Annotated in this window: 50 protein-coding genes (1 of these 50 running past the window's edge); 31 read left to right on the top strand and 19 right to left on the bottom strand. The window is 62.9% G+C overall.

Annotated features, from left to right (window positions below; all coding sequences use genetic code 11):
• Positions 1–4,094 (bottom strand): DUF5801 repeats-in-toxin domain-containing protein (locus LZ538_RS11775; protein ID WP_249832227.1); only part of this gene is annotated, 4,094 nt, incomplete at its 3' end.
• A 661-nt stretch (positions 4,095–4,755) separates the two neighbouring features.
• Positions 4,756–5,781 (bottom strand): UDP-glucuronic acid decarboxylase family protein, encoded by a 1,026-nt coding sequence (locus LZ538_RS11780; RefSeq protein ID WP_249832228.1) that lies wholly within the window; start codon positions 5,779–5,781, stop codon positions 4,756–4,758.
• A gap of 230 nt (positions 5,782–6,011) precedes the next feature.
• On the opposite strand from LZ538_RS11780, the gene LZ538_RS11785 reads away from it, so the two are divergent.
• Positions 6,012–6,989, top strand: a complete 978-nt coding sequence (locus tag LZ538_RS11785; protein ID WP_249832229.1) for a histone deacetylase family protein — start codon at positions 6,012–6,014, stop codon at positions 6,987–6,989.
• On the opposite strand, the gene LZ538_RS11790 is transcribed toward LZ538_RS11785, so the two are convergent.
• Genes LZ538_RS11790 through sucC form a run of 3 tightly spaced genes read right to left on the bottom strand, consistent with a single transcriptional unit; the run spans position 6,986 to position 9,885 of the window.
• Positions 6,986–7,915 carry an electron transfer flavoprotein subunit alpha/FixB family protein gene (locus tag LZ538_RS11790; protein WP_249832230.1) on the bottom strand — a complete coding sequence of 310 codons (930 nt, stop codon included), beginning with the start codon at positions 7,913–7,915 and terminating at the stop codon, positions 6,986–6,988. The genes LZ538_RS11785 and LZ538_RS11790 overlap by 4 nt on opposite strands.
• Positions 7,912–8,661 carry an electron transfer flavoprotein subunit beta/FixA family protein gene (locus tag LZ538_RS11795; RefSeq protein ID WP_249832231.1) on the bottom strand — a complete coding sequence of 250 codons (750 nt, stop codon included), beginning with the start codon at positions 8,659–8,661 and terminating at the stop codon, positions 7,912–7,914. Before LZ538_RS11795 ends, LZ538_RS11790 begins: the two co-directional genes overlap by 4 nt.
• Positions 8,662–8,679: 18 nt before the next feature.
• Entirely contained in the window at positions 8,680–9,885 is a 1,206-nt protein-coding gene (gene sucC, locus LZ538_RS11800) for an ADP-forming succinate--CoA ligase subunit beta (protein ID WP_249832232.1), read from the bottom strand.
• 31 nt (positions 9,886–9,916) lie between these two features.
• On the opposite strand from sucC, the gene dinB reads away from it, so the two are divergent.
• The 4 genes from dinB to LZ538_RS11820 all read left to right on the top strand — a co-directional run bounded on the left by dinB (position 9,917) and on the right by LZ538_RS11820 (position 13,297).
• Positions 9,917–10,999 (top strand): DNA polymerase IV, encoded by a 1,083-nt coding sequence (gene dinB / locus LZ538_RS11805; protein WP_249832233.1) that lies wholly within the window; start codon positions 9,917–9,919, stop codon positions 10,997–10,999.
• Between the two features lie 166 nt (positions 11,000–11,165).
• Positions 11,166–11,699, top strand: coding sequence for a CarD family transcriptional regulator (locus tag LZ538_RS11810; protein ID WP_249832234.1), 534 nt, complete (start codon positions 11,166–11,168; stop codon positions 11,697–11,699).
• A 118-nt stretch (positions 11,700–11,817) separates the two neighbouring features.
• Positions 11,818–12,552, top strand: a complete 735-nt coding sequence (locus tag LZ538_RS11815) for a head GIN domain-containing protein (protein ID WP_249832235.1) — start codon at positions 11,818–11,820, stop codon at positions 12,550–12,552.
• A gap of 46 nt (positions 12,553–12,598) precedes the next feature.
• A complete protein-coding gene (locus LZ538_RS11820) occupies positions 12,599–13,297 on the top strand; it encodes a GIN domain-containing protein (RefSeq protein ID WP_249832236.1) in 699 nt (232 codons plus the stop codon).
• A gap of 6 nt (positions 13,298–13,303) precedes the next feature.
• On the opposite strand, the gene LZ538_RS11825 is transcribed toward LZ538_RS11820, so the two are convergent.
• From LZ538_RS11825 to mgtE, 3 genes are read right to left on the bottom strand one after another with little or no spacing between them, the layout of a single operon-like run.
• A complete protein-coding gene (locus LZ538_RS11825) occupies positions 13,304–13,978 on the bottom strand; it encodes a CADD family putative folate metabolism protein (protein ID WP_249832237.1) in 675 nt (224 codons plus the stop codon).
• 49 nt (positions 13,979–14,027) lie between these two features.
• Positions 14,028–14,429 carry a DUF1489 family protein gene (locus LZ538_RS11830; protein WP_249832238.1) on the bottom strand — a complete coding sequence of 134 codons (402 nt, stop codon included), beginning with the start codon at positions 14,427–14,429 and terminating at the stop codon, positions 14,028–14,030.
• Positions 14,430–14,468: 39 nt separating this feature from the next.
• Entirely contained in the window at positions 14,469–15,884 is a 1,416-nt protein-coding gene (gene mgtE, locus LZ538_RS11835) for a magnesium transporter (RefSeq protein WP_249832239.1), read from the bottom strand.
• A 118-nt stretch (positions 15,885–16,002) separates the two neighbouring features.
• On the opposite strand from mgtE, the gene LZ538_RS11840 reads away from it, so the two are divergent.
• The 3 genes from LZ538_RS11840 to LZ538_RS11850 all read left to right on the top strand — a co-directional run bounded on the left by LZ538_RS11840 (position 16,003) and on the right by LZ538_RS11850 (position 19,610).
• On the top strand, positions 16,003–16,470 hold the full coding sequence (locus LZ538_RS11840; RefSeq protein ID WP_249832240.1) for a peptidylprolyl isomerase: 468 nt from the start codon (positions 16,003–16,005) through the stop codon (positions 16,468–16,470).
• Positions 16,467–17,222, top strand: a complete 756-nt coding sequence (locus LZ538_RS11845; RefSeq protein ID WP_249832241.1) for an SDR family NAD(P)-dependent oxidoreductase — start codon at positions 16,467–16,469, stop codon at positions 17,220–17,222. Before LZ538_RS11840 ends, LZ538_RS11845 begins: the two co-directional genes overlap by 4 nt.
• Before the next feature lie 72 nt (positions 17,223–17,294).
• Positions 17,295–19,610, top strand: coding sequence for a CDC48 family AAA ATPase (locus LZ538_RS11850; RefSeq protein WP_249832242.1), 2,316 nt, complete (start codon positions 17,295–17,297; stop codon positions 19,608–19,610).
• On the opposite strand, the gene LZ538_RS11855 is transcribed toward LZ538_RS11850, so the two are convergent.
• Entirely contained in the window at positions 19,607–20,905 is a 1,299-nt protein-coding gene (locus tag LZ538_RS11855) for an MFS transporter (protein WP_249832243.1), read from the bottom strand. The genes LZ538_RS11850 and LZ538_RS11855 overlap by 4 nt on opposite strands.
• Before the next feature lie 168 nt (positions 20,906–21,073).
• Between LZ538_RS11855 and LZ538_RS11860 the strand changes: the two genes are divergently transcribed.
• Entirely contained in the window at positions 21,074–21,703 is a 630-nt protein-coding gene (locus LZ538_RS11860) for a class I SAM-dependent methyltransferase (protein ID WP_430741980.1), read from the top strand.
• A 6-nt stretch (positions 21,704–21,709) separates the two neighbouring features.
• On the opposite strand, the gene LZ538_RS11865 is transcribed toward LZ538_RS11860, so the two are convergent.
• Positions 21,710–22,882 carry a phospholipase D-like domain-containing protein gene (locus LZ538_RS11865; RefSeq protein WP_249832244.1) on the bottom strand — a complete coding sequence of 391 codons (1,173 nt, stop codon included), beginning with the start codon at positions 22,880–22,882 and terminating at the stop codon, positions 21,710–21,712.
• A gap of 99 nt (positions 22,883–22,981) precedes the next feature.
• Here LZ538_RS11865 and rpoZ point away from each other — a divergent pair, with 99 nt between their 5' ends.
• Positions 22,982–23,323: a DNA-directed RNA polymerase subunit omega gene (rpoZ, locus tag LZ538_RS11870; protein WP_249832245.1), complete on the top strand. Its 342-nt coding sequence runs from the start codon at positions 22,982–22,984 to the stop codon at positions 23,321–23,323.
• Between the two features lie 6 nt (positions 23,324–23,329).
• Here rpoZ and LZ538_RS11875 read toward each other — a convergent pair whose 3' ends face one another.
• Entirely contained in the window at positions 23,330–23,824 is a 495-nt protein-coding gene (locus LZ538_RS11875) for a winged helix-turn-helix transcriptional regulator (protein ID WP_430741981.1), read from the bottom strand.
• A gap of 134 nt (positions 23,825–23,958) precedes the next feature.
• Between LZ538_RS11875 and LZ538_RS11880 the strand changes: the two genes are divergently transcribed.
• The gene (locus tag LZ538_RS11880; RefSeq protein WP_249832246.1) at positions 23,959–26,049 is read left to right on the top strand and encodes a RelA/SpoT family protein; all 2,091 of its coding nucleotides are present in this window, start codon (positions 23,959–23,961) and stop codon (positions 26,047–26,049) included.
• On the opposite strand, the gene LZ538_RS11885 is transcribed toward LZ538_RS11880, so the two are convergent.
• Positions 26,046–28,337 carry an NADP-dependent malic enzyme gene (locus tag LZ538_RS11885; protein ID WP_249832247.1) on the bottom strand — a complete coding sequence of 764 codons (2,292 nt, stop codon included), beginning with the start codon at positions 28,335–28,337 and terminating at the stop codon, positions 26,046–26,048. The two genes, LZ538_RS11880 and LZ538_RS11885, sit on opposite strands and share 4 nt — an antisense overlap.
• An 88-nt stretch (positions 28,338–28,425) precedes the next feature.
• On the opposite strand from LZ538_RS11885, the gene mutS reads away from it, so the two are divergent.
• Positions 28,426–31,026: a DNA mismatch repair protein MutS gene (mutS, locus tag LZ538_RS11890; RefSeq protein ID WP_249832248.1), complete on the top strand. Its 2,601-nt coding sequence runs from the start codon at positions 28,426–28,428 to the stop codon at positions 31,024–31,026.
• Entirely contained in the window at positions 31,023–33,719 is a 2,697-nt protein-coding gene (locus LZ538_RS11895; RefSeq protein ID WP_249832249.1) for a [protein-PII] uridylyltransferase, read from the top strand. Before mutS ends, LZ538_RS11895 begins: the two co-directional genes overlap by 4 nt.
• Positions 33,720–33,769: 50 nt before the next feature.
• Here LZ538_RS11895 and LZ538_RS11900 read toward each other — a convergent pair whose 3' ends face one another.
• The 3 genes from LZ538_RS11900 to thrS form a co-directional block, all read right to left on the bottom strand.
• On the bottom strand, positions 33,770–36,856 hold the full coding sequence (locus tag LZ538_RS11900; RefSeq protein ID WP_249832250.1) for a TonB-dependent receptor: 3,087 nt from the start codon (positions 36,854–36,856) through the stop codon (positions 33,770–33,772).
• A gap of 160 nt (positions 36,857–37,016) precedes the next feature.
• Positions 37,017–37,520 (bottom strand): translation initiation factor IF-3, encoded by a 504-nt coding sequence (gene infC, locus LZ538_RS11905; protein WP_249832251.1) that lies wholly within the window; start codon positions 37,518–37,520, stop codon positions 37,017–37,019.
• Between the two features lie 159 nt (positions 37,521–37,679).
• Positions 37,680–39,698, bottom strand: a complete 2,019-nt coding sequence (gene thrS / locus LZ538_RS11910) for a threonine--tRNA ligase (RefSeq protein ID WP_249832252.1) — start codon at positions 39,696–39,698, stop codon at positions 37,680–37,682.
• 133 nt (positions 39,699–39,831) lie between these two features.
• Between thrS and LZ538_RS11915 the strand changes: the two genes are divergently transcribed.
• Positions 39,832–40,242 carry a hypothetical protein gene (locus LZ538_RS11915; RefSeq protein ID WP_249832253.1) on the top strand — a complete coding sequence of 137 codons (411 nt, stop codon included), beginning with the start codon at positions 39,832–39,834 and terminating at the stop codon, positions 40,240–40,242.
• Complete coding sequence (locus LZ538_RS11920) at positions 40,242–40,457, top strand: helix-turn-helix transcriptional regulator (RefSeq protein ID WP_249832254.1); 216 nt, start codon at positions 40,242–40,244, stop codon at positions 40,455–40,457. Before LZ538_RS11915 ends, LZ538_RS11920 begins: the two co-directional genes overlap by 1 nt.
• 12 nt (positions 40,458–40,469) lie before the next feature.
• Here the strand turns inward: LZ538_RS11920 and LZ538_RS11925 are convergent, their stop codons facing one another.
• A complete protein-coding gene (locus LZ538_RS11925) occupies positions 40,470–41,438 on the bottom strand; it encodes an aldo/keto reductase family protein (RefSeq protein WP_249832255.1) in 969 nt (322 codons plus the stop codon).
• 125 nt (positions 41,439–41,563) lie between these two features.
• On the opposite strand from LZ538_RS11925, the gene LZ538_RS11930 reads away from it, so the two are divergent.
• The 7 genes from LZ538_RS11930 to LZ538_RS11960 are packed head-to-tail and all read left to right on the top strand — an operon-like array spanning position 41,564 to position 46,603.
• Entirely contained in the window at positions 41,564–42,523 is a 960-nt protein-coding gene (locus tag LZ538_RS11930; protein ID WP_249832256.1) for a hypothetical protein, read from the top strand.
• A gap of 33 nt (positions 42,524–42,556) precedes the next feature.
• Positions 42,557–43,255: an alpha/beta fold hydrolase gene (locus LZ538_RS11935; RefSeq protein WP_249832257.1), complete on the top strand. Its 699-nt coding sequence runs from the start codon at positions 42,557–42,559 to the stop codon at positions 43,253–43,255.
• On the top strand, positions 43,252–43,941 hold the full coding sequence (locus LZ538_RS11940; RefSeq protein ID WP_249832258.1) for a tetratricopeptide repeat protein: 690 nt from the start codon (positions 43,252–43,254) through the stop codon (positions 43,939–43,941). Before LZ538_RS11935 ends, LZ538_RS11940 begins: the two co-directional genes overlap by 4 nt.
• 5 nt (positions 43,942–43,946) lie before the next feature.
• A complete protein-coding gene (locus LZ538_RS11945; RefSeq protein WP_249832259.1) occupies positions 43,947–44,363 on the top strand; it encodes a VOC family protein in 417 nt (138 codons plus the stop codon).
• Complete coding sequence (locus tag LZ538_RS11950; protein WP_249832260.1) at positions 44,357–45,415, top strand: NAD(P)H-dependent flavin oxidoreductase; 1,059 nt, start codon at positions 44,357–44,359, stop codon at positions 45,413–45,415. Before LZ538_RS11945 ends, LZ538_RS11950 begins: the two co-directional genes overlap by 7 nt.
• 10 nt (positions 45,416–45,425) lie before the next feature.
• Positions 45,426–46,142, top strand: coding sequence for a hydroxyacylglutathione hydrolase (gloB, locus tag LZ538_RS11955; protein ID WP_249832261.1), 717 nt, complete (start codon positions 45,426–45,428; stop codon positions 46,140–46,142).
• A 47-nt stretch (positions 46,143–46,189) separates the two neighbouring features.
• Entirely contained in the window at positions 46,190–46,603 is a 414-nt protein-coding gene (locus tag LZ538_RS11960) for a hypothetical protein (RefSeq protein ID WP_249832262.1), read from the top strand.
• A 6-nt stretch (positions 46,604–46,609) separates the two neighbouring features.
• Here the strand turns inward: LZ538_RS11960 and LZ538_RS11965 are convergent, their stop codons facing one another.
• Positions 46,610–48,355, bottom strand: coding sequence for an AMP-dependent synthetase/ligase (locus tag LZ538_RS11965; RefSeq protein ID WP_249832263.1), 1,746 nt, complete (start codon positions 48,353–48,355; stop codon positions 46,610–46,612).
• 99 nt (positions 48,356–48,454) lie between these two features.
• Here LZ538_RS11965 and LZ538_RS11970 point away from each other — a divergent pair, with 99 nt between their 5' ends.
• Complete coding sequence (locus tag LZ538_RS11970; RefSeq protein ID WP_249832264.1) at positions 48,455–50,164, top strand: gamma-glutamyltransferase family protein; 1,710 nt, start codon at positions 48,455–48,457, stop codon at positions 50,162–50,164.
• On the opposite strand, the gene LZ538_RS11975 is transcribed toward LZ538_RS11970, so the two are convergent.
• On the bottom strand, positions 50,161–51,198 hold the full coding sequence (locus LZ538_RS11975) for a quinone-dependent dihydroorotate dehydrogenase (protein ID WP_249832265.1): 1,038 nt from the start codon (positions 51,196–51,198) through the stop codon (positions 50,161–50,163). The two genes, LZ538_RS11970 and LZ538_RS11975, sit on opposite strands and share 4 nt — an antisense overlap.
• 100 nt (positions 51,199–51,298) lie before the next feature.
• On the opposite strand from LZ538_RS11975, the gene LZ538_RS11980 reads away from it, so the two are divergent.
• From LZ538_RS11980 to LZ538_RS12015, 8 genes are read left to right on the top strand one after another with little or no spacing between them, the layout of a single operon-like run.
• Positions 51,299–51,772: an RrF2 family transcriptional regulator gene (locus LZ538_RS11980; RefSeq protein ID WP_249832266.1), complete on the top strand. Its 474-nt coding sequence runs from the start codon at positions 51,299–51,301 to the stop codon at positions 51,770–51,772.
• Positions 51,769–53,238 (top strand): Fe-S cluster assembly protein SufB, encoded by a 1,470-nt coding sequence (sufB, locus tag LZ538_RS11985; RefSeq protein ID WP_249832267.1) that lies wholly within the window; start codon positions 51,769–51,771, stop codon positions 53,236–53,238. The genes LZ538_RS11980 and sufB overlap by 4 nt, the downstream gene beginning before the upstream one ends.
• Entirely contained in the window at positions 53,238–53,981 is a 744-nt protein-coding gene (gene sufC, locus LZ538_RS11990) for a Fe-S cluster assembly ATPase SufC (RefSeq protein ID WP_249832268.1), read from the top strand. Before sufB ends, sufC begins: the two co-directional genes overlap by 1 nt.
• Complete coding sequence (locus LZ538_RS11995) at positions 53,981–54,277, top strand: hypothetical protein (protein WP_249832269.1); 297 nt, start codon at positions 53,981–53,983, stop codon at positions 54,275–54,277. The genes sufC and LZ538_RS11995 overlap by 1 nt, the downstream gene beginning before the upstream one ends.
• A complete protein-coding gene (locus LZ538_RS12000) occupies positions 54,274–55,011 on the top strand; it encodes a SufD family Fe-S cluster assembly protein (RefSeq protein WP_249832270.1) in 738 nt (245 codons plus the stop codon). Before LZ538_RS11995 ends, LZ538_RS12000 begins: the two co-directional genes overlap by 4 nt.
• Positions 55,008–56,201, top strand: coding sequence for a cysteine desulfurase (locus LZ538_RS12005; RefSeq protein WP_249832271.1), 1,194 nt, complete (start codon positions 55,008–55,010; stop codon positions 56,199–56,201). The genes LZ538_RS12000 and LZ538_RS12005 overlap by 4 nt, the downstream gene beginning before the upstream one ends.
• Complete coding sequence (locus LZ538_RS12010; protein WP_249832272.1) at positions 56,198–56,653, top strand: SUF system Fe-S cluster assembly protein; 456 nt, start codon at positions 56,198–56,200, stop codon at positions 56,651–56,653. The genes LZ538_RS12005 and LZ538_RS12010 overlap by 4 nt, the downstream gene beginning before the upstream one ends.
• On the top strand, positions 56,650–57,009 hold the full coding sequence (locus tag LZ538_RS12015) for a HesB/IscA family protein (RefSeq protein ID WP_249832273.1): 360 nt from the start codon (positions 56,650–56,652) through the stop codon (positions 57,007–57,009). Before LZ538_RS12010 ends, LZ538_RS12015 begins: the two co-directional genes overlap by 4 nt.
• Positions 57,010–57,030: 21 nt before the next feature.
• Here LZ538_RS12015 and LZ538_RS12020 read toward each other — a convergent pair whose 3' ends face one another.
• On the bottom strand, positions 57,031–57,671 hold the 3' end of the coding sequence (locus LZ538_RS12020) for a S8 family peptidase (protein ID WP_249832274.1). 1,717 nt of this gene lie beyond the right edge of the window; 641 of the gene's 2,358 nt are visible here — the last part of the coding sequence; its start codon lies off the right edge, out of view — the gene reads right to left on this strand; the stop codon is at positions 57,031–57,033.

The raw sequence follows: 57,671 nt of genomic DNA on the forward strand, positions 1-57,671 counted from the left end.
TCATTGTTTATAGGCGTGTCGTCATCGACGGTGATCGTCAGGTTCTTCGGCGTTGAGTCATCGCCATTCTCATCCCTGGCGACAAAGCTGACGTTGATGTCGTCGATCAGGTTACCAAGCGGGATCTCGCCTTCGGTGTTACCGTCGGCCGCGTGGTCGATCGGCGCGAGCTGGGTGACGGTATAAGCGCCCGTCTCATTGACCAGCGTGACCTTGATCACCGCCGTGCCGCCCTGCGAGATGATCAGCCACTGCTCACCGGCAGGCGCTGAACCGTCGAACGCATAAGTAAAGCCGGTCGGCGGCGTCTGTGACCCAATGGGTTGGAAGTAGAAATCGAGATCGCCATCGCCACCCGAACCCGTAAGAGTGCCGGTATCGTTCTGCGTGTCGGGGCTGCGATCCCCAGGACCGCCGGCATTGCCATTCGCCAGGGTGTCATCGTCCAGCCAGACCTCGGCGGGCGTGTTCGCCGTCGGGATCTTGTTGACGTCGGCAAGATTGATGGTGAGCGTCACCGTTTCCGTGTCGCCGTCCGCGTCGCGGATGGTGTAGACGAACGTGTCGGTGGCCCCGGCCGGCGGAACCGCGCCGTCGGTGCTTACGTACGTATAGCTGCCGTTCGCGTTGAGCGTAAGCTTGCCGAAATCGCCGTCGATCTGGACGCCGACGTTGCCGTTGACGACCGGGCTTGACGTATCATCGCCTGCGACGACGCCCGTGATGCTTCCCGGCCCGTCGGTGCCGAAGCTGTCGTTGGACAATACGCCGTTCGCGGCATTGACGATAAGCGTCGAGCCTTCGTCGACCGAGCCGACGTCGGCGACCGCATGCGGTCCGTCGTCCTCGACATTGAAAACGCCGCTGCTGAGGTCGACTGCAACTGTATCGCTGTCGCCATCGGCATCATACACCGTCGCAACCAGCTCGAGCGTGCCGGCGAGCGCAGTCAGCGTTGAAGTGTCGTCATCGCTACTGGTGTTCGCATGCCAGATGTTGAGCGACTGCTCGAACGTGATCGTTGCGTTCGGGTCCCCGACCGAGATCGTGAAATAGACCTGGCCACCCGGCGACGTGCGCCCGGTGATCGATCCGTCAGCCTCGGTGTAGAGCAGGATCTGCGCGCCCTGACCGATGCCGTCGAGGTCCCCGGTCGTCGTGTCGTTGGCGTCGAGGGCATAGAGTCCTGAGCCCGCGCCCTCGCTCGATAGCACGAGACCGTAATCGACATGACCGGGCCCGTCGGTGCCGAAGTGAATTGCACCAGCGAACGCGCCGGAAAAGTCCGCGGAATCGGTCCGAACGCCGTTCGGATCATGGTCGCCGCCTTCATCCTGGCCGATCGGGCTTTCGTCGACCACCAGTTTGATGTTCGTCGAAATGGGCTCTTCGCTGCCGCTGGGACCATCGTCCTCGATCTGGAAGGTGTTATTCGAAAGATCGATCCCTGAAGAATCCGTGTCGCCGTCGCCGTCCGTGACCGTCTGGTGAAGCACGATCGTATTGTCGGCGGCATCCAGGAACGACGTGTCATCGTCGCTGCTCGTGTCGGCGTGCCACACGTTCAAGCCGTTGGTCTGCGTGAACGTAACGGTACCGGCATCGGTCCCAGACGGGTCCACCGAGATCGTGAAATAGACGACGTTGCCAACCTTGCCGACGATGTCGTCGCCACTGGTGAACAGCAGGATCTCGGCGCCCTTTCCGTCAGGCGCATTGGGGTCGAGCGCGAACAGGCCCGACGAAGCGCCTTGGCTCGACAAGCTCAGGCTGTAGGTCACGGACCCGGGGCCATCTGCGCCAAATACGGGGGCGCTAAAGCTTCCCGAGAAGTCTGCAGAAGCAGACCGTACGCCCGCCGGGTCATTGTCCCCGCCTTCATCCTGCCCGACCGGGCTTTCGTCGACCACCAGGGTCGGAAGGCCCTCGGTGTCAGGTGTCCCGGCAGTCGGAACGTCGTCGACGATCGCGACGTCGAACGAGCTGCTGGCATGATCGCCATCGCTGTCGGTGATTTCGAACTGGATCCCCGTTAGCGAAATCGTATCCTCGGAGCTGGTCAGCTCCGTGCCGCCGAGATGCTGGACCGGCCCAAGCAGGTCCACCTCATAGGTGTAGGTGACCTGTCCGCCCGAACCCGGCGTTGCGCCGGTGATCGAAATGACGATCACGTCATTCGTACCGTCCGATCCGACCAGGTGGCCCGAGCCGTCGATCGTGAAGGTGATCGGCGTGCCGTCAGGCGTTTCCAGCTGCCCGTTGAGGCTGCTCGGATTGATGAAGTGGATGGCCGACAGGAGGTTGCCCGGAACGTCGCTCTTGTAGTCGACGAGGATCGACCCCGTGTCCGTCGCGCTTTCCGTCGAATCCGTTTCGTCCGGATCGGTCTGGAGCGGATTGCTGTCGACGTTGGCATTCTGCAGCCCGTCTTCATCGACCAGCGCGTCTGACGCGCGAAGGATCTCCGGCACGGTGTCCGGGATACCCGGCACGCTGATCGTCAGCGTGGCGGTGTCGTTGTCGCCGTCGCCGTCGGTGATCTGATAGGTGAAGACGTCGTTCCCGCCGGTTTCCGTCGAGAAGTCCGTGCGCGTGTAAGTGTAATTGCCGTCGTTATCGATCGCGAGATCGCCGAACTGGCCATGGACGATCGTAACCGTGCCGTTCTGCGCAACAGCAGCGAAGTTGCCGGTCGTGCCCGCGTGGATGCCGGTAACGCCGTCGATATTGTCGTTGGTTTGCCCAAAGAGGCCGTCGGCGCCTTGCGTGTCGGCGCCGTTGTTGGTCGTGCCGACCCCGGTGATGACGTTTCCGACAGCACTGGTGTCGTTGGCGCCTAGCGAATCGGTATCATCGCGCGCGATCGGCGTATCGTCGATGATGTCGATCGTCAGCGTTGCCGTGGCGGTGTCGCCGTCGTTATCGGTGATCGTCACCGTGAACAAATCGGAGATATTGTCGCCGCCCGGATTCGTATTGTCGGTCAGCACATAGGTGTAGCTGATCTGACCCGTAGCGAAATTGACGTTGGTGATCGTCAGGATGCCCTGATCGCCCGCGATCTGCTGGCCGGCCACGCCCGTGACCTCAACGCCGTTGATAGTGACACCGTCGATGCCGTCCTTGGAATCGATGCTGATGACGCCCGAGGTGTGTTCGCTGGTATCGCCGTCCGCGCCTGCAGCCAGCTCCTCGCCTGAACCCTCGGGCTCGCCGGTACGCGCAGGAAGGCCTGCCTCGTCGACCGAATCCACCGCATTCACTGCGGCCGGCTGACCGTCGGGGATGATCACGATTTCCGGTTCGCTGTCTTCGAACTGGTTCACCTCGTGGAACTCAGGCGGAACGTACGTCAGCTCCGTCGGTGGAATGAGGTCGCCCAGCGGAACGCCAGGATCGAGTGGTGGAACCGGGTTGGCGAAATTGCCGCCGCTGCTTTGCAGCCCGCCTGCGGCAGGCTTGGGCTCGGAATCGACCAGCAGCGCCGCAAGGTTGTTCGCGGGGACTTCGACGTCGCCGATGACGAGTTGCGGCACGAACACTGCGCCACCCGGAATCACCATCTGCGTGCCGTCTGGCATGTTGATGACCAGGTCGCGGCCGTTGACGTGGATGTCGGACATCTCGACGCCCGGCGGCAGATTGACGACGCCCGCGGCGGCAGCCGCTGCTGCGGCGTCCTGACCGGGGCCGGACGGACCAATGCCCATCGTCAGCGTGGTTGAGGACGTCGCTCCATTACGATCTGCGATCGTGTAGCCGAACACGTCCTGCACACCCTCGGGGGTGTTCGCGTTGCGCGCGTAGTTGAAGTTCCCCTGCGCATCCATCGTGAGGACGCCATATTGACCGAGCGCCTGGAAGCTGCTGCCCGACTCGGTCGTCGATCCGCCCGAGCCGTGTACTTCCACGATCCGCGCGGGCCCGTTCGCTACGCTGTCAGCGCCTGCCGAGCCGGAGATCGTACCCGCTCCGGTGATTGCGTTGCCGCTTGCGCCAAAGCCGCCGGGCGGAAGTGCCTCGACATCGGCACGCGCCGTGGGCGCGGAGTCGGTGGCCATGGAACCGGCCTGTGAAGCGTCGTCGTAGCGCATAGGTTACCCCCGTCATAACCCTGCCGCGGACTCCGCCCCGACCGGGTGATCTATCGCGATGAGAGCGCGGCGCCGGGCGGGTTACGCAGTGAACAGAAAGAGTTAACGGTGCGCCCGAGCCGCTTCTCAAGTGACACAAGCAGATCACTAGTCGCCGGAGTTGGCAAGACGATGACAGATTCGGTGAACCTCGAACTCGTCAAAGATGAATCTAGTTGTAAATATAAAGTAGTTAACGCTATTCGTATTTCAGTATTGGATACTTGAAAATATATCGGTGATATCCCTATTGACGAAGAACAACTGTGAAGTTGGTAAGGATATTGAGCAAAGACTTACAGATTATCGTACGCCGCTACGTGAGGCGCGCCGATGTTTAATTTGCGTTAAGGATTTTCGGTGGCATCGGGCATTGTCGCTGACGGCAACGGAACATCGCGTTGCAACGCAATCCACGCCCACAACCTGAGTCAAAAAAAGTGCGGCGAGTCCGTCCCACAATGGGATCGGAACAGTCGAATCTGTCGTGTCACCCACGCGACTCGGAAGCAGCAATTGCGAGTCGACCTGTTTGCGGCAAAAGCTAGCTGCCGCGAGTTAGCCGTCGATCGGAGATGAACCCAAGGCTTCGCCCTGACCGCCGAAGCGATGGCCCAAGCGCCTATTCGGCCGCCGCGATCAGTGGCGCGTCCGCGAACATCGGCTGGGCAATTCGATGCCGCTCATCCTGAAACCAAGCGATCGTTGCGTTGAGGCCCTCTTCGAGGTTCACGGCTGGCTGCCAGCCGTCGAGCAGTTCCAAGGCGCGGCTGATGTCGGGCTTGCGTCTGCGGGGGTCGTCTACCGGAAGCGGCTCAAACGTCACCCGGGATTTCGATCCCGTCATCTTAACGACAAGGTCGACGAGATTTGTAACGGCCAACTCGTCCGGATTTCCGAGATTGACCGGGATCCCGATCGCGCGATCGCTATCCATGAGCCGGAACAGACCTTCCAGCATGTCATCGATGAAACAGAAGCTGCGAGTTTGCGATCCGTCGCCATAGATTGTGATGTCATCGCCTGCGAGCGCCTGGCACACCACGTTCGAGACGACCCTGCCATCGTCGCATCGCATGCGAGGCCCGTAGGTGTTGAAGATGCGCGCAACGCGGACGTCCGCGCGCTTTGCGCGCAGGAAGTCGAATGCGAGCGTCTCAGCCGCGCGCTTACCTTCGTCGTAACAGGCGCGCGGTCCAGTGCAGCTCACCGCACCTAGGTAATCCTCTCGCTGAGGATGGACCTCCGGGTCGCCATACACCTCGCTGGTCGAGCTAAGCAGCAAACGCGCGCTCATATGTTCGGCCAGGCGGAGCAGATTGCGCGTGCCGACCACATTGGTGAGCATCGTGTGTTCGGGGTCCACCTGATAATGCGGCGGTGAAGCAGCGCATCCGAAGTGGTAAATATGCGTGATCTTCGTTCGGCCCGATCGCAACTCACTGGGCAAGGGCTCGATGATGTCATGATCGATGACATCGAAGCGGGTCTCGGAAGCAAGGTGCTGGAGGTTGTCGGATCGTCCCGTCTGAAAATTATCGAGGCAGATAACCTCTGCGCCTTCAGCGAGCAGCCGATCGCACAGGTTCGAGCCGATGAATCCGGCGCCCCCTGCAACAAGCGCAACTTTCCCTTTGGCTCGACTCAATGCTCGCTCCCATTTTCGGCGCCGCAACAATCTGCGCGATCGCCACCCGGCCTCTCGCACCACTAATCGCGCGAACTAACGGCCTAGATAGAGGCCCATGGACCACATGTTGGCGATTGTCCGCAAGTGCCATCTGGGCACCAGCTGTGCAAAATATGCCCATTCCGGGTCATTGATCGAAATTAGCGTGCGTCTTTATCAGAAGCTCCAGAAATCCTAGTTCCCGGACAATGCGATGTTTCTGGGACGATCGGCAGCGGCTCCACGCGCCTTCTGGCGAGTTCTTCAACGGAGCCATGCATCCGGCAGCGGAGCATCCCGGACGCGTAGATGCCATCCTTGCCGCGATCGGCCGGACGGAAGAGCCTGTGGACTTCGGCCTCCATCCGCTGCTGCAGGTGCATCGTGCGGAATATCTCGACTTCCTGCGCGAGGCCTACGCGCATTGGCACGCTGCGGGGCGTCTAGGCGACGCATTCCCTTACACCTTCCCCATCGCCGGCCGGCGCCCGCTGAAGTTCAGCCGAATCGACGCGGACCTCGGCCAATATAGTTTCGATACCTCGACCCCGATCGGACCTGCAACGTGGGAGGCCGCTTACTGGAGCGCGCAAACCGCGCTAGCCGCCCTGCAAGCGGTGAAAAGCGACGAACGGACCGGTTTCGCCCTGTGCCGTCCGCCAGGACATCACGCCGGAGCGGATTATTTCGGCGGCTATTCCTATCTCAGCAACGCCGCCATCTGCGCGGTTTCGGCCGGAAAGCGCGTCGCAATACTCGATGTCGACTATCATCACGGTAACGGAACCCAGGACATTGTCATGGACCACGATGCGATGGTTTTCGCATCGATCCACGCCGATCCGACGACCGATTATCCCTTCTACTGGGGCCATGCCGACGAAAGCCGCGGCAGCATCCTAAACCTCCCGTTTCCGCGCGGGACCGAATGGAGCGGCTACGAACCGGCCTTGGTCCGCGCGCTCGACTGGATAGAGAAAGCGGAACCCGAGATGCTGATCGTCTCCTACGGCGCCGACACTCACGAAGACGACCCGATCAGCCACTTCAAGCTTAAGACGAGCGACTATGCTCCGATGGCACGACGCATCGCTGCGCTCGGACTGCCGACCGTCGTCCTGATGGAAGGCGGCTATGCGGTAGACGCGCTGGGAACGAACGTCGCCGAGTTCCTGAGCGGATTTTAAAGCTTCTCGGTCAGCTCCGGAACGATCTTGAACAGATCGCCGACAAGACCGATGTCCGCGACCTGGAAGATCGGCGCTTCTTCATCCTTGTTGATTGCGACGATCGTCTTCGAATCCTTCATTCCGGCGAGGTGCTGGATCGCGCCGGAAATGCCGATCGCGATATACACGCCGGGGGCCACGATCTTGCCGGTCTGACCGACCTGATAGTCGTTGGGAGCATAGCCCGCGTCAACGGCAGCGCGGCTCGCGCCGACCGCGGCGCCTAGCTTGTCGGCAAGCGGATCGAGCAGCGAATGGAATTGCTCGCTGCTCCCAAATGCGCGGCCGCCCGAGACAATAATGTTGGCGCTGGTGAGTTCCGGCCGGTCCGAATGTGCGGCGTCCATGCCGACAAAACTCGACAGCCCGCTGTCTCCTGGTGCAGCCACTTGTTCGACAATGCCGGAGCCACCCTCGCGAGACGCCTTTTCAAAGGCCGTCGTGCGAACCGTGATGACTTTCTTTGCATCGCTCGAGCGCACAGTCGCGATCGCGTTGCCCGCGTAGATGGGACGCGTGAATGTGCTGTCATCCTCCACAGAGAGAATGTCGCTGACTTGCATGACGTCGAGCAACGCCGCGACACGCGGCGCGATGTTTTTGCCCGTTGTCGTAGCAGGGGCGAGCAATGCGTCGTGATGCTCCATCAGCTTCGCGGCCAGAGGCGCAACATTCTCGGCCAGCCCATGCTCATGCGCGGCGTCGTCCGCGACGTGGACCTTTCCGACACCGGCAATCTTGGCAGCGGCATCCGCTACCGGTGCGACATTCGAGCCGACAACGAGCAGGTGGACTTCGCCGAGCTTCGACGCGGCGGTGACCGTCGACAGGGTCGCGTCCTTGATCTGCCCCCCTTCATGTTCAACCAGGACGAGCGTCTTCATCCCACCACTCCCGTTTCACGCAATTTGTCGATCAGCTCGTCGACCGAGCCGACCTTGATCCCGGCTTGGCGCTTCGAGGGCTCCGACACTTTGAGCGTCTCCAGTCGCCGCGCAGTATCCACGCCGAAATCCGACGGCGACTTGGTCGCGAGCGGCTTTGACTTCGCTTTCATGATGTTCGGAAGGGAAGCGTAACGCGGCTCGTTGAGCCGGAGGTCGGTCGTGACGACGGCAGGCAGCTTCAGATCGACGGTTTCGAGACCTCCATCGACCTCGCGGGTGACTTTCACGCGGTCGCCGCCAGGGTCGACCTTGGAGGCGAACGTGCCCTGGGGCCAGCCGAGCAGCGCGGCGAGCATCTGCCCCGTCGCATTATTGTCGTCGTCGATCGCCTGCTTGCCCAGAACGATCATCTGCGGCTGCTCTTCGTCCGCGACCTTGGCGAGGATCTTGGCGACGGCCAGCGGCTCTACCTCTTCGTCCGTCTGCACGAGGATCGCGCGGTCCGCGCCCATTGCGAGCGCGGTGCGGAGCGTCTCCTGAGCCTTCGCCGGGCCGATCGAGACAGCGACGATCTCGGTCGCGACGCCCTTTTCCTTGAGCCTGATGGCCTCCTCCACCGCGATTTCGTCGAACGGGTTCATGCTCATCTTCACATTGGCGAGATCAACGCCCGAGCCGTCCATCTTCACCCGCGGCTTCACGTTGTAATCGATCACCCGTTTTACGGCGACCAGCAGCTTCATTGGCTTGCTCCTGAAAATCTACGCGGGGACCGCCTGCTTCACCGCCGCAACGATCTTTTTCGCGGCATCACCAAGATCGTCGGCGGGAATGATCTGCAGCCCGCTTTGCGCGAGGATGTCCTTGCCCTGCTGCACGTTGGTGCCTTCGAGCCGGACGACGAGTGGATCGTTGAGATCGACCTCGCGTGCGGCGGCGACGATCCCCTCGGCGATGATGTCGCAGCGCATGATCCCGCCGAAGATATTGACGAGGATACCCTGCACCGCTGGGTCGCTGAGGATGATCTTGAACGCCGCTGTGACCTTCTCCTTCGACGCTCCGCCGCCGACGTCGAGGAAGTTCGCAGGCTCGGCGCCATTGAGCTTGATGATGTCCATCGTGGCCATCGCGAGGCCGGCGCCGTTCACCATGCAGCCGATGTTGCCGTCGAGCTTGACGTAGCTGAGGTCGTATTTCGACGCCTCGATCTCCATTGGGTCTTCTTCAGTGAGATCGCGCAGCTCGCCCAGATCCGGATGGCGGAACTCAGCATTGCTGTCGAAGCCGACCTTGGCGTCAAGGACCAGCAATTCCCCCCGATCGGTGATCGCAAGCGGGTTGATCTCGATCTGCGAAGCGTCCGTGCCGAGAAAGGCGTCGTATAGCTTGGCAAGAACCTTGGAGGCCTGTTTGGCGAGGTCGCCGCTAAGGCCAAGAGCCGCGGCAACGGCGCGGCCGTGATGCGGCATCAGGCCCGTCGCGGGGTCGATCGTGATGGTGCGTATCTTTTCCGGAGTCTCATGTGCGACATCCTCAATGTTCATGCCGCCTTCGGTTGAGGCCACGACGGCAATCCGGCCGGTCTCGCGGTCGACCAGCAGCGCGAGGTAGAATTCCTTGGCGATGTCCACGCCGTCGGTGATGTAAAGTCGCTGAACTTGCTTGCCCTGCGGGCCAGTCTGCACGGTCACGAGCGTCTTGCCGAGCATCTCGGCCGCATGCTCGTGCACCTCGTCGATCGAATGGGCGAGACGGACGCCGCCCTTTGCGCTTTCGCTGAGCTCCTTGAAGCGACCCTTCCCGCGTCCGCCGGCGTGAATCTGCGCCTTGACGACCCACAGGGGGCCGGGCAGTTTTTTCGCGGCTTCGACGGCCTCGTCGACGCTCATCGCGGCGTGGCCTGCAGGAACCGGGACGCCGAACTTCGCGAGCAGCTCTTTCGCCTGATATTCGTGGATGTTCATGGCGAGCGCCCTTAATCAGAAGCTCAGTCCGATGCAAAGTGACGAGCGCCCGGTTCGCAAGATTATCCATGTCGACATGGACGCCTTCTACGCGTCCGTGGAGCAGCGCGACGACCCAAGTCTCAAAGGCAAGCCTGTCGCCGTCGGAGGCCAGCACCGGGGGGTCGTCGCGGCAGCCAGCTACGAGGCTCGCCAGTTCGGGATACGTTCGGCAATGCCCTCCGTCACAGCCAAGCGCCGCTGCCCCGAACTGATCTTCGTGAAGCCACGTTTCGACGTCTACCGTGGGGTGTCACAGCAGATCAGGGCGATTTTCGCCGATTACACGCATCTAATCGAGCCGCTCAGCCTCGACGAGGCATATCTCGACGTTACGGACGACCGCCTCGAACTCGGAAGCGCGCGCGCAATAGCCGAGGATATTCGCCGCCGCATTCGCGAGGAGACCCGGCTTACTGCTTCGGCCGGCGTCAGCTATTGCAAATTCATCGCAAAGCTCGCCTCGGACCATCGCAAACCGGACGGGCTGACGGTGATCACGCCCGAAAGGGGCGCCGAATTCGTTGCATCGCTCCCAGTTTCCCGATTCCACGGCGTAGGGCCGGTTACGGCGCGAAAGATGGAGCGCCTTGGAATCAACACGGGTGCGGACCTCAGCGCCTGGTCGCTCCCGCAGCTTCAGGCGCACTTTGGAAGCTCGGCGGATTGGTACTGGCGCATTTGCCGCGGACTGGACGAGCGCGAGGTCAAACCCGACCGGCCATACAAATCGGTCAGTGCGGAGCGCACCTTCGACGAGGATCTCCGCGACCCCGCGCGACTCGCGGCGGAGGTTGATCGTATCGCCGGCTATGCCTGGGCACGCGTGGAACGCGCCGAGGTCCGGGGTCGCACGGTCACGCTGAAGGTGAAGTTCGCCGACTTCGAGCTGATCACCCGATCGAAGAGCTTCGCTCAGCCCGTGCCCGACCAAGCCGCATTCGCAATCGCCGGGCAGGCCCTTCTCGCCGCTCTCCACCCGCTTCCCAAGGGAATCCGGCTGCTCGGCATGGGCCTCCACAATTTAACCGAGGTTAACAGTGACATGCCCGCTCAGCTGGGACTCGCAATTTGAGCCCAGTTCTGATATAAAACTGTCACACGGGGCCGCGAGCGATTCAGCTGCGGCCTTAAATTCATAGGGAAGCCACGAAATAGGCGACGAGCCACGGCCATTGGTCGTTTTGGGGGACGATGCAAGTGCGTATCGGCTCGCTCTGCCGCAAACGGAAAGGTTAGCAATGGCTACAAAGGCGCTTAGCTTCGACGTTGGCGATTATGTTGTTTACCCCAAGCATGGCGTAGGCCGGGTCGTCGAGCTGCAGAGCACCGAAATCGCCGGAACGCGCCTGGACCTGTATGTCCTGCGCTTCGAGAAGGAAAAGATGACCCTTCGCGTTCCGGTCAACAAGGCGGATTCGGTCGGCATGCGCAAGCTCTCGTCGGACAAGACGATGAAGGACGCGCTTGAGACCCTGAAGGGCAAGCCGAAGGTCAAGCGCACGATGTGGTCGCGCCGCGCGCAGGAGTATGAAGCGAAGATCAATTCCGGCGATCTGACTTCGATTGCCGAAGTGACGCGCGACCTTTTCCGCCCGGACGATGCTCCCGAGCAGAGCTATTCCGAGCGGCAGATTTTCGAAGCGGCTTCCTCGCGTCTCGCACGCGAGCTCGGCGCGATGGAGCAGACCGACGAGAAAGCGGCGCTGGCCAAGATCCTCGACATCCTGAACAAGGCTGCCGTCATTCATCACAAGACCAAGGAACCGGCATAAGCCTTCGGTAGCGAATGCCGTTTTCGGGAAGGGCGCCTTCGGGCGCCCTTTCTTTTTGCGCTTGCGCTGGAATTGTAGCGCCGTTATAGGTGAATAACACACCAGCGGAGGCTTGATCATGCGCAACGTCATTGCAGCAGGGGCGATCATCGCGGCGGCCAGCTCGACGGCGGCATGCAGCGCGACACACGCGGAGAGCCGCGATCCCGGGCCACGGGTCGAGCGCTCCTTCCCGGTTGGTGCCTTCGACCGGATAGAGCTAGCCGGGGCTTACGACGCAACCGTCCGCACGGGATCGGGGCCAAGCGTTCATGCCAGCGGCGGACAGAACCAGCTCGAGCAGCTGATCGTCGAGGTGAAGGACGGCGAGCTTCAGATTCACCCGAAGGAGAAGCACGGCTTCCACTGGGGTTGGGGCAAGTCCGAAAAGGTCTCCCTGACCATCACAGTCCCGCAGCTCAAAGGTGCGACCCTTGCCGGCGCGGGCGGCATAAACGTGGACAAGGTGCAGGGCGATCGCTTCGACGGTCAGGTCGCCGGGTCGGGCGACTTGCACATAGGATCCGTCAGCGTGGGCGCACTGAAGCTGGGAATCGCCGGGTCCGGCGGCGTCAGCGCAGGCTCCGGCCAGGCGCGTGAAGCAGAGTATGAAATTGCTGGCTCCGGTGGCGTGGACGCTCAGTCGATCGCGACCGAAAGCCTCAAGGTGTCGATTGCCGGTTCAGGTGATGTGAAAGCGCACGCGACCCGAGCAGCCGACGTCGACATCATGGGCTCCGGCAATGTTCAGGTTACCGGTGGCGCCAAATGCTCGGTCAGCAAGGCGGGTTCGGGCAACGTCCGCTGCTCCTGAGCTGCGCTTAAAGCCTCTTTAACCATGATCGAGGAAGGTTCGCGCCATGCGGACCTTCTTCATCACCTTCATCGTGCTGCTGGCGACCTGGCCGGCCCCCTCTCAGTCGGCGACCCGAAACTTCGGAGTGAACGGCTTCGACAGGATTCGGGTGGAGGGGCCTTTCAAGGTGTCGGTTGCCACCGGCGTCGCGCCGTCTGCGACAGTGTCGGGCAGTTCCGCAGCCATCGACCGCGTCGATATCGACGTCCAGGGGACGACGCTGATCGTCAGCGCCAACCTCTCGTCATGGGGCGGCTATCCCGGAAAGGACCAAGGGCCGGTCGAGATCAAGATCGGCACGCATGAGCTGTCCCAGGCTCGGCTCAACGGATCGGGCAGCCTCGTCATCGACAAAGCCAAAGGGCTTAGCTTCCTGCTGTCCACCCAGGGCTCCGGCTCCGCCTCGATCCAGAAGGCCGACGTCGACCAACTCACCGTCGCGGTAGCGGGCACGGGAAGCGCGACCGTGGCAGGGCGCGCGGGCAAACTGACCGCCTGGGTTCGCGGCGTGTCCAGCTTCGACGGGTCTGCGCTGAATGCGAAGAACGCCGTGTTGCGCGCCGAGGGACCATCGACGGTCAAGGCGGACGTCAGCAACGAAGCGACCATTCAGGGCAATGGTACGGCAACAATCGCACTGACTGGAAAGCCCACCTGCACGAATAAGCTCGTGGGCTCCGCCAACGTGACCGGCTGCCGATAACGCTCCCTAGTTGAGGCTTGCCCGAGCCTCGACTCCCGACAGGAAGTTCCAGAGCGCGCCGGCAAGTTCCTCGCCGGCAGCAATCGCCTCGGCTCTCTCGGCCTCCGGAAGGCGATCCAGCAGCTCTCGGCAGACCTGGCTATGCTCGATGTCCGCGCTTTCGTGAACGCGGAAGAATCGAAGGGTCGGCTCGTCGCTTATGCCGTAACGGTCGATCAAACCTTCGATCTTGGCTGAAGCGACGCCCGGGAACTGGCTTTCATAAGCATAGAGTGCGCCCAGCCCGGCGGCATAGGATTGGCGCGAAAGCTTCCGGAAGGTTTCGATCAGCGCCTGCGTCTCGGCGTTGAGCTCTTGCGCGCGGACGGCTGCGTCGCCTTCGCCAAGGCCCGCGGCGAACATAAGCCAGAGGGTCGCATGATCCTGCTTGCCGGCTTCGATACCCTCTTCCTCCGCGAGATTCTCGGCAAGCATCCGGCGCCCGTCGCGATCGGGACAGGCGCTATGCACTGCACTGACAGCGCGCGGAAAGGCTTCGACATGATGGAAATATTGGCGTGCATAGTCGCGTAGCGTGTCCAGCGGCAGACGGCCTTCCGTCCAAGCCTGGTAGAAGGGATGCTTGAGCATCGCGCGCTCGGAAACCTTCGCGTCGATCGCCGCCGAAACCATCACCGTCATGCCTGCCTCCTGCTGATTGGTCGGGCAGCGAATAGCGTCGGGAAAGCGACTATACCAGAGCGAGCGCGGCGAGCCGGCCATAGAGCTGTGGTGGAAGCTGGCCGAGGCCACTCCCATCGTCATCGGCCGAGGGAGCATCGTCATCCTCAAGATAGCGCCAGCCCTGGTGCGCACGGCAGTGACGCGGCGTGACGGCAAGGAGCTCGGCCGAGCAAACGATGTCTATGCGGCCATCCTGACGGTCTTCGAAGCGCAGTATCTCCTGCCGTGCGATGAGCCGATGCTTGACGATCCAATACAAATACCCGCCGATGAGCTCCGCAGCGCGTTTGGGCCTCATCCGCGTCGCGACGCGCAATTCTCCGTCCGACGCTCGCCTCGAAATGCGCTGGCGCAGAGCGTCGACGTCGCGGCATGCGAACGCGACTTTCGTCAGGTGGAGATTCGGCACGCATCTGCAGTGCCGAGAAGCCCGATGAGTCGCAATGGCTTAGCGGCCGAGACCGACCGCCGTCGCAAGACCGAGGAAGGCGAGGAATCCGACAGAATCGGTCATCATCGTCACGAATACGCTGCTCGCCACCGCCGGATCGGCGCCGAAGCGCTCAAGGGTCAGCGGTATCAGGACACCGGCAAGCCCCGCGACGATGATGTTGAACAGCATCGCAGCGGCGATCACCCCGCCAAGGCTGGGGCTTCCGAGGACAAGGGTCACGCCTAGTCCGATCAAGACTGCGATCGTCAGGCCGTTCAACAGGGCCACCCGTATCTCGCGCCCCACGGCCCTCCAGCGGTTGGAACCTGTCAGCTGGTTTGTCGCGATTGCACGGACCGTGACCGCCAGCGTTTGGGTGCCGGCATTGCCTCCCACGCCGGCGACGATCGGCATCAGGACCGCGAGTACGGCCAGCCGGGAGATCTCGTCCTCGAACTGGCGAATGACGAACGCGGCTACGAGCGCGGTTAGGAGGTTGGCCACGAGCCAGCGGACTCGAGAACGGTAGCTTTCAGTAACCGGCTCGTTGATGTCGCCTTCGTCGCCGACGCCGGACAGCAGGAGCACGTCCTCTCCCGCTTCTTCCTGGATGATGTGGACGATGTCGTCGACGGTGATCATGCCCACGAGGCGACCTTCGTCGTCGACGACTGCCGCCGAAACGAGCGCATATTTCTGGAAGCGGTAAGCGACATCCTCCTGGTCCATGTCGACCGGGATCAAGGTCTGATCCTCGATCATCACATCGGACACCAGGGTCTTGCGGGGCGTCCGCAGGATTGTCGACAGCTTTGTCGTGCCGACGGGATGGTGCGAGGGATTGACGACGAACACTTCCCAGAAGTCGGCGGGCAGCTCTTCCGTCGCGCGAAGATAATCGATCACCTGCCCGACGTTCCAATGCTCTGGAACGGCGCAGACGTCGCGCTGCATCAATCGGCCCGCAGATTCCTCCGGATAACCCAGCGCCTCCTCGACCGCCGCGCGGTCGTCCGGCTCCATCCGCTCCAGGACAGCCTGCTGCTCTTCTGCGTCGAGATCCTCGATCAGCGCGACCGCGTCGTCGGTCTCCAGCTGCCCGGCGATATCCGCGACCTGCTGAGGCTCCAGCTCATCGAGCAGGCCTTCGCGGACGTGCTCGTTCATCTCCGCGAGCACGTCCGCGTCGACGATGCCGGCAAGTGCGCGCACGAGGCCCTCGCGCTCGTCGCGGGCGGCAAGCTCGATCAGGTCGGCAACGTCGGCAGGGTGGAGGGGCTCGACGAGACTACGGGCAGTTTCGACATCGCCCGCTTCAACCGCATCCAGGACGCGTTCGACGAATTCCGGCCGGAGCCGTGATTCCTCGTCCGTAACGTTGTTGTCGTCCTCAGCCACTTCCGGCGGGGCGATCTGTTCGGTCTCGCTCATCGCTCGATCCCCCGGCAGGTGGCGCTTCCCGCGGGCTGTATTGCCGGCCCTGCTCTGGCGCAACCCAATGCCGAGTCCTACATGGCCCGCTCGTTTAACCCCGCGCGGAGCTCTTTCCATGACCGATGCTGATCGCCTGACACTCCAACTTTCCACCGGCGGAGACGTCGTGATCAAGCTTCGGCCGGACCTCGCGCCGGGACATGTCGAGCGCATCACCGAACTGGCCAACAGCGGCTTCTACGACGGCGTGGTCTTCCACCGCGTGATCCCCGGCTTCATGGCGCAGGGCGGCGATCCCACTGGGACAGGCTTCCACGGTTCAGACAAGCCCAACCTCAAAGCCGAATTCTCCGACGAATCGCATCGGCGCGGCGTGGCTTCGATGGCGCGCGCTCAAAATCCTGACAGCGCCAACAGCCAGTTCTTCATCGTGACTGACGATTCCCCCTTCCTAGACCGCCAGTACACCGTGTGGGGAGAGGTTGAGAGCGGCATGGAATATGTCGACGCTCTGCCGGTTGGCGAACCGCCGCGTGAGCCCGGCAAGATCGTCAAAGCTTCGGTGGGCAAGGCGGCTGCATGAACAAAGTCGCGCTGATTACCGGCGCTTCGGCCGGTCTCGGCGTGGAATTCGCTCGTCAGCTGAGCGAGCGCGGCCATCGGCTCGTGCTCGCCGCGAGGCGGAAGGAACGGCTGGACGAGCTTGCGAAAGAACTGGGAAACGCCAGAGCGGTCGCCATTGACCTGTCCAAGCGAAGCGCACCGTCCGAACTTCTGAACGAAATCCAGACCGCAGGCGAACAGGTCGAACTGCTCGTCAACAATGCCGGTTTCGGGATGATCGGCCAGTTCGCAAATCTCGACGCCAGCCGGCTGCGCGAAATGATCGATCTCAACGTCGGCACGTTGACCGACCTCTGCCGAGCGATCGCGCCGGGGATGATCGCACGCAAATCGGGAGCGATCCTCAACGTCGCGTCGACCGCAGCTTTCCAGCCCGGGCCCAAGATGGCGGTCTATTTCGCCACGAAGGCGTTCGTCCTGTCCCTGACAGAAGCACTGCACGAAGAGATGAAGCCGCATGGCATCAGGGTCACCTGCCTTTGTCCCGGCCCGACGCGCACCGAATTCGGAGAGGTCGCCGGATTTGGCGGCAATGGAATGTTCGACCGGGTCGCGATGAATGCCGGGGAAGTCGTAGCTGCAGGCCTCGCCGCTCTCGACAAGAACCACGCAGTGGTCGTCCCCGGGCTCATCAACAAGATTGGCGCAGCAGGCACGCGGTTCGCGCCGCGCCCGCTGGTCCGCAAGGTCGCCGGGGCGATCAAATATTGATTAGGAAAATGAACCCGCGCGGCATTGCCGCCGTTGCTTGCGGCGACTGAGCGCGCGGGGAAGGAGCCTGAAATGCCTGAGACGGATACCATCGACCGAGTGAAATCGCGCAGGGTGCAGGTCGCCAGCCTACCGCCCGGCGATAGCGGCCGAGGATTTGCCAGGCTGCCGGAATCGCTGATGCGCGACCTCGGCGTCGGCGAGGGCGACGTAATCGAGATTGGCGGCAAGCGCTCCACCGCGGCGATAGCCGTCAAGCCTTACGGCGAGGACGAGGGTATCGACATTATCCGGCTGGATGGGCTGCAGCGCGCCAACGCCGGCGTCGGTTCGGGCGACTTCGTGGAGGTGAACAAAGCTGAATCCAAGGCGGCAACCCGCGTTGTTTTTGCACCCGCACAGCCGAATGTTCGTCTTCAGGGCTCGGCGGACGCCCTCAAGCGCACTTTTGCCCGGCGTCCGCTCGTCGAAGGCGACACCGTCGCTACGACGGGGCACCAGCGAGTTAACGCCGACATGCCGGAAGCGATCAGGCAGATGCTGAATGCACCGGCCTTCGCGCTCCAGGAGCTTCGGCTGATCGTCGCACAGACTCAGCCTAAGGGCATCGTCCACATCGACAGCAAGACGGTCGTCGAACTGCTGCCGGAATATACTGCTAAGGATGGCGAGCGCCGCGCCGACGTCACCTACGACGATCTCGGCGGCATGCGCGACACGATCGACGCGCTGCGCGAGATGGTGGAGCTTCCGCTTCGGCATCCGGAGCTGTTCCAGCGGCTGGGGGTCGACCCACCCAAGGGCGTGCTGCTTCACGGTCCGCCCGGCACCGGCAAGACCTTGCTTGCGCGCGCCGTAGCGAACGAAAGCGCCGCGCAATTCTTCCACATCGCCGGCCCTGAAATCATGGGCTCCGCCTATGGCGAGAGCGAACGGCGCCTTCGCGAGATTTTCGAACAAGCCGCCGCGGCGGCTCCGTCCATCATCTTCATCGATGAGATCGATTCGATCGCTCCGAAGCGCGGGCAGGTCACGGGCGAGGCGGAAAAGCGGCTGGTCGCGCAGCTCCTGACCCTGCTCGACGGGATGGAGCCTCGTCAGAATACCGTGGTGATTGCCGCGACCAATCGGCCGGAGGCCATCGACGAGGCCCTGCGCAGGCCCGGCCGTTTCGACCGAGAAATCGTCGTGGGCGTTCCGGACGAACCCGGCCGCCGCGAGATCCTTGGCATCCATACGCGCGGCATGCCGCTATCCACCGACGTCGACGTGGACGGCCTCGCGCGCCGTACATACGGCTTCGTAGGCGCCGACCTGGCCGCCCTGACGAGAGAGGCGGCGCTCGAGGCTGTCAGGCGCATCATGCCTCGCCTCAATCTCGCCGAAGAGACGATCCCGGCCGAAGTGCTGGAATCCTTGTCAGTCGAATCGCGCGATTTCGACAATGCGCTCAAGCGGGTGCAGCCTTCCGCGATGCGCGAAGTGATGGTCGAAGCCCCGACCATTACGTGGGAAGACGTCGGCGGGCTCGACGACGCGCAGACGCGGCTGCGTGAAGGTGTCGAGCTGCCTCTCAAGCATCCTGAGGCTTTCCGGAGGCTGGGCATTCGACCGGCGAAGGGGTTCCTGCTTTACGGCCCTCCCGGCACTGGCAAGACGCTTCTCGCAAAGGCCGCGGCGCGCGAGAGCGAAGCCAATTTCATCGCGACCAAGTCGTCGGACCTGCTTTCCAAATGGTACGGCGAAAGCGAGCAGCAGATCGCCAGGCTGTTTCATCGTGCTCGGCAGGTCGCTCCGACGATCATCTTCATTGACGAGCTCGACAGCCTGGTCCCGGCCCGCGGCGGGGGCTTGGGCGAACCTCAGGTAACCGAGCGCGTGGTCAACACCATCCTCGCGGAGATGGACGGCCTGGAAGAGCTTCAGAACGTCGTCGTAATCGGGGCCACGAACCGGCCCACGCTCGTCGATCCGGCGTTGTTGCGTCCGGGACGCTTCGACGAACTGATCTATGTCGGAACGCCCGACACGGCGGGACGGCGGCGTATCCTTGCGATCCACACGCGCAACATGCCGCTCGGCGATGACGTGAACCTCGAATCCCTGGCGCAGCGGACCGAGCGCTTTACCGGCGCGGACCTCGAAGACCTGGTACGCCGGGCCGGCTTAACCGCGCTTCGACGCGGGCTCGACACCGGCAAGGTGGGAATGGCCGACTTCGAGACGGCGCTCGGCGAGACCCGAGCGTCGGTAACTGCCGACATGCTCGAAGAATATGAGCGTATCCAGGAGACGCTGAAGAGCGAGGCGACACGCCCGCTCGGCGGCATCGGCTTCGTGCTTCCCGGCATGCTGCGGCCCAAGGGCGGCGGCAAGGACAACGGCTAAGGCGCGAGCCTTCGCCTGGCGAACGCGGCAAGCGCCACCAGAAGCAGCGCGCAGGCCGCGAAGGGCAAGTTGCGCTCAACCATGTAGAGCGAAATTCCAAGCGCAGGCGCCAATACGAAGCTGATACCGTTCGCTGAGGTGATGACGCCAGCGACCGCGCCCTGCTCCGCCAGCGGGACGGCTAGCGAAGCGCCGGCCGTGAACCCCGGTCGGGTGAAACCGAATCCGAGCGAGGACAGAGCAAAGCCAATCGTGATTCCATAGAGATCGCTTGCGATCATCGTGCCGAACAGACCTGCTGCCGCGATCAACGCACCCCACAGCAGCAAGGACCTCGGCGCGAGGCCAAGGCGCGGGATAATGGCCCACTGCGCCCCCAGGGTTGCCGCCGCGCCTGCCATCATCACAATCGCGATCGGCCCCTCCGACCCTGAGGGCGTCAGGCGCAATCGGTCGATCATGAAGAAGCCGAGGCAGGTGAGGATCGCAGCCTGGGCATGTCCGGCGACGACTCCCGCAATGATCCAGGGACGGATGCGCGCGTCCCTCCAGCTTAGCCGATGCTTCCGCCGCGGCGAGGTCGCCGCAAGGACGCTTGCGCCGGTGGGCGGCGTTGCAAGCGACGGATAGCTCATCGCGGCGCCATGCCCGACCTTGCGCTGCGAGCGATCGTTGGGAAGCCACAGCTGGACCGACACGAGCACGGCGAGCCCGATCGCGGCAAAAGCGAACAGAGGACCGGAGAGACCGACGAGTGGCAGCACGAACAAGGGCGCGACGGCCGGCCCGATGATGGTCCCCAGGCCGAAGGATGAAGAGAGGGCCGAAAGCGCGGCCACCCGGCCGCTTCGCCGGGTTTTCGACGCGAGGTAGGCTTGGGTCGCGGAAGGGGTCGCGCAGCCGAAGCCGCCGTAAATTCCGCGAAACAGGCCGAATAGCGCGAAGGTCAGTGCCCCGCCGATCCAGCCCCTGAGGCCGCCGAGAAGAACGATCCCGCACAAGATGGTCGAGACGATGAACCCTGTAACGCCGACGATCGTTAGCGCCTTTCGCCCGTGATGATCGCTCTTCTCGGCCCAGAATGGCGCGAGCAGGACCCACAAGACCGCCGACCAGGTGTAGGCGATCGCCACCCAGAAGTCGGCGACACCGATTTCACGGCCGATCGCCGGCATGACCGACTGCAGCGCGGTGTTGCCGGCTGCGGCGACGAGCATGGCCGCGTAAAGCAGCAGGAAGTGCGTCGCCGAAAGCGCGCTTGCGCCGACGCCACGGTTACGTGCGATGGAAGCCACAGGACCCGATTACGCACTCGCCAGGAGAAGCGGAACCTCTTCGTCGCGCAATTTGTGCAGTTCGGCACGACGGCAAGGTTGCGCCGGATGATTCAGGCGTTTGGGGAACTTGCCAATCAGCAGCGCATTTGCCAACGCTCGCGCCCCTGATCCCCTAACGGAGAGAACATGCCTTCATTTCCTGCGCGAGCGCTGAAGGGCGGCCGCCGTATTGCGCGGCGTCACGATCGCCGGAGCGCAAGCCCGAAGTGGCAGTTCCTCCGTGGATTCCTGAAGAATCCGGTGATGGTGGGCTCCATCATCCCGTCCAGCCGAGTGCTGATCGACAAGATGCTCGCGCCCGTAGACTGGGAGAATACGCGCCTTTTCGTTGAATACGGCCCCGGTGTCGGCACATTCACTCGTCCGGTCCTCGAGAAGCTCGGCCCGGAGGCGACGCTCGTCACGATCGACACGAACCCGGATTTCACGGGATATCTTAGGGAAGCGATCGATGATCCGCGGCTCGTCCCTGTGACCGGCTCTGCTGCGGACGTGGAGAAGATCCTGGCGGACCGCGGGCTTGGTCAGGCGGACTACGTGCTTTCCGGCCTGCCGTTTTCAACCCTCCCGCCAGGCGTCGGCGACGACATCGCCGAAGCCACCGCAAACGTGATCCGTCCCGACGGCGCGTTCCTGGTCTACCAGTTCAGTCCCAAGGTGAAGGACTTCATTGACCCGCATTTCGATCGCATCGAGCGCGGGTTCGAGTGGATCAACGTACCGCCGGCGACCTTGTTCTGGGCCTACAAGGGCTGAGCGCCACTAACGTTCGATACGGAAGTTCAGGCGCCTCGTGACGGTATAGTCCGTGACGTTCACGAGGAAGTGGGACACGGCCCATTTGATCCGGCGCCACATGGTTGCACGACGAGCGTGCAACTCCGGAGTGATCCATTTGCAGTCCTTCAGCTCGCGCTCGAAATAGGCCCGCATCTGGTGCGCGAAATGCGCATCCTTCACCCGCAGCATGATCTCCATGTTGATGTAGAAGCTGCGGTAATCGAAGTTGGACGATCCGATGTGCACGATATCGTCGACGATCGCGAGCTTCGTGTGCAGCTTCGCCGGCTGATACTCGTACAGGCGCACATGCCTTCGCAGGAGGCGGCTGTAGCTGTGCCGAGCCGCCGCGACTGTCGCGTTATTGTCTGATTTCGCCGCGTTGACGACCCGCGCTTCGCCGCGATGCCCTACCCTGCCAATGCGCCGGAGCATGGCGCCGGGCGGAGCGAAATAGGCGAAGATCATGTCCAGCCGCCGGGCCTGGCCGATGTCTCGCCCGATGCTCCGCCACCAGCTGTTGCGCCGGCTCATCGGGCCGCTGAACTTCCACTGCAGCGGACCTCGCCACTCGCTAAACTCGCCGATCAGCCGCCGCAGCGAGCGCATCTTCGAGCGGGGCCGCTTCGACCAGCGGAACAAGCTGTCAAAGTATCGCGCAGGGAGCGCAGCCTCAGGCCCGTCGAGGCGGAGCCACAGGTCTCTCCAGTGCGTTGACCCTCGATCGTTGAGATAGGTCGCGTCGATGTTGGCACCCCCGATGAGCACGGTCTGGCCGTCGATCACAATCAGCTTCTGATGGTTGCGAAGCAGGTAGCGCCGGCCGAAGCTGGGGTTGAACACGCAATATTCACCGCCTTTCTCCGCAAGTTCGCTGAAGAATTGCGGAGTGGCCGCCGATCCGAAGCTGTCGATCAACAGCTTGACCTCGACGCCGCGGGCAGCAGCCGCCGCCAGGGCATGGCGAACGACGTCTCCGCCGCGGTCGGGATTGAACATGTACATGAGCATCCGGACGCTCTCCTGGGCCCCCGCTATCAGCTCCAGCAGCATTTCCAGGCGCGCTTCGCCGCTCTCGATCAGCTCTAGGCGATTGCCCGCTATTTCCGCGCGGATCGGCGGCGAACTGACCGGTTCTGATGAAGCATCTGCCATTTGTCCGCTTTTCTTGACTTTCGTGAAGGCTGCAAGCTATTGGCGCGGCCTTCCTGAAATCCCATATTCCCTTACGGAATAGCTTTACCGGAGCGGCGAATGGCGCGCGTCACAGTCGAAGATTGCGTAGATAAGGTCTCCAACAGGTTCGACCTCGTCCTGTTTGCGGCCCAGCGCGCGCGGCAGATCTCGGGAGGCGCCGACCTCACGATCGACCGTGACCGCGACAAGAATCCCGTCGTCGCACTGCGCGAAATCGCCGAGGAGACCGTGCGCCCGAAGGAACTGCAGGAAGGGATCGTCACCAACCTCCAGAAGGTTCGCGTGGACGAGGAGGACGAAACGGAAGAGCTGGCGTCGCTCAGCGATGCAGCCGAGGCACTCCGTCTGACTGCCGCCGCACCGCCGCGGCCGACACCCTCAGGCGGGGACTACGAGTAAGTCAGCTTACTCCGCTGCGGCTTGCAGCGGATTCTGATTCTCGGCGCTTACCCAGATAAGGTCGTTCAGCTTAAGCTCCCGCCCGTCGTGCGAGAGGACGCACATCTTCCGAACCGGCTTGCCGTCGCGGCTGTCCGCGAGGACCATGTCCGGTACGCCATGACCCCATTGCTCGCCCCACTGCCTGAGCGCGAGGAGAGCAGGCATGAGCCCTTCGCCCTTTGGGGTGAGCGAGTAGACGACCTTGCGGCGATCCGAAGGATCCGGCGCGCGCGCCAGGATGTCCCCAGCGACCATCTTGGACAGCCGATCTGACAGGATGTTGCGCGCAATTCCAAGGCCCGCCTGGAATTCCTCGAAATGCTTGAGGCCGTTGAGGGCGCCACGGAGAATGAGAAAGGCCCATTTCTCGCCGATCAACTCGACAGCAGCCGGGATCGGGCATGAGAGCGCCGCCTCGCGAAACGCGTGCATGTTCGGCGCTGCCTTTTCTTTGAACATTCCCGACTTCCCTGTTTCCCCATTCCCTTCAAAGCACAAGTTCCATCCGTAAAACAACGGAACAAGCGCTGTCGTTGCATCGAAAATGCTCTTCGCGCTTGCACAATATGACCTGCTCCGCCCATCTTAGGAGCGTGCTGCGGCAGTATGAGCTCGTTGAGAAGGTCCGCTCCTACGATCCCGACGCGGACGAGGGGCTGATCAATCGCGCCTACGTCTTCTCCATGAAGGCGCATGGGAGCCAGCTCCGCGCGTCCGGCGATCCCTACTTCAGCCATCCGATCGAGGTCGCAGGGATCCTGACCGACCTCAAGCTCGACGACCAGACGATCGCGACCGCCATTCTCCACGACACGATCGAAGACACGATCGCTACACCGGACGAGATCGAGAAATTGTTCGGGAGCGACGTCGCCAGGCTGGTCGACGGCGTCACCAAGCTGAGCAAGATCGAAGCCCAGTCCGAAAATGAGCGGGCGGCGGAAAACCTTCGCAAGTTCCTGCTCGCTCTCAGCGACGACATACGCGTCCTGCTCGTGAAGCTGGCCGACCGGCTCCACAATATGCGCACCCTTCATCACATCCCGTCGGAGGAGAAACGGCGGCGGATCGCGCGCGAGACGATGGATATTTACGCGCCTCTCGCGGAGCGGATCGGCATGTACGAGATGATGACGGAGATGCAGACGCTCGCATTCCGCGAGATCGAGCCGGACGCATTCGCTTCCATCACCAGGCGACTCAAGCAGCTCACCGAATCGGGCGGGGACCTGGTCAACCGGATCGGCCTCGGGCTGCAGCTTTATCTCGCCGACAATGGGCTGGAGGCGGAAGTCACGGGGCGGCAAAAGCATCCTTATTCGATCTGGAAGAAGATGGCCGAGCGGCACATCAGCTTCGAGCAATTGTCGGACGTCATGGCCTTCCGGATCATCGTGAAGGATGTCGGTGACTGCTACCGCGCGCTGGGACTGATCCACAGCCGCTGGCCGATGGTTCCCGGTCGGTTCAAGGATTACATCTCGACGCCGAAGCGCAACGGCTATCGAAGCCTGCACACTTCCGTCATTCACGATTCGAAGATGCGGATCGAAATCCAAATCCGTGACCGGGAGATGCACGAACAGGCCGAACGGGGGTTGGCAGCCCATTGGGCCTACAAGGAAGGCAAGCCGAAGGGAGAACTGACAATCCCCTGGGTCGACGATCTCGTCGAGATCCTGGACCATGCCGAAAGCCCCGAGGAACTCCTCGAGCATACGCGAATGGCGATGTACCAGGACAGGATCTTTGCCTTCACCCCGAAAGGCGAGCTGATCCAGCTGCCCAAAGGGGCCACCCCGGTCGACTTCGCCTATGCGGTGCACACGGACCTTGGCGACCGAACCGTCGGCGCAAAGGTCAACGGGCGCGTCGTGCCCCTGAGGACGATGCTCGAGAATGGCGACCAGGTCGAAATCCTGGCGTCAGAAGCTCAACATCCCCAGCCGTCCTGGTTGCGCTTCGTGGCGACGGGCAAGGCACGCGCCGGCGTTCGCCGCTTCGTTCGCCACAAGGAGCGCGAGGAGACGATCGAGCTCGGGCGCAAGATTTATGACGAAATTGTCGCGCGCCTTCCGGCGGAACTGGACAAGGACGCGAACAAGCGGGCGCTCAAGAAGCTCAAGATCGAGAATCAGGATGAGCTGATGATCGCGATCGCGCGCAAGCGGGTCAGCGACGAAGCGCTTATGGAGACCTTGATGCCTGGATCGGCCGGCGGGGACGTCGCCCCTCGCCCGCTGGGACAGCGCAAGGCGATTTCGATCAAGGGCCTGACGCCCGGCGTCGCGTATCAGCTCGCGACCTGCTGCCATCCGATTCCCGGCGATCGCATCGTCGGGCTGCGCCGCGAGGACGAAGGAATCGAGGTGCATGTGATCGGCTGCGACACGCTCGCCAGCGGAGTGGATGCCGACTGGCTCGACCTGGCCTGGGGCGAGGGCTCGGACGGCGGCGCTGCGCGCCTCGCCGTCATCCTGCGCGACATACCTGGGGCGCTCGGGACAATGTCCGGCATCCTCGGCCAGAAACATGCAAACATCATCAACCTGCAGCTGGTCCATCGCGACGGAAGCTTTCAGACCTTCCACCTCGACATAGAAGTGCACGACCTCGCGCACCTCCACTCGATCATCGCCGCCTTGCGTGAGGCGGATCCGGTCAGCTCGGTCGAACGGATCTAGCGAGTTCGCGCCTTTTCGCGCTGCTGACGCGCATGGGCGTCCCCGGCGGCAAGCACGGCGAGCATCACCAAGTCGGATGCAGTTGCGGTCATCGGAGCGATCTGCACCGGCCTTTCCAAACCCAGCACATAGGGCCCAAGCACGCTTTCGCCGCCAAGCTCTCGAAGCAGCTTCGCCGACAGGCTTGCTGACTGGAGGCCGGGCATGACGAGGATGTTCGCCGGTCCCGATAGGCGGCTGAACGGATAATAGCGCTTCTGCATCTCGTAATTGAGAGCGACGTCCGGAGCCATTTCGCCTTCATATTCGAAGTCGGTCTTGAAGCCGTCGAGCAGCTTAACGGCCCCGCGCAGCTCCTCAATGTGCATGCCCGGCGGATTGCCGAACGTCGTGTAGCTGATGAATGCAACGCGCGGCTCGATGCCCATGCGGCGGGCGAAGGCGGACGACCGTAAGGCAATCGCGGCAAACTGCTCCGCCGTCGGGCGTTCGGTGACGGCTGTATCGGTGATCAGCACGGTATGACTGCCGCTTACGACGACGTTAATACCGAAGGGCGTGGCCTCCGGTTCATCGTCAATGACCATGCGGACCTGTTTCAATGACTGGCTGAACGGCCGAGTCGTTCCCGTGATCATCGCGTCGGCTTCGCCGAGCGCGAGCATCGCCGCCGCGAAATAATTGCGGTCCTGGTTGACCATGCGCTCAATCTCTCGGCGCAGCAGGCCGTGGCGCTGATGCTTCTCGTAAATGTGATCCACCGCACGCCCCACGAGCGGGGAATTGCGGCTGTTGAGCACCTCATATTCGGCCGGGTTGTCGACTCCGAGTTCCTTCAATAGCTCGTGGACCTCTTCGCGACCCACCAGCACCGGCGTCCCGTAGCCGGCTTCCTTGAAAGCGATCGCCGCCCTTAGAACGTTCGGCTCCTCGCCTTCCGCAAAGAGCACGCGCTTTGGGTGCGCCCGCGCCGACTCGTACGCGAGGCTCATGACCGACACCGTCGGATTGAGGCGCCCGCGAAGATGCTGGCGATAGGCTTCAAGATTTTCGATTGGCTTTTGGGCGACACCGCTTTCAACCGCGGCCTCGGCCACGGCCGATGCGACAACTTCCATTAGCCGGGGGTCGAAGGGAGCCGGGATGATATAGTCACGCCCGAAGCTCTGCGAACGCCCCCCATAGGCGGCCGCGACCTCCTCGGGCACGGGCTCGCGAGCGAGCTCGGCCAAGGCTTCTGCCGCGGCTATCTTCATGGCGTCATTGATGGCAGTCGCGCGCACATCGAGCGCGCCGCGGAAGATGAAGGGGAAGCCGAGCACATTGTTGACCTGGTTCGGGAAGTCCGAACGGCCCGTAGCGATGATCGCGTCCGGCCGAACTGCCTTTGCATCCGGCGGCCAGATTTCCGGGTCCGGGTTAGCCATGGCGAAAATGATGGGTTCCTTGCCCATCGACTTCACCATCTCGGGCTTGAGGGCTCCCGCGGCAGACAGGCCGAGGAACACATCCGCCCCGACACAAGCATCGGCAAGCGTCCGCGCGTCCGTTTCGACGCTATGCGCCGACTTCCATTGGTCGAGATCGGTGCGCCCCTTATGGATCACGCCCTTGCGGTCGCACATGATCACATTGTCGCTGCGAACGCCCATCGCCTTGATCAACTCGGTACAAGCGATCGCCGCCGCCCCAGCGCCGTTGACCACAACCTTGATCGACTTGAGCTCGCGCCCTGTGAGAGCGCAGGCGTTGATGAGGCCCGCCGCAGTGATGATTGCCGTTCCATGCTGATCGTCATGGAAGACGGGAATGTTCATCCGCTCCTTCAAAGTCTGTTCGATGACGAAGCAGTCCGGCGCGGCAATGTCCTCGAGATTGATCCCCCCGAAGCTCGGCTCGAGCAGTTCGACAGCGTCGATGAAACGCTGGCAGTCCTCGGTTGCGACCTCAATGTCGATCGCATCGACATCCGCGAAACGTTTGAACAGTACGGCCTTGCCTTCCATCACCGGCTTGGAAGCGAGCGCACCGAGATTTCCCAGGCCGAGAATAGCGGTGCCGTTTGAAATGACGGCCACCAGATTGCCCTTGGCAGTATAGTCATATGCACAACCGGGATTGTCCGCGATCGCGCGCACCGGCACCGCGACTCCCGGCGAGTATGCGAGACTGAGGTCGCGCTGCGTCGCCATGGGCTTGGACGCGATGACCTCGAGCTTGCCCGGCCGACCGCGCGAGTGGAAGTCCAGCGCTTCCGCCTCAGTATACTTTACATTGCTCTCCGACATGGGTGCGCGCCTTAGCGGCATTCCGTGACAGCGGCAAAAGACCCTCGATTCAGCTTCAAGCTGCGTAGGAAGGGCGCTAGTCAGAGTCATGGCCCGAGCGGACTCTCCGACACCGATGATGGCGCAATATCGCCGCCTGAAGGAAGAAGCCGGCGAGGCCTTGCTTTTCTATCGCATGGGCGACTTCTTCGAGCTGTTCTTCGACGACGCGAAGATTGCCGCCGGATGCCTCGACATCGCCCTCACTAAGCGCGGGGAAGACAGCGGCGAGCCGATTCCCATGTGCGGAGTGCCGGTGCACTCGGCCGATTCCTATCTCGCGCGGCTGATAAAGGCCGGTCACAGGGTCGCCATCGCCGAGCAGACGGAGAGTCCGGCGGAGGCACGCAAGGCGCGGGGCTCCAAGGCCCTGGTCGAGCGAGCAATCATCCGGCTGGTCACGCCCGGGACGCTTACCGAGGAGACGCTGCTGGAAAGCGCCGCGGCCAACTGGCTTGCGGCGGTTGGGCGCGCCGGCGACGAGTGGGCGATCGCTGCTGCCGACATATCAACCGGCCGGTTCGAGCTCGTGACCTGTGGGACAGGCGAGCTAGCATCCGAGCTGGCGCGGATCTCGCCTGCCGAGACGATTTCGGACGCACCGATTCCCGGGACCCATACGGTCATCGGCAAAGGCGGATTCGACAGCCTTGCTGGGGAGCGGGCCCTCAAGGCGCGCTTGGGGCTGACGACCCTCGACGGGCTCGGAGGCCCCTCGCGCGCCGAGCTGGCCGCTGCGGGCGGCCTTCTCACCTATCTGGATGCGACCCAAAAAGGCGCGGAAATCCTTCTTGACGCTCCGCGCCGCGTTCAGCGGTCCAGCCATATGGCGATCGACGTCGCCACGCGCGAGAGCCTCGAGCTCACGCGATCGGTCGCCGGCGCAGTGGCAGGAAGCCTGCTCGGCGAGGTGGACCGCTGCCAAACCGCCGGCGGCCGCCGCCTATTATGCGAGGACATCGCAGCGCCTCTCACCGACAAATCCTCAATCGAGCAGCGTCTCGCACTCGTCGCATGGCTTCACGGCGACGCACTGCGCCGCGAACGCGTCCGTCAGCGGCTGCGTAGCTTGCCCGATTTCGCGCGCGCGCTGGCACGGCTTGCTGCCGCTCGCGGGAGCCCCCGAGACCTCGCTCTAGTCCGCGATGGGCTCGGCGAAGCGCGCGGCCTGCAGGATGAGCTCGAACAGGAAGCCGAGCGGCCGCAGCTGCTTGAGAGCCTTCTGCCGAAACTCGGCGGCCATGGAGCGCTCGTTGATCGGCTGTCGCGTGCGCTCGTCGCCTCACCCCCGATCGATGCGTCGAAGGGCGGTTATATAGCCGAGGGATATGATGCGGCGCTCGACGCTTTGCGCGACGCCGCGTCGCTCGGACGCCGGGCGATCGCCGCGCTCGAGAACAAATATCGTGAGTCCACCGGCATCGGCTCGCTGAAGATTCGGCACAATTCGGTGCTCGGCTATCATGTCGAAGTTTCGGCCAAGCATGCCGACAGGCTGATGGGACCGGACAGTGGCTTCACGCACCGCCAGACTCTTGCCGGCGTTGTCCGCTTCAATTCGCCCGAACTCCATGAAGAGGCATCGCGGGTCGTTGAGGCGGGAGGCCACGCTCTCGCCAGCGAAGCAGCCCATGCCGCGGAGTTGACCCAACTGGCGGTCGCCGCGGCGCTCCAGATCACGTCGACCGCCGAGGCCATTGCCCGTATCGACGTTTCGGCTGGCCTCGCCCAGCGCGCGGCAGAGGGCGGGTGGACCGCGCCGCACCTCACGGACGATCCCTGTCTGGAAATCGAGGCTGGACGGCACCCCGTAGTCGAGACTGCACTCGCAAATACTGGAGATCGGTTCGTCGCCAACGACCTTTCGGTAGGTACAGAAGATCGGCTGTGGCTGATCACCGGACCCAACATGGGCGGCAAGTCGACGTTCCTGCGTCAAGCAGCGCTAATCGCCGTCCTAGCGCAGGCTGGAAGCTTCGTCCCGGCGGCGCGCGCCAAGATCGGCATGGTCGACCGCTTGTTCAGCAGGGTCGGCGCGTCCGACAATCTTGCGCGCGGCCGATCGACCTTCATGGTCGAAATGGTCGAGACCGCCGCTATCCTGGCTCAGGCGACGCCGAAGAGCCTCGTGATCCTCGACGAGATCGGCCGCGGAACCTCGACCTACGATGGCCTTGCCATCGCCTGGGCGGTGGTCGAGGCTATGCACGACCAGCTCAAGTGCCGAACCTTGTTCGCCACGCATTACCACGAACTGACGCGGTTGGCCGGACGGCTCGATGCATTGTCTCTCCACCATGTCCGCGCCCGCGAATGGAAAGGCGATTTGGTCCTGCTTCACGAGGTCGCCGACGGCGCTGCCGACCGCAGCTACGGAATCGCCGTGGCGAAGCTCGCAGGACTGCCGCCAGCCGTGGTCGCGCGGGCCAAGGCAGTGCTCGCGAAGCTTGAGGCAGGCCGTGACGCCACCGGCGGCATTGCCGCGGGACTCGATGATTTGCCCCTGTTTGCCGCGATCGCCGAACCCGACCAGGCGCCTGATCCGCTCGGGAGCGAGCTGGACTCGATCGATCCGGACAGCCTGACGCCACGTGAGGCGCTCGAAGCGCTCTACCGCCTAAAACGGATAGGCGCCGAGCGAAGCCGATGAGCCTTATCGACGTCGACAATCGCCGCGCGATCATCGACCGACGCGCCATCGCCGAACGCTTTAGGAGCGGAGGCGATGTTGCCGAAATCCTGCGCAAAGCACTTGAGGCCGGCCGCGAGGAGATCGCCAGTCGCATTGCCTCCGAACCGGGAAGCGGACGCGCCGCTGCGCAAGCGACGGCGTTCCTGCATGATCAAATCGTGCGACTTGCCTATGAAGCCGTCATTGGCACGACCGACCCGGCGCTGGCACTCGTGGGCCTAGGTGGGACGGGCCGAGGCGAGATGGCCCCGTATAGCGACCTCGACCTCATGTTTCTCACCGCTAAGCGGCCAAGCCCCGAGACAGAGCAGATCGCGCAAGCAATGCTCCACCTGCTGTGGGACTTGAAGATCAAGGTAGGCCACTCGGTTCGCTCGACGACCGATCTCATCTCTCTCGCAAAAAGCGACATGACGGTGCGAACCGCCTTCCTGGAAGCGCGGCCGATTTGCGGGACCACTCAGGTCTTCGACGGTGTCATGCAGCGATTCCGGACGGACGTTGTGGCCGGAACATCCGCCGAGTTCGTCGCAGCCAAGCTCGCGGAGCGCGACGAAAGGCACGTCCGGATGGGCGACACGCGGTACGTGGTCGAGCCCAATGTGAAGGAGGGCAAAGGCGGCCTTCGCGACCTGCACGCGCTATATTGGATCGGCAAATATGTTCACGGCGTCGAACGCTCGGCTGATCTCGTAAGCGCCGGGCTGCTCACTGCCGCGGAATATCGTGGGTTCGATCGCGCCGAGCGCTTTTTCTGGTCGGTGCGCTGCCACCTGCACTTGCTCGCAGGCCGCGCCGAGGAGCGGCTCGGCTTCGAGCACCAGCGGCAGATCGCGGAGATCATGCGTTACGCGGACCGGCCCGGGAAGTCCGCCGTCGAGCGGTTCATGCAATTCTACTTTCTCAATGCAAAGTCGGTCGGGGATCTCACGGGCGTATTCCTCGCGCAGCTGGACGAACAGCTGGGCAAAAAAGGCTTTCGCTTCGCTTTGCCGACCATCCTGCGGAAGCCGAAGCGGCTCGCCGGTTTCGTGCTCGACCGCGGTCGACTGTCCATCCCAACGGATGGTTTCCTCCGCGACGAGCCTTTGCGGCTGCTTGAGATTTTCGCACTTGCCGCACGCGAACAACTGGAGATTCACCCCACTGCGATGCGGGCCGCAACTCGCGATGCGACGCTCATTGGCCGCAAGCTACGCGACGATCCCCGGGCGAATGCATTCTTCATGGAGGTTCTCACTTCGATCCACCATCCCGAGACGGTGCTGCGGTGGATGAATGAGGCGGGCGTATTCGGCCGCTTCGTTCCAGATTTCGGTCGCGTCGTCGCTCAGATGCAATTCGACATGTACCACCATTATACAGTCGACGAGCATTCAATACGGGCGATTGGACTGCTCGCGGCAATCGAGCGGGGGGAACTGAAGGATGATCATCCGCTATCGACGGCGCTCATCAAGCAGATCGCGTCTCGACGCGTCCTCTATGTCGCGGTTCTCCTGCACGACATCGCAAAAGGACGCGGCGGAGATCACAGCGAGCTTGGAGCGGAAATCGCACTGCGCCTCTGCCCACGGTTAGGGCTCGATCCGGCCGAAACCGAGACGGTTTCGTGGCTAGTGCGCTATCACCTCCTGCTGTCGTCGACAGCCTTCAAGCGCGACATTGCTGACCCAAAGACGATCGAGGACTTCGTCCGTCTCGTGCAAAGCCCCGAGCGCCTGCGGCTCCTGCTCATACTGACGGTGGTCGACATTCGGGCGGTAGGTCCGAGCGTTTGGAATGATTGGAAGCGCAGCTTGCTGAGAACGATGTTCGAAGCGGCAGAGGAACGTTTGCGCCTCGGCCACAAGCAGCATGGAAGAGCCGAACTGGTCGAAGCGCGCCAGAAGGAGCTTGCAGACGCCGTAAACTGGTCTGCGAGAGCAGTTAAGGCGCACGCGAAGCGGCTGCCGGACAGCTACTGGCTCGCAGAGCCTCCATCCTGGCAGATCGCCAATGCAAGGCAGGTCGCAACGGCCGAGGCGCACATTGGCGATGCGCAGCCGAGCGTTGCGGTGGAAAACGATCTGGAAAGCGGGGCTACCCGCGTCAGCGTCTTCACGCCGGATCGGGAGGGGTTGTTTTACCGCATATGCGCTGGGCTCGCTGGAGCCGGCGCCAACATTATCGACGCCCGGATCCACACAACTCGCGACGGCATGGCTCTCGACAACCTCTTGGTTTTGGACGGTCGCGGCAAGTCCTATACCGACAAGCGTCTACGGGGGCGGCTGGCAAGAGCGGTTGAAGTGGCGCTTTCAGCGACAAACCCGCCGCCACTGCCTCAGACTCAAACTAGCAGTCCTCGCAGTAAGGCCTTCACCGTAGCTCCCTCCGTCGCCATCGCTGACCGCGCGTCGACTCGCACCACCGTCGTCGAAGTCAACGCTGGCGACCGGCCGGCCCTACTCGCTGCGCTCACCGCGGCGATCCACGCAGAAGGACATCGCATCCACTCGGCGCACATCGCGACTTACGGTGAGCGAGCCGTGGACGTTTTTTATCTCACCCGCGCCGACGGCAAGAAACTGAGCGAGCGCGATATCGGCGCGCTGCGCGATGCGCTTGTCTCGGCGGCAGGGCGGGATTCACGAGCCGAGGCGGCCTGAAGAAAAAGGCCCCGCCATCGCTGGCGAGGCCTTTCCCCCTTTTCAGAAGTTCAACCCCGTTCGCCGCGTTCCACCGGCGGAGGCGGAGGTGGCGGCGGCGGCGGTGCCGGCTGCTCCACGATCGGAGGCGGCGGCGGAGCCGGCGGAGCAACATAAGGCGGCGGCGCCTTGGGAGCGAAGCCGAGCTTTGAGCGCAGGGTCACGCCAAACGTACGCGGCTCGCCCAGGAACACGCCATAAAGCTGGTTGGACCGGTTCGGCGGAAGCGGCGGGAGGCAGAAGCCATTCGCAGCTCCCCGCGCGGTGCAGCTTCCCTGCAGGAACGCGTCGAAGGCAATCTGATAAATATTCTTGTCGAACAGGTTTTGACCCCACAGCTCGACAGCCCAACGATCCTCGGGTCCACGCACACCGACGCGGCCGTTGAAGACCCAATAGCCGTGCTGGATTTTTTCGAAATCGAGGTCAGAGCCAGTATTGTACTGAGACTGGTGACGGGTATCGATGTAGAACAGACCGCGCAGTCCCGAGCTTCCGATCGGCGGCGTCCAGGCCAGCGACGACGTGACTGTCCAAAGCGACGAGTTCGAAATGCGCCGCCCGGGTAGCTGGAACAACGCGTTGGTAAGCGCGCGGCCGTCCGCACCGACCAGGTTATTGCGATACTTCGTATCGGCATAAGTTACGCCAAGGTTGAAGTTCACGTTCTGGATCGGACGAGAGAAAAGTTCGAACTCGACACCCTTCGATTTTACGCCCGCTTTGGTGCCGCTGTCGCAGGCTCCGGTCGTAGCGCTGTTGTCCGCGTCGGCGCCATTGAGATCGTCCTTACAGGCGTTGATATTCTCGACGATGAAGTTGACGCCGTTGAACGTGTTTAGCTGGAAATCACTGAACAGCTGGCGGAACACAGCGACGTTAATATCGAGGCCGCGGCCATTGTACTTGGCGCCCAGCTCAATCGCGTCGTTCGTCTCGGGCTTGAACTCCAGATCGTCCGCGCTGGCATGTTGCGCGCAGCCGGTCGGCAGCGTTCCGCTGGTGGGGCAGACCTGCCCGGCGATCGGAATGCCAAAGCTGTTCAACGAGATCTGACGGGTAAGCGCCGAGCGATCCATGTTGAACCCGCCGGCCTTATAGCCGTGCGCATAGCTCACATAGGTCAGCAGGCGGTCGGTCGGCTTGTAGCTGAGGACGACCGTACCCGAGAGCTTGTTATCGGTGTGGGTGCCATCGATCTCCGCGCTGTGACCGGCGACGCTCGGGTTCGCGCAAGGCAGCTGGGCCAGCGAAGTGCCAGTAAACGCGCTGCAGGCAATGTTGTTGTCGAGAAGCTCGGAGTTCAGCTCCTTCCTCTCATGCGTGTAGCGGGCGCCGACGGTGAGCTTGAGCTGCTCCGTGATTGAAAAGATGTTGTGCGTGAACAAAGCCCAGTGGTTGGCTGTCTGATGGAAATCGTCGGCGATGATCCCGGTGTTCGCCAGCCGGAAGCCCGAAGTCGGCGCTTGGGCAAGCACGAGATTCTCGAACCCGTTGTTCGTGAAGATCGGCGCCTGGAAATTGATCGGGGCAGGCAAGAATGCGCTGTTATCGAGCCTGCCGAAGGCACCTACCGTTGTAATGGTCGTCGCGAGCTGTTGCAGTACCGCCGGCGGCGTCAGCGGGTTCCCAGCAGCCGTCAAGAACTGGCCGACAAGGTTATCGCGCACCGCGGTTGCGACCCCGGTGCTGAAGCAAGTCGGGCTAAGCGGATTGATCAACGTGGGCTGAGCCACCAGCGCCGCGAAGGTGTTGGCCGCCAGGCAGCTCGACAGATCGTCGAAGTCCTCGCCGTAGCGGATCGAGTCCTGGCTACGAAGCTTCTCGTTCGCGTAATAGCCGCCGACGAGCCAGTCGAGGCGGTTGTTGAACGTATTGCCTTGAAGCCTCAACTCTTGGGTAAAGGTCTTGAATCGGTTGAACGCGGTTCCGTCGTCGGGGCGGTAGGCGATATCGAGGTCAGAATAATCGATGTCGCTGCCGCGGATGAGCTTGTTGAAGCGATAGGCCGTGATCGACGTCAACTCGCCCCAGCCGAAGTCGTAGACCCCTTCGCCGGACAGGCCCCAGTCCTTCACGTCCTGCCGGTAGCTGCGTCCGGGTGAGATCACGACGTCCCGATCGAACGGATCGTCCGGAACGGTCGCGCCGAGCGCTTCCATTAGCGGCTTGAAGCTCGAAGGAGCTGCTACGAAGCCCCCATTGCCATCGCCGACATGGTCTTCAGCGGGCACATAGGGAGCGGCGCAACATTCCTCGTCGCGCTTCGAATAGTCGCCGACGATGCGGAAGGAGAAATTGTCGGACGGCTCGAACAGCACCTGGCCGCGAAGCAGCCAGCGATCACGATCGTTCACGTCGCGGCCTGATACGAGGTCTTCGACGAAGCCGTCGCGCTTCATCCAGACGCCGTCGAGACGCGCGGCGATCGTGTCGCTCAGCGGCCCTGTGACGCTCAGCTCCATTCGGCGCATGTCATAATTGCCGATGTCGAGCTGACCGGCGACTTCAGGCTGGAACAGCGGCTTGGCCGTGATCACCGAGATGAGGCCGGCAGAAGTGTTGCGGCCGAACAAAGTACCCTGCGGACCGCGGAGAACCTCGACGCGGTCGACTGGGCCGAGCTCGGTAAGGCCGGCGCCGACGCGACTGCGGTAAACGCCGTCGATAAAGATGCCCACGGAGCTTTCCAGTCCGGGGTTGTCGCCGACCGTGCCGATGCCACGGATACGGGCCGTAGAGGCGCCGGCCTCCGACTGGGTCGAAGTGACGAGCAGCGACGGCGAAACCTGCTGCATCTGACGTATGTCGGTCGCGCCCGTGTTTTCGAGCGCTTGCGCAGTGACCGCGCTGACCGCCAGTGGGACATCCGAAAGCGCCTCGTTACGCCGCGTCGCGGTAACGACGATATCGCCCGCATCGACAGGCTGTTGCTCGACCGCCTTGTCTGAAACGGCAGCGCCTTCCGCAGTTGCCCCCTGCGTCGGCTCGGCCGCTGCTTTATCGGTATCCGTGGTCGATTGTGACGTTTGCGCGAATGCCGGAGTCGACAGTGCAAACAGGCCTGCTGAAAGCAGCCAAGCGGACTTGCGGTTCATGCTCTCTCCCCTTTGGCGCGACGGGATCGCGCTTGAGGGCGAGGCTAATCCTGAATTGCCCGATTAGGGAAGCAATCCACGAGGCGCAGAACAACATTGCCGCGCGACTGCAGCAGTTTTGCAACAGCAGTGTAAGTAAGCCCTCTGGCGAAGCGCCAACTTACTTGGGCGCAAGCACCATCAGCATCTGGCGGCCTTCCATGCGCGGGTGCGCCTCGACCTTGGCCATTTCCGCCGTCTGCTCCTGAACACGCCGGAGAACGGCCATGCCAAGCTCCCCGTGCGCCATCTCGCGTCCGCGGAAGCGCATCGTGACCTTCACCTTGTCCCCCTCCTCGAGGAACTCGAACACCTTCTTCATCTTGGTGTCATAGTCGTGATCGTCGATGTTCGGACGCATCTTGATCTCCTTGATCTCCTGCGTCTTCTGCTTCTTGCGCTGCTCGGCGGCCTTCTTCTGCGCCTCATATTTGAAGCGGCCGATGTCGAGGAACTTGGCGACCGGCGGATCGGCATTGGGGGAGATCTCGACCAGGTCGAGCCCAACTCCCTGTGCCTGCTCAAACGCTTCGCGCGTATACATCACGCCCAGATTTTCGCCGTTTTCATCGATGACGCGGACTTTCTGCGCCTGGATGAACTCGTTGTAGCGGGGGCCGCTCATCGGCGGCGGCGGCGCCATCGAACGGCGCGGATAGGGCGGTGGTATAGTGCAATCTCCAGTCAGTTGGTCGAACAGGGCAGGTAGGACCTTGGGCCTCGAATGAAAAGTCCGGGCGAACAAATGTGAGTCATTTTTGCCGCGACCTGTGGCGGCTTGGCGTCAGGCTCCGCGCAGATCCGGCGGCGTCGCTTCGCTCAACATCATAGCCAGCGCCTCGTCGACGCTCATCATCTTCTGATGCTCTTCGCTGCCCAGCCGGCGCACGGCGACACTGCCCTCGTCAGCTTCGCGCTTGCCCACCACCAGCAGCAGCGGGACCTTCGCAAGGCTGTGCTCGCGCACCTTGTAGTTGATCTTCTCGTTGCGAAGGTCGCTGTCGGCCCGAATCCCCACGGCGCGCAGCTTGGCGAGCACTGCGTTGGCATATTCGTCGGCGTCCGACACGATCGTCGCGACCACCGCCTGGACCGGTGCAAGCCACAGGGGGAACTTGCCCGCGTAATGTTCGATCAAGATCCCGATGAAGCGCTCATATGAGCCGAAGATCGCGCGGTGGAGCATGATCGGGCGGTGTTTCTCGCCATCCTCGCCAATGTAGCTGGCGTCCAGCCGTTCGGGCAGCACCCGATCCGACTGTATCGTTCCAACCTGCCAGGTGCGGCCGATCGCGTCCTTGAGGTGCCATTCCAGCTTGGGAGCGTAAAACGCCCCCTCACCTGGCAATTCCTCCCACCCGAAATTCTCATTGGCCATACCGGCGGCGATCACGGCTTCGCGAAGCTCGTTTTCGGCCTTGTCCCAATCCTTGTCGCTCCCGAACCTCTTGTCCGGCCGAAGGGCCAGCTTTACCGCATAACTGGGAAAGCCGAGATCCTTGTAGACCTGATCGGCGAGCTCGCAGAATGCGCGGACCTCGTCGATGATCTGGTCTTCGCGGCAGAAGATGTGACCGTCGTCCTGGGTGAACTGGCGCACACGCATCAAGCCATGAAGCGCACCATGCGGTTCGTTGCGGTGACAGCACCCTTCTTCGACCAACCGGATCGGCAGCTCGCGATAGCTGGTGATGCCCTGCTTGAAGATCAGGACATGGGCCGGGCAGTTCATCGGCTTCAGTGCCATCAAGTCAGCCTTGCCTGACAGCACCGGAGCGTCATCGTCCGTCGAGGGTATCTCGTCCGGAACGATGAACATATTTTCGCGATACTTGCCCCAGTGGCCGCTTTTCTCCCACTGCTTCGCGTCCATCAGTTGGGGCGTCTTGACCTCGACGTTGCCGGTCGCGTCGAGGCGGCGACGAATGTAAGCCTCCAGCTGGCGCCAAATCATGAAGCCGTTCGGGTGCCAGAACACGCTGCCGTGCGCCTCGGCCTGCAGGTGGAACAGGTCCATCTCCTGCCCGATCTTGCGATGATCGCGCTTGGCTGCTTCCTCGAGCCTAAGAAGATGCTCGTCGAGCTGCTTCTTGTTGAGCCATGCAGTGCCGTAGATCCTGCTCAGCATCGGATTCTTCGGATCGCCGCGCCAGTATGCGCCTGAGACCCGAGTCAGCTTGAAGGAGTTGGGGTCGAGCTTGCCTGTGGACGCGAGATGCGGCCCGCGACAAAGGTCGATCCAGTCAGCCTCGCCATGACCCGTCTTGTACATTGTGATGGGCTCGCCCTCGGGCAGCTCCATCACCCACTCAGCCTTGAAGGTCTCGCCATGGTCGATGAAGAATTGCCGCACGCGGGCGCGATCCCACACCTCGCGGATTAGCGGCTTGTCGGCGGCGATGACGCGCCGCATCTCCTCCTCGATCGCAGGCAGGTCCTCCTCGGTGAAGGGCCCACGTTCCGGCGCTGGTGCGAAATCGTAGTAGAAACCGTCCTCCGTCGCCGGGCCAAAGGTGATCTGCGTTCCGGGGAAGAGATTCTGTACCGCCTCGGCCAGCACGTGCGCGAAATCGTGGCGGACCAGTTCGAGCGCATCCTTTTCGTCGCGCGACGTGATCAGCGCGAGCGCCGCGTCGCCTTCGAACGGACGCATGATGTCGCGCACTTCTCCATCGACCTTGGCGGCCAGCGCCGCCTTGGCCAGCCCAGGACCGATTGCCGCCGCCACGTCCGCTGGCGTCGAGCCCTCCGGCATCTCCTTCACCGAGCCATCGGGGAGAGCGATCTTGAACATCTTGGTCATGCGTTCGCCGCTCTAGCTTCGGTGAGGCTCCGTCTCAACCTCGCGGCCCAATGCGAAACTCATGACAAGCAAACTTGACAGTGTATGCAGAGAATAGTAAAGGATGCTTGTCATTCTGAAAAGGAACGTTGCCATGTCTGGATCTATGGCCTGGAAGCGGTACAACATGCGGGTGATCTGGCTGAGCTTGCTCTACGCCATCTTCCTCCTGGGAGCGATCTACGCCTTCAAGCATCAGTTATTGAGCGGCTTTGTGGCCTATGTCGCGGCAATCCTTCCCGCCCTTCCGATCATCGGCATCTTCGGCGCCATCGGCCGATACCTTGTGGAAGAAGAAGACGAATATGTCCGCATGCTGATGGTCCGACAAACGCTTTGGGCCAGCGCCATTGCGCTCAGCGCCGCGACCATCTGGGGCTTCCTCCAGAGCTTTAATCTCGCCGGCCATATCGATGCCTATTACATCGCCGTTGTGTGGTTCTTCGGCCTGGGGGTCGGCGGCTGCATCAATAAGCTCACGCTTGGCGCGCCGGTAGGCTGCTGATGGAAAATCGTCTTCGAGTGCTGCGCGCAGAGCGCAGCTGGAGTCAGCAGGATCTCGCAGAACGGCTCGAAGTGTCGCGCCAGAGCGTCAACGCGATCGAGACCGGCCGGTACGACCCGTCGCTTCCGCTGGCATTCCGCATCGCCGAGCTGTTCGGGCTGACGATCGAGGATGTGTTCGAATCGCCGAGCCGGAGAAGCTCCAAGGCAATTTGAACGCCGATCAGCCTACTCGGCCCTGGCGTCTGCAAGCGCCTCATTGAGTATCGCCTCGGCCCGAGAGAACAGCTCCTGATCCACAGCGATGCCGGACGCAGCTGCATTCTCCTGCACCTGCTCTGGTCGCGACGCGCCGATGATCGCGGACGCGACGTTAGGCTCCCGAAGGACCCAGGCGAGCGAGAATTGGGGCAGGGTCAATCCAGCCTCGGCCGCGATGGGCTTCAGGCGCTGAACCGCGCGAAGCACGTCCGGCCGCATGAGCCGATCCATGAAACCGCCCATCTCCGCGCTCGCGGCGCGGGAGTCGCGCGGTGGCGGTGATTCCGGGTCATATTTCCCACTCAGCACACCTTGTCCCAGCGGCGACCAGACGATCTGCGAAATCCCGTTCGCGGCGCAGAGCGGAATCACCTCTTTTTCGGGCTCGGGCCATAGAAGCGAATATTGCGGCTGGCTCGATACGAACTTGGTGAATCCGCGATCCCGGCTGAGATCCAGGGATGCCCGGATACGGTCCGCCGGCCATTCCGAAAAACCGATATGGCGCGCCTTGCCGCTCTGAACGGCGCGCGAAAGCGCTTCCATCGTCTCCTCGAGCGGCGTGTCCCAGTCGTAGCGGTGGCACTGGTAGAGATCGACATGGTCGGTGCGCAGACGCCGCAGGGAATCGTCCAGTTGCTTTTCGACCTGGGCTCGCGACAGGCCGCGATCGGTTTCAGTCATCGGGAAGAAAAGCTTTGTCGCAAGCACATAGCTGTCGCGCGGTCGCTCCCGCAGCGCCTCTCCTAAAAAGCTCTCGGCTGCGCCGCGCCCATAGATGTTGGCGGTGTCGATGAAGTTGATGCCTTGGTTGAAAGCTTCATCGAGGCACGCCCTGGCCTTCTCCGCCTCGACTCCGAGGCCGTAGGTCAACCACGAACCCAGCGAAACTTCGGAGACTTCGAGGTCGCTGCTTCCGAGTTTGCGATATTTCATCTGACCACCCTTCAGAATGCGGAACGCGTCACCTTGCGGTCATATCCCGTGCCGCTAAACAAGCCCTCGCCGGCTTCGGGGCTTGACGGCGTTAGACCGTCAATTGCGTTCAATCGAGGCCAACAATGCATTCCGACCTTTGGGTTATCACGACCTATTTCAACCCCGTCGGTTACAAGACCAAGCGCCGCAACTTCGACGCGTTCATGGCAGGGATGCGTGACGCGGGAGCCAACGTGCTGCTCATCGAGCTTGCGTTCGGCGATCAGCCCTTCGAGTTCGAGGCTGGCGAGCGGGTTATCCAGGTGCGCGGCGGCGGAGTGATGTGGCAGCGCGAGCGTTTGCTGAACATCGCTGCGGCGAGGCTCCCCGACTCCTGCCGCAAAGTCGCATGGATCGATGCCGACGTCCTGTTCGAGGAGCCGGATTGGCCACGGCTGACGTCGGAGGCGCTGGACCAGCATGTGGTCGTGCAGCTGTTCAGCCATGCCATTCGGCTGAACCGCGACAACCGGGAAGACGAGACCACGACGGCCGACGAATCCTTTGCATCCTGCTTCCGCCGGAACCCCGCCCTTTCGGCAAACCCCTCTTTTTCCCGGGACGGGCACACCGGCTATGCCTGGGCAGCGCGCCGGGAGTTGTTCGAGCAATGCGGCGTCTATGACGCCTGCCTCACCGGCAGCAACGATCATCTCATGGCTCATGTGTTCGCTGGTGCATCGATGCAAACCCAGTGCATCGCGAACACCATCGGTCCGTCGCTGCCCTATGCCGAGCATTTCGTGCGCTGGGCGCGCCAAGCCGCAAGGCTGGTGCGGAGGCAGCTCGGCGTCGTGCCCGGCACGATCCGCCATTTGTGGCATGGGGATGTCGTCGACCGCCGGTACTGGGAGCTGGACCAGGAGTTCCGGATGATGGACTTCGATCCCGACCGGCACCTGCGGATCGGGGAAAACGGCCTTTGGGAATGGGCCGACGCGCCTCCGTCGATGAAGGCATGGGCGAGCAGGCTCTTCGAGACCCGGAACGAAGATGGCGACGCTGGCGGCCTGGTTGGGGCGCGCTCGGTCGCCCACGCGTGACCGTCCCCAATATTTGCGGCTAAACGCCCCTTCATGAGTGAAATTGCTGTCCAGTATCTCGAGTTTGAAGGCCGTCGGCTTGGCTATCGAAAGCGACCCGGCCATTCGCCGACCTTGCTGTTCCTTCCCGGCTACGCCTCCGACATGGAAGGCGCCAAGGCAGTCGCGATCGACGCTTTCGCAGAAGGACGCGGAATTGCCATGCTCCGCTTCGATTACTCCGGCACTGGATGCAGCAACGGCAATTTCGAAGACGGCACTCTCGCGCTGTGGCTGGAGGAAAGCCTCGCCGTAATAGACGAGCTGACGGATGGGCCGCTCATCGTCGTAGGCTCCTCGATGGGCGGGTGGATCGGCCTGCACCTGGCGATCCTGAGGCCGGAGCGAGCGAAGGCGTTGGTCGGGATCGCTGCGGCCCCGGACTTCACCGATTGGGGCCTCGCCAGCGCCGACAGTGCCGAGCAGCAAGGAGTCGGACGAAAGTTCTGGGAATCGGGACAGCAATTGCGGCTGCTCACCGCCGAGATTGCCGTCGAATGTCCGGTGCGTTTGATCCACGGAGACAGGGACGAGGAGGTGCCGATCGCCGTGGCGCACAGGACGATGGATTGCGTGCGTTCAGGCGATGTCCAGCTGTTGACCATCAAAGGCGGAGGCCATCGCCTTTCGGAGCCGCACGAGATCGCTGCGATCCTGCGGACCATCTCCGGCCTTTTGGAGCAAGCTGAATGATCTTAGCCCTAGCCGCCATGCTGGCTGCCGCCGCGCCGTCCGCGGCTCCGTGTCCCGATGTGGTCACTTCCAGCGCCCTCGTGTGCCGGGCGCTCCAGGCGCAAAGCGCGGGCAATGCGGAAGCTGCGGCACAGTCTTTCGAGGAGGCTGCAAAAGCCTCGCCGAACGACGATCCGGCGACCGCCCGTTTGTGGGCCGCGGCGGGCAACATGTGGATCACGGCCAAGCAGCCTGGAAAGGCAGCTTTGGCGCTCGACAAGGCGCTTGCCACCCCGCACCTGCAGGCGGAGCAGCGCGGCGAAGCGCTGCTGGATCGCGCGCGCGCCGCCGAAGCGCAAAATGACCTGAAGACCGCTCGCGCCAAGCTGAACGAGGCATCCACGACGATCTCGGAAGACCCATTCTATTGGTACTTTTCGTCGGCTCTCGCGATCCGGGAAGGCGACAAGGCCACCGCGCAGTCGGCGATCAACAAGGCGCTGACTCTCGCCCCTTCGGACGCGACGATCCTCTTCGAAGCTGGCCATGTCGCATTCCTGACCGGCGACGAAGACAAGGCACGCAGCTACTGGATGCGCGCAGCGGGGAACGACCCTAATGGGCCCGTCGGCAAGGCCGCGGCGAAGGCGGCCGAAATGCTCGGCGTTACCCCTATCGTGAAATCGGACGCCGAACCTCCTAAGTAGCGCTCATGCGCTTTCTCCATTCAATGCTCCGGGTCTCCGATCCCGAAGCCACGATCCGCTTCTTCAACTTGCTCGGCATCGAGGAGCGCCGGCGCTTCGACGTTCCCCAAGGCCGCTTCACTTTGATCTTCCTGGGGGTCCCGGGCGACGAGGGCGGGGAAGTCGAGCTTACCCACAATTGGGACGAGGTCGGCTACGGCGGCGGCCGTAACTTCGGCCACCTCGCTTATGAGGTGGATGACATCTACGAGACTTGCGCGAGGCTCCAGGCCGCCGGCGTCACGATCAACCGCCCGCCGCGCGACGGCCACATGGCATTCGTCCGCAGCCCAGACAACGTCTCGGTCGAGTTGTTGCAGAAGGGCGACCGGCTGCCCCCGGCCGAGCCATGGGCGTCGATGCCCAACACCGGCGAATGGTAGGCTGGCGAAATCGCCGCTTCCAAGACCTGGTCGGTGTCGAGCGCCCGATCGTCCAGGCGCCGATGGCGAATGTCGCTGGGGTTGAGCTGTGCATCGCTGCCGCCCGCGCGGGCGCTTTGGGTTCGCTTCCCTGCGGGATGCTCCCGCCGGATTCCATAAGAGCGCAAGTCCCCGAAGTCCGCGCGCAGGTCGATGCGCCAATCAACCTCAACTTCTTCTGCTTCCAGATGCCGGCGCAGGCCGACGACAGCGAATGGCGCAAGGTGCTCCGCGCCTATTACGTCCGCTTCGGAATTCCGGAGCCCGAAGCAGCCGCGCTCCGCCTGCCGTTCGATGAGGCTTATTGCGACCTCATCGAGGAACTGAGGCCTGAAGTCGTCAGCTTCCATTTTGGGCTTCCGGAAGAACCGCTGCTGAAGCGGGTGAAGGCCACGGGTGCCGTCGTGCTCGGCTGCGCGACATCTCCGGGCGAGGCGTTCTTCCTCGAAGAATGCGGAGTCGACGCAATCATCGCCCAGGGCTGGGAAGCGGGAGGTCACAGCGGAAGGTTCCTCGGTGGCGATCCGCGGGAAGCGCTCGGGCTGTTCGCACTGCTGCCTCAGGTCGTCGATTCGGTCCGCGTTCCGGTCATCGGAGCCGGCGCAATCGCCGATGGCAGGGGCATGGCGGCGGCGCTGGCTCTCGGCGCAACCGGGGTCCAGATCGGGACCGCCTATTTACACTGCCGTGAAAGTTTCCTCGCCGAAGGACAGAAAAAGATGCTGCGTGATCGGGCGACGATCATGACCAATATCTACAGCGGCGGCCTCGCACGAGCCGTTCGCGGCAAGCTGATCGATGAGATCGGACCGGTACGGCGAGAAGCGCCGCCTTATCCCCTTGCCGGTGCCACATCCCTCCCGCTGTTCCGCGCTGCCATGGAAAGCGGCGACTTTGAGTTCATGCCTAGCCTTGCCGGTCAGAATGCCTGCTACGGCGACGAGCCGTCTGCTGAGAAACTGACCCGCCGCATTGCGAGTGATGCGCTGGCGATCCTCGATCCGCAGAGCTAGAGCGCGACCCATGGACATCATCCCTGTCCCGGCCTTCAGCGACAATTACATCTGGTTGGTCCACGATGCCGAGTCAGGCGAAACCGCGGTGGTCGATCCGGGAGATGCGGCACCGGTTCTCGTCGAGCTCGACAGGCGTGGCTGGCGGCTCAACCAAATCTGGAACACCCATTGGCACCCCGATCACACAGGTGGGAACCTGCAGCTCAAGGACGCGACGGGCGCGCGGATCTCGGGGCCCGATTCATCTCGCATTCCCGGCCGGGACATTGCCCTGACTGAGGGATCGGAGGTCTGCATCGGCCGGCATGTCGGCCGTGTCATAGAGGTTCCGGGGCACACTCTCGATCATGTCGCGCTGATCTTCGAGAAGGACGGGGTGGCGTTCGTCGGAGACACCCTTTTCGCGATGGGTTGCGGGCGGCTCTTCGAGGGCACGCCCGAGCAAATGCACAGCTCCCTCCAGCGTCTCGCGGCGCTTCCGGATGCCACGCGACTTTTCTGCGCCCACGAATATACCCTCGCCAATGCCGAATTCGCGGCTCACGCCGAGCCCAGCAATGACGAAATCGCCAGCCGCCTGATCCAGGTGAAGGCAATGCGGGATCGGGACGAAATCACGCTCCCGACCACCGTCGCCCAGGAACGCGAAACCAATCCTTTCGTTCGCGCAAAAGACGTCCCCACATTCGCACGATTGCGCACTGAGAAAGACAGCTTCCGTTAATGTGAGCGGGCGCTGTAACGATCGCGGAGGGAGTTAAGGAGGTTGCCATGCGCATTCCCGCTCTTTTGCTGATCGCGTCAGCCGTCGGCTCCTGTACCACCGCTCCGCCTGGGCCAGTCCAGATGACTGCCGCCGAACAGGCCGAGCTCGCCCAACTGACCGCGGGCAAGGTGGCAGGGCCGCCGATTTCCTGCCTGCAGCATTATCAGACCGACGACATGATCACCGTGAACGAGAGCACGATCGCTTTCCGCCACGGTCGCAGCAGGGTCTATCTCAACGGAATGCAGGGTGGCTGCCCGAACCTGCGTCCGCCCTATGCGCTGCTCACCAAGTCCACCACTGCGCAATTGTGCCGCGGCGATATCGCGGAGGTCGTCGATACGTCCACGCACATGACGGTCGGCAGCTGCGTGTTCGGAGATTTCATTCCCTACACCAAGACAGCGGCGGCCTATTAGGCGGGGTCATCTTTTGTAGAGCGCGTCCAGGCGCTCGCCATAGACCTTCGATATAACGTGGCGGCGTATCTTCAGTGATGGCGTGAGCTGCTCGTTCTCGATCGTGAACGTCTCATCGGCAAGGATGAAGCGCCGGACCTTCTCGATCACCGACAGCTCCGCGTTGACGCGGTCGACCGCGCGCTGCAGCCGCTGCTGCACGTCGGCATGCTTCGCGATTTCCGGATCGGGCACGAGCAGCGCGACGAGGTGAGGCCGGCGGTCGCCGTAGACCATGGCCTGCGCGATCTCCGGCTGGATGGTCAGTATGCCTTCGATGCGCTGCGGAGAAACATTGTCGCCCTTGTCGTTGACGATCAGGTCCTTCTTGCGGTCGGTAATGACGATCCGGCCCTTTTCGTCGAAATGACCGACGTCGCCGGTAGCCAGCCAGCCGTCCTGTAGGACGCGGGCCGTCTCTTCCGGGTTCCGCCAATAGCCGTGCATGACGTTCTCACCACGGACCATGATCTCGCCGTCGTCGGCGATCCGTACCTCGCAATTCTTGACCGGCGGCCCAACCGTCTCGAGGCGGATGCCCGCGCTCGGCCGGTTGCAGCTGATGAGCGGCGCTGCCTCGGTTTGTCCGTAGCCCTGGAGGAAGGTGATCCCGAGAGACTGGAAGAATACCCCGACTTCGGGATTGAGCGGCGCACCGCCTGAAACCCACGCCTTTTGCCGTCCCCCAAAGCGCGCGCGAATCTTGCGCCGCAGCGTCAGCGACAGCAGGCCATCCATCGGCAGGTCCCATGGCTTCACCGACCCATTGTACCGGTCACTGCCGATCTTCATCGCCCGCTGCAGCAGATATTTCGAAAGGCCGCCCTGCCCTTCGACCGACTTGAGGATCCGGGCGCGGAGCAGTTCGAACAGCCGCGGTACCACGACCATGATCGTCGGGTGCACTTCCTCGATGTTGGCCGCCAGCTTCTCGAGGCTCTCGGCGTAATAGATCTGCGCACCGAGGGCGACCGGGAAATGCTGTCCGCCCATATGCTCGTAGGCGTGGCTCGCAGGCAGGAACGAGAGGAACACCTCGTCCTCCCAGCCGAAGTCGCTGGATATGATGTCGGTCGCACCTTCGAGATTGTGCAGGATCGCGCCGTGATGTTGCATTACGCCGCGCGGCGCCCCGCCCGTTCCGCTGGTGTAGATGACGCAGGCGAGATCTCCCCGCTTGATGGCGGTGATGCTTGTCCTGAGTGCTTCGACATCTGCATCGCCGCTGATCAGTTCGGACCAATGGTGCTCGTTGACCCAATCGGGCAGCTGCCCCGCGCGGATATCCTCCATGTCGATGATGTGATGGCAATCGCTCGAAGTCAGCACGGCAGGGATCAGGGTCTTCGCAAGCTTTTGGCTTGAAACGATGACGGCCCGCGCTCCCGAATTGCCGAGCACATGGGCGTGATCGCGCGTGGTGTTGGTGGTGTAGGTCGGAACGGTCACGCAGCCCGCCGCCATGATCGCAAGGTCGGCGATCAGCCATTCCGGGCGGTTCTCGCTAACGAGGGCAATTCGGTCGCCGCGTTCCAAGCCGATCCTTTTGAGACTGGCGGCGAGAGCGGCGACCTGACCGGCGGCATCGGCCCAGCTCGTCGGCCGCCACTGTCCCTCGCGCTTGGCCCACAGGAAAGGTTCATCGCCTTTTTCGGCTGCCCGCGTCAGGAACAGCGAAACCAGATTGTCGAAATGTTCGAGCTGCCGCGCCATCGAATATCCATGCTCCCCCGGCCGGGCTTCTTACCGGAAATGAATAGCTGTGCCACACCTCGTGGACGCGGCGCAGGCGTGCCGCTAGGCCTTCTACGCATGCGCCTGTTCGTCAAGCTAAGTAGCGCGTTCGCCATTTTCGTCGCCGCGAGCTGTTCTCCCCTTCCGGCCGAGCCGGCTCGTCCGACAGCGGGTTCCTCGGAACCGTTCGTGATCGCTGCGAACCCACTCGCAGCGGAGGCCGGCGCCGAGGTGCTTCGTCGCGGCGGCAGCGCCGTCGACGCGGCCATCGCCGTCCAGGCGATGCTGTCGCTCGTCGAGCCGCAGAGCTCGGGAATGGGCGGCGGCGCCTTCATGAACTATTTCGAGTCGAGCACCGGCAGGCTGACAATCTACGATGGCCGCGAAGTCGCGCCGGCACAGGCCACTCCGGGCATGTTCCTCGATGCGGCTGGGAAACCGCTGCCGTTCGATACGGCGGTGGTGAGCGGACGGGCAACCGGCGTTCCTGGCGCCGTGAAGATGCTGGCTTTCGCACATGGAGAGCATGGCAAGCTACCGTGGCGGACATTGTTCGGTTCCGCGGAGCGGACCGCGGACGAGGGCTTCGTCGTGAGCCCTCGGCTCGGGCGCATGATCCACGCGAGCAACGCTGAAAACCGTGCGCCGGACGTGATCGCATATTTCTCCAAGCCGGACGGCACGCTGCTCAGCGCCGGCGACCGGCTCGTCAACAAGCCCTATGCCGACTTCCTCCGGCGCCTCGCCGATCAGGGCCCGGCAGCGCTCTACGATGGATCGACAGCTGCGAAGATCGTTTCCCGCACGCGTGCTGGACCACTGCGCGGGTCGATGACGCTCGCGGACCTCGTCGCGTACAAGCCGGTCAAACGCGAGCCAGTGTGCGGCAAGTATCGGCTCTACCTTCTGTGCGTCCCGCCGCCGCCATCGAGCGGTGTCGGGCTAATCCAGCTGATGATGCTTCTCGAGCAGACGGACATTGGCTCGCGTGGACCGACGGACCCGCAAGCCTGGTTTCTCTTCGCCGAGGCAAGCCGCGTCATGTACGCCGACCGGGACAAATATGTTGGCGACCCCGCGTTCGCGCGCGTTCCGGTCGGAAGCATGATCGACCCGTTCTACGTTGCCGCTCGTCGCCGGCTCATCGGCAGCACCGCGGGCCCGCCTCCGGAAGCCGGCCGACCTGAACCTGTGCGGCAACCGGGAGCGGACAATACGCTCGAACCGACCGGCACCTCTCATTTCATCATCCGCGACGCGCGGGGAAACGTCGTGTCGATGACCACTACGGTCGAATCGATCTTCGGTAGCGGCCGAATGGTCGACGGCTTCTTCCTCAATAACGAGATGACCGACTTTTCGTTCAGCCCGACGGATGCTCAGGGCCGGCCCGTCGCCAACGCCGTGGCAGCCGGCAAGCGGCCGCGTTCGTCGATGGTGCCTTCCATCCTGCTCACGCGCGACGGCCGCTTCGCCGGAGCGATCGGCTCCGCCGGCGGGAATGCGATCCTCGCTTATGTCGCAAAGTCGCTCGTCGCGGCGGTCGACTGGAACATGAGCATGCCCGATGCTCTCGCAGCGCCGAACCTCGTCGCACGCGGGCCGAACTTCAACGGCGAGGTGATGAAGTTCTCGCCGGCGATCCTCGAAGGCCTCCGGCAGCGCGGAATCGATCTCAAGCCCGGGCAGGGCGAGGATTCCGGGGTCACAGCAGTATTGATCCGCAACGGCAAGATCGACGGCGCCGCCGACCCGCGCCGAGAAGGCGTAGTGGTGATGGTGCACTAGATAGCGCTGCCGACCGCCTCGCCGGCGCTCGCAAATCCTTCGCGTTCGAGCAGCGCTGCTAGACCGAGCGCAATTTGGTGCGCGATGCCCGGGCCTTGGTAGACCATCGCGCTGTAGAGCTGCACGAGGCTCGCTCCGGCACGGATGCGCTCCCATGCGTCCTCGGCCGTGGCTATCCCGCCGACCCCTATCAACGGGATCTCACCGCCGGAAGCGGATCGGAAGTCGCGCAACGCCTGGAGCGCTAAAGCTTTTAGAGGTGCACCGGACAATCCCCCCTGTTCGCCGGCCCATCGCGACTTCAATTCCGGACGGGACACCGTCGTATTGGCGACGATTAGCCCCTCGATCCCGTGCTGCAGCGCCACTCGGACAATCTGGTCCGGTTCGCCCTCGCCAAGGTCGGGTGCGACCTTCAGGAATATCGGCGCACCTTTAGCAGGGCGAGATTCCTGCACTGCCGAGAGAAGCTCGCGAAGCGCGCCTTCATCCTGCAGCTGACGAAGGCCGGGCGTATTGGGCGAACTGATGTTGATCGTCAGATAATCCGCGACCGTCGCCATTGCGCGGACGCCGTTCGCGTAATCGGCAATGCGGTCAGCGCTGTCCTTGTTGGCGCCGACATTGACGCCGACGATTCCGCGCGAATGGCTGCATTGCTGAAGCCGGTCGAATGCCGACGCCTGGCCCCTGTTGTTGAAACCCATGCGGTTGATCACCGCCTCATCCTCGCGCAGGCGGAACAGACGCGGCTTGGGATTACCCTCCTGCGGCCGCGGGGTGAGGGTTCCGACCTCCACGAAGCCAAAGCCGAGGGAAAGCATTTGCTCCGGGACCTCAGCATCCTTGTCGAATCCAGCGGCGAGGCCGATCGGGGAGGGGAAGTCGAGGCCGGCGACCTTTGTGCGGAGCGATGCCGGCAGGTCCGGCGGACGGTGCGGCGGGACGAGCTTGAGCGCCTGAATGGTCAGGCGATGGGCCCGCTCTGCGTCGAGCGCGAAGGCAAAAGGACGGATGAGAGGATACAGGCTCACGATCCCGCTATGGCACGGGTCGGTAATCTCGTCATGCCGGGCGGTTGAGTTTCAGGGCGCAACGTACTAAATCCTACTCAATCACTCCGAATTACTGCTGATGCGCCTGAGCCACCTTGCCGATTATGCGGTCGTTTTGATGACCGCTGCCGCCCGTCGCGAGCCGGGCGAGCGCCTCAGCGCAACCGAGCTTGCGGGCGAAACGGGCGTCCCGCTGCCGACCGCGCAGAAGCTGATGGGCCAGCTCGCCGCGCGTGGCCTACTTAGTAGCGCCCGAGGCGCGTCGGGCGGCTTCGCTCTGGCCCGCCCCCCAGCCGAGATCAGTCTCGCCGATATCGTCGAGGCGGTCGAAGGCCCAATCGTCATGACGATGTGTTCGGACTCCAATAATCACGATTGCATTCTCGACGCGCATTGCCGCGTTAAGCCCCACATGGGCATCGTCGGCAATGCGGTGCGCGGGGCCTTGGGCGCGGTTTCGCTCGAACATCTGAGTGCCCCTGCGAAGGCAGGGGTCCAGCCCCGACAAGAAAAGCTCTGGGCCCCTGCCTCCGCACGAGCGCAGTCAGCATGAACGAGGCCGTCAAAAATCGGGAGCTCAAGGAAAAGATCTCCCAGGATTACGAATGGGGATTCGTCTCCGACATCGAGCAGGAATTCGCGCCGAAGGGCCTCAACGAAGACACGGTCCGTTTCATCTCGAACAAGAAGAACGAGCCCGAATGGATGCTCGACTGGCGGCTGAAGGCCTATCGCGCCTGGCTCGAGATGGAGGAGGTCAGCTGGGCCAAGCTCGATATCCCCGAGATCGATTATCAGGACGCTTATTATTACGCCGCGCCCAAGGCCAAGCCGAAGCTCGCGTCGCTCGACGAGCTCGATCCTGAAATTCGGCGCACTTACGAGAAGCTCGGCATCCCGATCGAGGAGCAGAAGGTTCTCGCCGGTGTCGAAGGCGCGGCGAAAGTCGCGGTCGACGCGGTGTTCGACAGCGTCAGCGTCGCGACGACTTTTCGCAAGGAGCTGGCCGCCGCCGGAGTCATCTTCCTTTCCATTTCTGAAGCCATTCGCGAGCATCCCGAATTGGTCCAGAAATACCTCGGCTCCGTCGTTCCGCAGCGCGACAATTATTTCGCCTGCTTGAACAGCGCGGTCTTTTCCGACGGCACCTTCGTCTACGTGCCCGAGGGCGTGCGCTGCCCGATGGAACTGAGCACCTATTTCCGTATCAATGCGGAGAATACTGGTCAGTTCGAGCGCACCCTGATCGTCGCCGACAAGGGCAGCTACGTCTCCTACCTAGAAGGTTGCACCGCGCCGATGCGCGACGAGAACCAGCTGCATGCAGCGGTGGTCGAGATCTTTGCGCACGAGGATGCCGAAGTGAAATACTCGACCGTCCAGAATTGGTATCCGGGCGACGTGGAAGGGCGCGGCGGCATCTTCAATTTTGTCACCAAACGCGCGCTATGCTCTGGCGACCGCTCGAAGGTCAGCTGGACCCAGGTCGAGACGGGAAGCGCGATCACCTGGAAATATCCAAGCTGCATCCTCAAGGGCGATGGAAGCGTCGGCGAATTCTACTCGGTCGCGCTGACCAACAACCGCCAGCAGGCCGATACCGGCACCAAGATGATTCACATCGGCGCCAACACGCGATCGACCATCGTTTCCAAGGGCATCAGCGCGGGCCGTTCGAATAATACTTATCGCGGGCTGGTGCGCGTGCTTCCGCGCGCGGAGAACGTGCGCAACTTCACACAGTGCGATTCCTTGCTGCTGGGCAGCGATTGCGGAGCGCACACCGTTCCGTACATCGAGGTCAAGAACCCGACCGCGACGATCGAGCACGAAGCGACGACGTCGAAGATCAGCGAGGATCAATTGTTCTACGCGATGAGCCGCGGCCTCGACCAGGAGGCCGCGGTCGCGCTGATCGTCAACGGCTTCGCGCGAGAAGTACTCAAGCAGCTGCCGATGGAGTTCGCGGTCGAAGCGCAGAAATTGCTCGGGATCAGTCTGGAAGGAAGCGTCGGCTAGTGCTTGAGATTACGAACCTTCACGCAACTGTGGCTGACAAGCCGATCCTGAACGGCGTGTCGCTGCACGTTCCCGCGGGCGAGGTGCATGCGATCATGGGCCCGAACGGCTCGGGCAAGTCGACGCTCGCTTACGTCCTCGCCGGCCGTCCGGGCTATGAAGTGAGCGAAGGCAGTGCGACGTTCGGCGGCGCTGACTTGCTGGCGCTGGAACCGCATGAGCGCGCCGCAGCGGGGCTGTTCCTCGGCTTCCAATATCCAGTCGAAATTCCGGGCGTCTCATATCTCCAGTTCCTGCGCGAGAGCCTCAATTCGCAGCGCCGTTCACGGGGCGAAGCCGAGCTTTCCGGCGGCGAATTCATCAAGCTCGCGAAGGCACAGGCAACGCTGCTCGGGATGGACGCCGAGATGCTCAAGCGGCCCGTCAATGTCGGCTTTTCGGGTGGTGAAAAGAAGCGCGCCGAGATGGTCCAGATGGGCATCATGAACCCGAAGTTCGCGGTGCTCGATGAGACCGACAGTGGGCTCGACATCGACGCGCTGAAAGCCGTGGGCGCGGGTATCAACCGGATCATGCGCGCGCCCGAAAAAGGCGTGCTTCTCATCACCCATTACCAACGCCTGCTCGACTATGTTGAGCCGGACAAAGTGCATGTCCTTCGCGCCGGCCTGATCGAACGCAGTGGCGGCCCCGAACTTGCGCACGAACTCGAGCGCGAGGGCTATGCGGAGGCGGCTGCATAATGGCATTCAGCCTCATCCTTGCGTGCCTCGCCCTGATCCTGCTGGTTGGGATCGCGCGCCGGAAGACGGGCCGCGCCGTCACCGATTTGGCGGTGCTGGTCGTCGTTTTCGGGATCATTACTGTCCTTGACCTGGTCCTCTCGCGCTTCATGGACACCGGCCATGCGGCGGAGCTTGCGGCGCTCATAATCGCGGCCGCTTTCGCGCTGGATTCGCTTTACGGCCTGATGGCTCCGGAGCGGCAGCGTCGCCGCGACCGAAGGTTGCGCGAGATGATGCAGCGGAGGCGTGCATGACGGCGCCCTTCCCGACCCGAAAGCAGGAAGAATGGCGCTATGCCGATCTCGACGCGTTGCAGCCCGTTTGGGAGCAGCTTGGCGATGTCGCGACCCTCGTCCTCGCGGCCGGGGAAAGCCTTGAGGAAATGTGGCTTCCTATCGCCGACGACGTACAGGTGCGCCGCGTTCAACTCGCGCTCGGAGAGGGAGCGAATGCGCGCATTTTCGCGCTCAACAATGCGCCGGTTTACGGACGCATAGAGCTTGAAGTCTCGCTTGCTGAAGGCGCCGAATTCGAGTTGTACGCAGCGAATATTGGCGCCGGCCTTTCGACCAATGAGATCGTTACCAACGTCAAGCATGTCGGCGAAGGCGGACGTTCACGACAGGTCATCCGCTCCGTGCTGAATGGCAAGGCCATCGGATCTTACCTTGGCAAGGTCGAAGTTGCGCGCGGCGCCCAGCAGACCGACGCAGAGCAGTCGGTAAAAGCGATGCTTTTGGACCGCGGCGCGACTGCGAATTGCAAGCCCGAGCTCGAGATTTTCGCCGACGACGTAAAGTGCGCGCACGGCGCGACGGTTGGCGAGCTCGACGCGATGCAATTGTTCTACGCCGAAAGCCGCGGACTCGACCCGGCAAGCGCGCGGGCGCTGCTGCTCGAAGGCTTTGTCATGGGCTTGTGGGACAGCGCAGGTGAAGCAGACGCGATCGGTGACGCCGCTCGCGCAGCGTTGAGGAGGGCGGCATGAACGCCCCTGCCCGCATCAACTCCGCGCTCAACGTGCGCGATCAGTTTCCGGCGATCGCGAACTGGCATTATCTCGACAGCGCAGCGACCGCGCAAAAGCCGCAGGCCGTGATCGACGCGATCACCAAGGCCTATGCGCAGGACTATGCGACGGTGCATCGCGGCGTGTACGAACGCTCGGCGGTGATGACGCAAAGCTATGAGGATTCGCGCGCGGCCAGTGCGAAACTTATCGGGGGGCAATCGAACGAATTGATCTTTACGCGCGGTGCCACCGAGGCAATCAACATGGTGGCCCGCGCGCTGCCCAAGAACGGTCGCAGCCGCGTGCTCCTGTCGCGGCTCGAGCATCACAGCAACATCGTTCCCTGGCAGCTCGCAGGCTATGAAGTCGATGCGGTCCCGCTCACTGCGCATGGCCAGATTGATCTCGACGCAGCGGAACAGATGCTCACGGAAGAGCATCGCATCGTGGCCCTCGCGCATGTGTCGAACGTCCTCGGTTCGATCCTGGATGCAAAGCGCGCTGCCGAAATCGCGCATTCCAAAGGCGCTTTGCTGCTACTCGACGGCTGCCAGGCGGTGCCTCGCCTTCCGGTCGACGTCGCAAGCATCGGCGCCGACTTTTACGCCTTTTCTGCGCACAAATTATACGGCCCGACCGGCATCGGCGCGCTTTGGAGCCGCGCGAAAATCCTTGCCGAGCTGCCGCCCTGGCAAGGCGGCGGCGCGATGATCGACACGGTGACTTTCGAGCGCACGACCTTCGCCGATCCGCCCGCGAGGTTTGAGGCGGGTACTCCGCACATCGTCGGAGCCGTCGGACTGCACGCGGCGATCGACTGGGTCGGAAAGCTCTCGCTCGACTCGGTCCACGCTCACGAATGCGCTCTCGTAGCCGAAGCGCGCGCCGCGCTCTCGGAAGTGGGCGGCGTGACCCTCTACGGTCCCGAGGACAGCGCCGGGATCGTCAGCTTCAACGTCGATGGGGTGCATGCGCACGACACAGCCACCATATTGGACGATGCGGGCGTCGCGGTTCGTGCCGGCCACCATTGCGCGCAGCCGCTGATGGAATGGCTCGGCGTCCCGGCGACGGCGCGGGCGAGCTTCGCCGCGCACAGCGACAGCTCGGACATTGAGGCTTTGGTACGCGGGATCGAGCAGGTGAAGCGGATCTTTTCGAGATGAATCGCGAAAAGAAGATCGAGACGGAAAGCGTCGACGCGGTGGACACTCCGCCGCGCGCCCGGGTCACGCCCGAATTCGAGCGCAAGCGAGATTATCTCGCCGGCTTCTTGGCAGGTGAGAAGGACGAGGAGCCCAAGGGCGGAGCCGGCAGCGACCTCCAGGCGTCTGTCGTCGAGGCACTGAAGTCGATCTACGATCCGGAGATCCCGGTCGACATTTACGAATTGGGCCTGATCTATGGAGTCGACATCAGCGAGGACGGCGATGCGACAATTACCATGACGCTCACAACGCCACATTGCCCCGTCGCGGAATCGCTGCCGAACGAGGTCGAGCTGCGCGCAATGTCCGTGCCAGGCATTCGCGATGCTGTCGTCAATCTGGTGTGGGACCCACCATGGGATCCGACGAAGATGAGCGACGAGGCCCGCCTAGAGTTAGGAATGTTGTGAACAAGGAAACGAAACTGCGTGCGCGCCCGGCAGCGATAACCCTTACGCCAGCGGCGGAGGCGCGCATCGCGGACCTCATGGCCCGCGCCCCCGAGGGCGCCATCGGCGTCAAGCTGTCTACCCCGCGCCGGGGATGCTCGGGGCTCGCTTATTCGGTGGATTATGTGACCGAGGAAAATGCTTTCGACGAGAAGATCGAAACGCAAGGCGGGACCTTTTACGTCGACGGGGCCTCCGTGCTCTACCTGATCGGCTCGATCATGGACTGGCGCGAAGACGATTTCGCCGCCGGATTCGTGTTCGAAAATCCGAATGCCAAAGGCGCATGCGGCTGCGGCGAGAGCTTTACCGTTTGAAGGTCAGGCGGACCCCGCCGATCAGAAGTCGAGACTGAAACGGATCGCCGCACCGACGTCGCCGGGACTATCGGCGATGTGGCCGGGCTGGCGGCGATAGAAAAGATTGCCGCCGAGCCAGCCCGCATTTCCCAACATGGACGTCCCGTAGCTCAACTCGCCATCGAGCTCGCGCCCGCTCGGCGTCAACGAAAGACGGCTGAGGGAGTTGGTGGCCGTGCCGGTCGCGTAATCGTAGGCAGTCGGGAGCCAGGTGGCGAAGCCGCCATTTTCGACCCGCAGCGGCTGCGAAACCCGAAAAGCCAGCTCGTCGCCGGGCCGGACGACGCCGGCCTTGGACAGGTCGAAGCCATATGCGCTGGTTTGGAAGCTGCCGGCGGCGAAGTCGGTCCAGCCGCGTCGTGCGGTCACGCCCGCGCTCCAGCCACTGCCAAACTTCCGGCGAGCCTCGATATCGACAAAGGTCGAGCTCGAGCCGCCGCCTCCCAGCGCTGCCCCCATGCGCCCGCCAAGCAATGTCTGCTTCTCGTCAAGGCGGCTGACGCCTGCCGACAGCCAATTGCTTCCGAAGCTGCGGTCGAACGCAATGCCGGCTGAGCGGTAAGGGGAACCGCTCGCGCTGGTCTGGACCTCGTGCCAGACCTCGCCATTCTCTCCTGAAA

The organism is Sphingomonas hankyongi (assembly GCF_023516575.1).
In the GTDB taxonomy this organism is placed as follows: domain Bacteria; phylum Pseudomonadota; class Alphaproteobacteria; order Sphingomonadales; family Sphingomonadaceae; genus Sphingomicrobium; species Sphingomicrobium hankyongi.

Bases quoted from the DNA above. Each gene is read 5' to 3' on its own strand.
- LZ538_RS11785 (WP_249832229.1), top strand. From the start codon at position 6,012: ATGCGATGTTTCTGGGACGATCGGCAGCGGCTCCACGCGCCTTCTGGC.
- LZ538_RS11960 (WP_249832262.1), top strand. From the start codon at position 46,190: ATGCGCATTCCCGCTCTTTTGCTGATCGCGTCAGCCGTCGGCTCCTGT.
- LZ538_RS11920 (WP_249832254.1), top strand. From the start codon at position 40,242: ATGGAAAATCGTCTTCGAGTGCTGCGCGCAGAGCGCAGCTGGAGTCAG.
- LZ538_RS11825 (WP_249832237.1), bottom strand. From the start codon at position 13,978: ATGACGGTGATGGTTTCGGCGGCGATCGACGCGAAGGTTTCCGAGCGC.
- LZ538_RS11945 (WP_249832259.1), top strand. From the start codon at position 43,947: ATGCGCTTTCTCCATTCAATGCTCCGGGTCTCCGATCCCGAAGCCACG.
- LZ538_RS11915 (WP_249832253.1), top strand. From the start codon at position 39,832: ATGTCTGGATCTATGGCCTGGAAGCGGTACAACATGCGGGTGATCTGG.
- LZ538_RS11810 (WP_249832234.1), top strand. From the start codon at position 11,166: ATGGCTACAAAGGCGCTTAGCTTCGACGTTGGCGATTATGTTGTTTAC.
- LZ538_RS11935 (WP_249832257.1), top strand. From the start codon at position 42,557: ATGAGTGAAATTGCTGTCCAGTATCTCGAGTTTGAAGGCCGTCGGCTT.
- infC (WP_249832251.1), bottom strand. From the start codon at position 37,520: ATGAGCGGCCCCCGCTACAACGAGTTCATCCAGGCGCAGAAAGTCCGC.
- thrS (WP_249832252.1), bottom strand. From the start codon at position 39,698: ATGACCAAGATGTTCAAGATCGCTCTCCCCGATGGCTCGGTGAAGGAG.
- LZ538_RS11995 (WP_249832269.1), top strand. From the start codon at position 53,981: ATGGCATTCAGCCTCATCCTTGCGTGCCTCGCCCTGATCCTGCTGGTT.
- LZ538_RS12005 (WP_249832271.1), top strand. From the start codon at position 55,008: ATGAACGCCCCTGCCCGCATCAACTCCGCGCTCAACGTGCGCGATCAG.
- LZ538_RS11845 (WP_249832241.1), top strand. From the start codon at position 16,467: ATGAACAAAGTCGCGCTGATTACCGGCGCTTCGGCCGGTCTCGGCGTG.
- LZ538_RS11875 (WP_430741981.1), bottom strand. From the start codon at position 23,824: ATGTTCAAAGAAAAGGCAGCGCCGAACATGCACGCGTTTCGCGAGGCG.
- LZ538_RS12000 (WP_249832270.1), top strand. From the start codon at position 54,274: ATGACGGCGCCCTTCCCGACCCGAAAGCAGGAAGAATGGCGCTATGCC.
- LZ538_RS11860 (WP_430741980.1), top strand. From the start codon at position 21,074: ATGCCTTCATTTCCTGCGCGAGCGCTGAAGGGCGGCCGCCGTATTGCG.
- LZ538_RS11895 (WP_249832249.1), top strand. From the start codon at position 31,023: ATGAGCCTTATCGACGTCGACAATCGCCGCGCGATCATCGACCGACGC.
- LZ538_RS11900 (WP_249832250.1), bottom strand. From the start codon at position 36,856: ATGAACCGCAAGTCCGCTTGGCTGCTTTCAGCAGGCCTGTTTGCACTG.
- LZ538_RS11820 (WP_249832236.1), top strand. From the start codon at position 12,599: ATGCGGACCTTCTTCATCACCTTCATCGTGCTGCTGGCGACCTGGCCG.
- LZ538_RS11940 (WP_249832258.1), top strand. From the start codon at position 43,252: ATGATCTTAGCCCTAGCCGCCATGCTGGCTGCCGCCGCGCCGTCCGCG.
- mgtE (WP_249832239.1), bottom strand. From the start codon at position 15,884: ATGAGCGAGACCGAACAGATCGCCCCGCCGGAAGTGGCTGAGGACGAC.
- sucC (WP_249832232.1), bottom strand. From the start codon at position 9,885: ATGAACATCCACGAATATCAGGCGAAAGAGCTGCTCGCGAAGTTCGGC.
- LZ538_RS11965 (WP_249832263.1), bottom strand. From the start codon at position 48,355: ATGGCGCGGCAGCTCGAACATTTCGACAATCTGGTTTCGCTGTTCCTG.
- rpoZ (WP_249832245.1), top strand. From the start codon at position 22,982: ATGGCGCGCGTCACAGTCGAAGATTGCGTAGATAAGGTCTCCAACAGG.
- LZ538_RS11980 (WP_249832266.1), top strand. From the start codon at position 51,299: ATGCGCCTGAGCCACCTTGCCGATTATGCGGTCGTTTTGATGACCGCT.
- LZ538_RS11925 (WP_249832255.1), bottom strand. From the start codon at position 41,438: ATGAAATATCGCAAACTCGGAAGCAGCGACCTCGAAGTCTCCGAAGTT.
- LZ538_RS11865 (WP_249832244.1), bottom strand. From the start codon at position 22,882: ATGGCAGATGCTTCATCAGAACCGGTCAGTTCGCCGCCGATCCGCGCG.
- LZ538_RS11885 (WP_249832247.1), bottom strand. From the start codon at position 28,337: ATGTCGGAGAGCAATGTAAAGTATACTGAGGCGGAAGCGCTGGACTTC.
- mutS (WP_249832248.1), top strand. From the start codon at position 28,426: ATGGCCCGAGCGGACTCTCCGACACCGATGATGGCGCAATATCGCCGC.
- gloB (WP_249832261.1), top strand. From the start codon at position 45,426: ATGGACATCATCCCTGTCCCGGCCTTCAGCGACAATTACATCTGGTTG.
- LZ538_RS11850 (WP_249832242.1), top strand. From the start codon at position 17,295: ATGCCTGAGACGGATACCATCGACCGAGTGAAATCGCGCAGGGTGCAG.
- LZ538_RS11795 (WP_249832231.1), bottom strand. From the start codon at position 8,661: ATGAAGCTGCTGGTCGCCGTAAAACGGGTGATCGATTACAACGTGAAG.
- LZ538_RS12010 (WP_249832272.1), top strand. From the start codon at position 56,198: ATGAATCGCGAAAAGAAGATCGAGACGGAAAGCGTCGACGCGGTGGAC.
- sufB (WP_249832267.1), top strand. From the start codon at position 51,769: ATGAACGAGGCCGTCAAAAATCGGGAGCTCAAGGAAAAGATCTCCCAG.
- LZ538_RS11930 (WP_249832256.1), top strand. From the start codon at position 41,564: ATGCATTCCGACCTTTGGGTTATCACGACCTATTTCAACCCCGTCGGT.
- LZ538_RS11950 (WP_249832260.1), top strand. From the start codon at position 44,357: ATGGTAGGCTGGCGAAATCGCCGCTTCCAAGACCTGGTCGGTGTCGAG.
- dinB (WP_249832233.1), top strand. From the start codon at position 9,917: ATGCAAAGTGACGAGCGCCCGGTTCGCAAGATTATCCATGTCGACATG.
- LZ538_RS11815 (WP_249832235.1), top strand. From the start codon at position 11,818: ATGCGCAACGTCATTGCAGCAGGGGCGATCATCGCGGCGGCCAGCTCG.
- LZ538_RS11970 (WP_249832264.1), top strand. From the start codon at position 48,455: ATGCGCCTGTTCGTCAAGCTAAGTAGCGCGTTCGCCATTTTCGTCGCC.
- LZ538_RS11790 (WP_249832230.1), bottom strand. From the start codon at position 7,915: ATGAAGACGCTCGTCCTGGTTGAACATGAAGGGGGGCAGATCAAGGAC.
- LZ538_RS11840 (WP_249832240.1), top strand. From the start codon at position 16,003: ATGACCGATGCTGATCGCCTGACACTCCAACTTTCCACCGGCGGAGAC.